Origin of the sequence: Chryseobacterium lacus, from assembly GCF_003336205.1 — a bacterium.
In the GTDB taxonomy this organism is placed as follows: domain Bacteria; phylum Bacteroidota; class Bacteroidia; order Flavobacteriales; family Weeksellaceae; genus Chryseobacterium_A; species Chryseobacterium_A lacus.
Map to the genome: position 1 here is coordinate 1 of NZ_QPIE01000008.1, position 57,671 is coordinate 57,671.

Here is a 57,671-nt window from a genome sequence, read left to right on the forward strand (position 1 = left end):
TTTTAGCAGAGGGGCTCACCTGTTCCCATTCCGAACACAGAAGTTAAGCCCTCTAGCGCCGATGGTACTGCTAACGCGGGAGAGTAGGTCGCCGCCAGTTTTTTTAAAGCTCACCAATTTGTTTTGGTGAGCTTTTTTATTTTAACTGAATCAGGAAAAATGGAATTCTGCTTTTAGGGTGTATTGCCAGGCTATCTTATCATGAATGACAAATCCTTTTTCCATTTCCCATCATTTAGTTAACTGAGGATCTTCCTAATTAAATTTACTTTTAAACGATGATTGGCTTCCTAACCGGAAACTTGTCGTTACGGACCGAGACGATAGTCTTCTGAACCGCAATATATTTTTGATTGTAAACTCAACCCGAAATTAGTCCGTATGAATAACGTCCTTTCCTTTACAAATAAATTCAATTCTGAGTCGCAATAGGGATAGTAGTGGAAATCCTTTTTGCTTGGCCAAAGGTTTGTTTTTTTCCTGAAGAGTAAAGGCAAAAAGATTGTAACGGATAGCCCGGCCGCACTAGTCTGGGTCTTAGCATTGGAGTGCGGATTGCCCAAAAAAAATCCGCTCTACGGGAGAACGGATTGAATATTTTGAAGTTTTGTTAATTAAGCTAGAACCTCTTTTACTTTATTGGCAGCTTCTTCCAGCGTAATTGCCGAGTGAATCGGAAGGCCTGCTTCATCAATAAGTTTTTTGGCTTCTTCTGCATTGGTTCCCTGCAGTCTTACTATTAAAGGAACCGGGAAAGTACCCACTGCTTTATAAGCATCTACCACACCTTGTGCTACTCTGTCGCAACGGACTATTCCTCCGAAAATATTGATCAAAATTGCTTTTACATTAGGATCTTTCAGGATGATATCGAAAGCGGTTTTTACTCTTGCAGCATCAGCAGTACCTCCTACATCAAGGAAATTTGCAGGGTTTCCACCGGAAAGTTTAATGATATCCATGGTAGCCATTGCAAGACCTGCTCCGTTTACCATACAGGCAACGTCACCATCAAGTTTTACGAAATTAAGGCCAGCTTCACCAGCTTCTACATCCATCGGATCTTCTTCTCTTGTATCTCTCAATTCAGCAAGATCTTTATGACGGAAAAGTGAATTATCATCCAAAGTTACTTTTGCATCAACAGCGATAATTTTATTGTCTGAAGTCTTTAGAACAGGATTAATTTCGAAAAGTGATGCATCAATACCTACATAAGCATTATATAAATTGGTGATGAATTTCGTGAATTCTTTGAAAGCATTTCCTTCCAGACCAAGGTTGAAAGCAATTTTTCTTGCCTGAAATCCTTGAAGTCCTAGTGCAGGATCAATGGTTTCTTTATGAATCAAATGAGGAGTAACTTCTGCAACGTGCTCAATATCCATCCCGCCTTCAGTGGAGTATACGACCGTGTTTTTGCCTAAGGCTCTGTCCAGAAGAATAGAAACATAAAACTCTTTAGTTTCCGTTTCGCCAGGATAATATACGTCTTCAGCTACCAATACAGTGTTTACTTTTTTACCTTCAGCAGAAGTTTGTGGAGTAATCAGTTGCATCCCGATGATATTCTGAGCATTTTCTTTCAGTTTATCCATATTGGGTGAAAACTTTACACCGCCGCCTTTTCCACGGCCTCCTGCGTGCACCTGTGCTTTTACCACCCATCCTTCGGCGCCATTCATTTCTTTTAATTTTCCGGCTGCCTCCATTGCTTCTTCTACATTATTAGCAATAAAACCACGCTGTATAGCAACACCGTACTTTGACAAAATCTCTTTAGACTGATACTCGTGAAGATTCATAATATTTTAATTGTATTTTATTTTTTTAAAGATTGACAAATTTACGAAAAAGTTGACAGATGGAGATTGTTCGTCTGCGAAAACTATCCCGAAATCGCCTGATTTTGTAATTTCATAAGGCTGAATTACTGTTTCACATTTTGTTTCTTAGAAAATAGAGAATGAGCATCACCCAAGAAATAATCATCATTAATCCGCCGATGGGAGTAATAGGCCCGAGAAAACTGAGTTTAACACCCCAATGATCCTGAAATGCAAGCAAATAAATACTAAAGGAAAAAATTAAGGTTCCGAAAATCATCAACCACGAAATCCAGTTTTCAGATTTTGTTTCAAATTTCAAAATCCAACCGACAAATAACAGGAAGAATGCCGCGAACATCTGATAGCGTACTCCTGTTTCGAAGCTTTCCAGCCGTTCGGGAGATAATATTTTTCTGAAAGCGTGAGCACCAAATGCACCTAAAATTACCGAAAAAAGTCCGTAAACTGCGCCTATTACTAATGTTAATGTTTTCATTTTGAATTTTAAAATTATTATTTATTAAAGATGATATGTCAATTTTGAAAATAAAGTTCTATTTTATTTTACCATACTTTTCAGGAAGTTCCAGTTTTTTTATTCGTGATTGAATAGCACCTTGATTTCTTCCAAAGAACTCACTCAGTTCAACAGTGTTTTTTCCTGCAAAATATAAAATCTCCAATTTCTCATCATCAGATTTTGACCACGGTAGATAAGCATTTTTATAGTCGTCGTTCTTCTTATGCGAATCTTTTTCTTGAAGCTTGAACGATGGCTTGCTAATTTTGATATTAAATTTATCAGCAATTACCAAAAGTAAATCCAAGTCTTCTTCTGAACCTTCTGCCACAATCATGATTTTCATAATATTTAATTTTGACTGGATCTTATCCTGTTGAATTCCGAAATCACCTCGTGATGGCTCACCGTTTTATCTTTGAAATAAGTCACGAAATGTTGCTTTTCTTCTTCGGTAGCACCCATTTGATTCAGAATATTGAACAAATGCATTTTCATATGCCCTTTCTGAATTCCGGTAGTCACCAACGAGCGCAAAGCACCAAAATTCTGAGCCAATCCGGAAACTGCCAGAATACTCATCAACTCCTGTGCTGAAGGTTTCCCAAGCAGAGCCAACGAAAATTTCACCAAAGGGTGCAGATTGGTCAAACCGCCTACAACGCCTACAGAAATGGGTAAATCTATCCAGAATCTGAAAACGCCATCATCTATGGTGCAATGCGTGAGCGAAGTATATTTTCCATCTTTTGCAGCGTAGGCATGAGCGCAGGCTTCTGTTGCGCGAAAATCGTTTCCGGTGGCAATTACTACAGCATCTACACCATTCATAATTCCTTTATTATGCGTGGTGGCACGAAAAGGTTCTATTTCAGCGATGGTAACGGCGCGTTTAAATTTGGTGGCAAATTCTTCGTTGGAGATTCCACTGTCGTCATTCAGCTCGTCTATTTTGCAGGAAACTTCAGCTCTTACAATACAATCCGGCGTGAAATTCGACAGAATATTCATCACAATTTGCAATGAATTTTTTTCTTCAGAGGTGAAATCTTCATCTTTTGAAACTTCTTCTCTCAAAGTCTTGCCAAACTGTTCCAGACAAGAATTGATAAAATTCGCACCCATCGAATCTACGGTATCAAAACTTGCTTTGAGTTGGTAGTAGTTTTCCATTTCAGCGGTTTTGTCGATAAGCCGAATATTGAGAATACCGCCACCACGATTGCGCATATTTCGGGTAATATCCTCCGTAGCTTCCAGCAGTTTTTGTTTCAGTTTAAAATTAAAAAAATGCTGCAGTTTGTGCGGCTCTACATCTATAATAAAATGGGTATGTCCAAGCTTTTTGGTGTTGATAATGGTGGTCTTGAAACCGCCTTTATCCAGCCAGAATTTTGCGGCTTTGGATGCAGCTGCTACTACTGAACTTTCTTCCACAGCCATCGGAAGTGCCAAAAGTTTTCCGTCTATCAGAAAGTTTGGAGCAATTCCATAAGGCATATAAAAATTGGAAATGGTATTTTCTGAAAACTCTTCGTGCAGTTTTTGTAACTGCGGGTTTTCATTCCAATACTGTTTTAGGATGGTCTGAAATTCTTCATTTCCTTCCAGATATTCATTTACGATCCAATCAATTTTTCCCTGTTTGGTCAGTTTTGAAAAACCTTCAACCGGTTTGTGGTTCATAGCAATGATTTTTGATGGTCAAATATAAGAAAATTAGGCGGATTCAGGTTGCTACAAATACGTTTCGGGAGGTTTTAAACATTATTTTTGGTAATTCTTATCTCAAAGATTTGAAGGACGATTTTCTCCCAAAGTTTGCCTTTATTTTTGTAAATTTGCTGTTCGGGAAAATACTATGACAGAGCACTCTTCAATTAAAACAATAGGTGTCCTTACTTCAGGAGGAGATGCTCCCGGTATGAACGCTGCGCTGCGTGCCGTTGTGCGTACTGCTGCCTATTTCGGCTTGGATTGTTTTGGAATCAGAGAAGGATATAACGGTCTTATTCAGAATGATGTTTTGAAAATGGGGCCTCGCTCTGTAAAAAACATCATCCATCGCGGCGGAACGATTCTGAAATCTGCCCGTTCGGAAGAATTCAGAACAAAAGCAGGAAGACAAAAAGCTTATGATAATTGTAAAGCATTGGGAATTGATTCATTAATCTGCATTGGTGGCGACGGTACTTTTCATGGCGCCAAAGTCTTTTATGAGGAATTTGGAATCCGTGTGATGGGAATTCCGGGAACCATTGATAACGATATTTTCGGTACCGATCAAACCATTGGTTACGATACCGCGCTGAATACTGCTATGGAAGCCATCGATAAAATCCGCGATACGGCAACTTCTCACAACAGAGTTTTTTTCGTGGAAGTGATGGGCAGAGATGCCGGATTCATTGCTCTCAACAGCGGAATTGCCACAGGAGCGATTGACATTCTCATTCCCGAAAGAAAAGATTCTATTGAAGACCTATTTGCCACTTTTGAAAAAGCAGAAAAAGCCGGAAAAACCGCAAGTATTGTAGTCGTAGCAGAAGGCGAAGAGCTTGGAAATATTTATGATATTGCCAAAGCCACCAAAAACGGATTTCCTGAATTTGATATTCGTGTAGCCGTTTTGGGACACATTCAAAGAGGTGGTTCTCCAAGTTGTGCCGATCGCGTTTTGGCCTCCAGATTAGGATACGGCGCCATTGTCGGACTGATGAAAGGAGAAAATGCAGTAATGACCGGGATGATTTCCAATAAAATCGCTTATACTCCTATTGAAGAAGCGATTAAAAAACATAACGAAATTGATAAAGACCTTCTGAAAATATCAGAGATTCTGGCTTTATAAAACTATTTAACAAATTATAAATTTTTAATTATTATGTCAACAATTAAAGTAGGTATCAACGGATTCGGAAGAATCGGAAGTTTAGTGTTCAACGCAATGCTCGAAAGAGACAATATCGAAATCGTTGGTATTAACGACCTTATCGATACCGAGTATATGGCGTACATGATGAAATATGATTCCGTGCACGGCAGATTCAAAGGAGAAATCCAGATCGAAGGCAATGATTTGATTGTCAACGGAAAAAGAATCAGAGTGACTTCTGAAAGAGATCCTAACAACCTGAAATGGAACGAAGTAGGTGCAGAGTATATCGTAGAATCTACAGGACTTTTCCTCGATAAAGAAAAAGCTTCATCTCACCTGAACGCCGGAGCTAAAAAAGTATTGCTTTCCGCTCCTTCAAAAGACGATACCCCCATGTTCGTAATGGGAGTGAACCACAAAGAACTGAATGCTGATCAGCAGATTTTCTCTAACGCTTCATGTACCACCAATTGTTTGGCACCTTTAGCAAAAGTTCTTCACGATAATTTCGGAATTTTAGAAGGTTTAATGACTACCATTCACGCAACTACAGCAACTCAAAAAACCGTGGACGGACCTTCAGCTAAAGACTGGAGAGGCGGCCGTTCCGCACTTCTGAATATCATCCCTTCTTCCACAGGTGCTGCAAAAGCGGTAGGAAAAGTAATTCCTTCACTGAACGGAAAACTGACAGGAATGTCGTTCAGAGTTCCTACAGCCGACGTTTCTGTGGTGGACCTTACTGCAAGATTGGAAAAGCCAACTTCCTACGAAGAGATTTGTGCTGCTATGAAATCTGCTTCCGAAGGCGAACTGAAAGGAATTCTTGGTTACACGGAAGATGCCGTGGTTTCTCAGGATTTCATCGGAGAAAAGAGAACTTCCGTATTCGATAAAGATGCCGGAATCATGCTTTCTCCTACCTTCGTGAAAGTAGTTTCCTGGTACGACAACGAAATGGGTTATTCCAACAAACTGACCGACCTTTTGGTACATTCTGCGTCTTTATAACAGAAAAGATAACATTCATCAATATCAGGCCTCCCGTTTTTCGGGAGGTTTTTGTTTTTTTTAAATTTATTTTTTGTGCAATCCCTCGCCTGCGCTTCAGCCCACAACTCGGGCCGGGCTATTCGTTGCAATCTTTTTTTGCCATAACGGTTCATCAAAGAAATTACATTTGTCCAGGCAAAAAAAGGATTTCCACTGCTATCCCTATTGCGATGTGCGGCTTGGAAATTGTATTTAAGTTCACGAAATAAAAATTTCCTCTTTCTTTTCAATTCTTTAACATGAAAACCATATTCACCATCGGTCATTCCAATCACCCTTTTGAGGAGTTTCTCGAAATGTTGAAAGCATTTGAAATAGAAGCTTTGGTGGATATAAGGCGTTATCCAGGATCAAGAAAATATCCGCATTTCAATAAAGACCATCTTGAGAAATCTCTGCCCGAAAAAGAAATTCAATACTTTCATTATGAAGATTTAGGCGGCAGAAGAAAAGTGAAACCTGATTCTCACAATACTGCATGGCGATTGGATTCCTTTCGTGGTTATGCCGACTATATGGAAACCGAATCTTTCAAAAAAGCCATCGAAAAACTGGAAATATTGGCAAAAGAAAAACGCATCGCTTATATGTGTTCCGAAGCAGTATGGTGGAGCTGTCACCGCTCTTTGGTTTCAGATTATCTCAAAAATGAAGGCTGGAATGTTCAGCATATTATGAGCAAAACCAAAAGCAATGAGCATCCTTATACAAAACCCGCAAGAATAATAAATGATAAATTGGTCTACACCGAAGAAACTTTATTTTGATTTAATCTACATCATTACGAAACTGTTCTCTTTAGGAAAGTCAATACAAATAATATCTTTGATGCTATAATTTTTTAATAACCAGCAACTTAATTATTAAATTTAATTGAATGCAAATTAAAATTCAATTATTTAAAAGTTCTAACCTCCTGATTTTCAAAAAAATTCATACTCGAGGTTTCTCGCTGCTATCTTTTTCGTATCTTTGCACCCGAATTATAGACGATCTTTTACATGAATTTATTTACGGAGACCAACTTAAGTCCTGAATTATTGAAGGCAGTTGGCGAACTGGGCTTTATTAGCCCTACAGAAATCCAAAAACAGACTATTCCTTTTATCTCTTCAGATATTCGCGATCTCATCGCACTTGCGCAAACAGGAACAGGCAAAACAGCAGCATTTTCGCTTCCGATTTTGGATATGATTGACGACGGGAGTCGCAAAATCCAATTATTGGTGCTGTGTCCTACAAGAGAACTTTGTTTGCAGATTACCAAAGACATTAAAAATTACTCGAAATACCTTCCTAACATCAAAACCACTGCGGTTTATGGTGGAAGCAGCATTATGGATCAAATCCGTTCACTGCGCGAGAAACCACAGATTATTGTGGGAACACCAGGGCGGGTAATTGACTTGATTAACAGAAAAGCATTAGATTTTTCTGAAATTCACTGGCTCGTTTTGGATGAGGCAGACGAAATGCTTTCCATGGGTTTCAAAGACGATTTGGAAACCATTCTGCGGGAGACTCCAGAAACGAAACAAACTTTCTTATTCTCGGCAACCATGAACAAAGAAGTGGAAAGAATTTCTAAAAACTATCTTACGAAACCTCACAGAATTTCTGTAGGTTCCATCAATGAGGTGAAGAAAAATATTTCCCACGAATTTTATGTGGTAGGTTATCGTCAGAAAAAAGAAGCGCTGAAACGTTTGATTGATGCCAACCCGAATCAATATTCCATTATTTTCTGCAGAACCAGAATGGAAACCCAAGAAATCGCAGACTTTCTGATGCAAAACGGGTATGCGGCAGATGCGCTTCACGGTGATTTATCCCAAGCGCAGCGAGATACCGTAATGAAAAAATTCAGGCTGAAAAATATTGATATTCTAGTGGCAACCGATGTTGCGGCAAGAGGCCTTGATGTGAATTCCCTGACACACGTGATCCACTATTCTTTACCGGATGACCCTGAAGTTTTCGTTCATAGAAGCGGAAGAACTGGAAGAGCAGGTAAAGACGGTATCTCTATGGCTTTGATTAAACCCGAAGAAACCAGGAAACTGAAACAGATCAAGTCTGTTACGAAGATTGATATTACTGAAAAACAAATCCCGACCGGTGATGAAATCATCAAAGCCCAGGTAGAAGGTGTCTTTGAAAGATTATTTACCGAGCATGAAGACTTCTTTACCTTTGATGACGCTTTGATTCCGGATTTATCAGAATTTTCAAAAGAAGAACTGGTTCACAAGTTACTTCAGTTGCAGTTGAGAGATCTTTCAATGTTCTACAAAGACAAAAAAGATTTGGCAGCCAATAAACTTTCAGACGAAAGAGATGTTCCGTCAAGCAGAAGGGAACGCAGGCGCGATGAAAGGGAGGGAAGACGTGGCGACCGTGATGGCGGCAGAGGCAGAGAGCGTGGCGGAAAACCAAAGCGCAAAAACGAAAATATGACCCGTTTTTTCTTCAATCTTGGAAAAAAAGACAACCTGAAAAAACTGGATATGCTGGATATCATTAACACAGCAACCAAAAAATCCAAGAAACGCCCGGATGTTGGCGACATAGAAATTCTGGAGAAATTTTCATTTTTTGAAGTGGACAAGGATTTCAAAAATGATATTCTGAAAAACTTGCCTTCGATGAAATTCAAAGGAAAGGAAATGAGAGCAGAAGAAGCTAACTAACAGATATGCCGGGATTTATCCCGGTTTTTTTTGTCATGTTTTCCAATGTTAATAAAAATTAATATTAATATTGTCTTTCACTTTTCTTTTATACGGATATTTGCACTCTTAAAAATTAAATCATTTTATAATGGGAATAGGTAATATTTTCAAGGCATTTCAGCCCAAAGACAAGGTGTTCTTCGTATTGTTCGAGAAAGTAGCAAGCACTCTCGTGGAAATGTCCAAAGAATTTCATGATGGAATGTTAGAATTTGACCTGAACGATGACAGGCTTTTGAAAAGAATGAGCGATTATGAACATCAAATGGATGATCTCACTCATGAAATTTTCATTCAGCTGGGAGAAAATTTTATCACGCCTTTCGACAGGGAAGATATCAATATGCTGGCGAGTGGACTGGATGATATTGCTGATTATATGTATGCTTCCGCAAAATATATTTATCTGTACAAAACCCCGCCAACAAAGGAATTTTCTGAATTTTCACTTCTCATTTATAAGTGTTGTATAGAAATACAGAGTGCCCTGAAAAATCTGAAAGGTTTCCACAATCCTGCAGAAGTGAAAGAATCCTGCATCAAGATAAATTCTTATGAAAACATTGCAGATGACGTGCTGAGCCAAGGTTTGGTGAGGCTTTTCGAAAGTGATGATCCGATTAATATCATTAAAATAAAAGATGTTCTGGAATATCTGGAAGTGGTAACGGATAAGGCTGAGGATGTAGCCAACACGATCGAAAGTATTATCATCAAGTACGCATAATTTTTAATTATTTTCAAATGGAATTTCCCATTTTACTTATCATTATTATTGCACTTGCATTAATATTTGATTTCATCAACGGCTTTCATGATGCAGCCAATTCTATTGCCACCATCGTTTCTACTAAAGTTCTTACTCCTTTTCAGGCGGTATTGTGGGCAGCGCTGTGGAATTTTGCAGCATTTTTTGTTGCCATGTATATTATTGGCGAATTTAAAATCGGTAATACGATTGCCAAAACTGTCAACGAAGATTTTATCAATCTCGAAGTAATTTTCGGAGGCCTTATTGCAGCCATTTTCTGGAACTTGCTTACGTGGTGGTTTGGTATTCCGTCCTCATCGTCGCATACCCTCATAGGTGGTTTTTTAGGAGCTGCCCTTATGCATGCACTGGTAATGGATTATAACGCTGTGTCGGCAGCAAATCCCGGATTTACAACTTTGGAAACCTTCAAACATGCTTTGCAGCAGCTTTTTACTCAAAGTGTAGTCAGGTATGATAAGGTGATTCCTATCTTCTTGTTTATATTTTTAGCACCTTTGGTAGGGATGATTGTTTCTGTCATCATCACTCTTATTATTGTTAATATTTCTAAGAATACCAATCCGCATAAAGCAGACAAACAGTTCAAGGGATGGCAGTTGTTTTCTTCTGCACTTTTTAGTCTCGGACACGGTTTGAACGATGCCCAGAAAGTTATGGGAATCATAGGTGCTGCAGTTATTTATTACCACGTTACGCTTGTTGGCGGCAATGATCCTTATGCGATGATGCCTTCTTCGGAGCGTTTTGCGTTTTTTACGACAGATTACATCTGGGTTCCGTTTGTATCCTTCCTTTTTATCGCTATGGGAACCATGAGCGGAGGATGGAAAATTGTGAAAACAATGGGAACCAAAATTACAAAAGTAACTCCATTGGAAGGAGTAAGTGCCGAATCGGCAGGTGCCATTACCCTATTTCTTACTGATCATTTGGGAATTCCGGTTTCTACTACGCATACCATCACGGGTTCTATTATCGGGGTAGGGCTTACCAAAAGAGTTTCCGCAGTACGCTGGGGAATTACCGTAAGCCTGCTATGGGCATGGATTCTTACCATTCCGGTGAGCGCATTTATTGCCGGTATTACTTATTTGCTCATTACATTATTTACTTAATAAACAAAGGTTTAACAAACTTGAAACCGGAGCAACAGACTCCGGTTTTTTCTTTAAAATGATTATATTTGAAGAAAATTGGATGCAATGAAGAGCAAAAATATTAAATGGCTGTCACTGATATTATTGTATCTCGTCACTTCTTTTATTTTCTTTCTTGTTTATCAGGCAGAAGACAGAAGAAACGGGGTTGAAGAACCGCTGTCGACCAGCATTCCGAAGGCGCTTTTTATGGGTTTATGTGTTTTTGGCTACGACCTCTATTTGTTTTTGAAAAAGTTTTTTAAGCGAAAAAATAATGAAACTAAAATAGAATAATTTCAAAAAGCAGTCTGTTTCAGGTTGCTTTTTTTCGTTCCATACGACGGTTTTGTTTTTATACCCAATTGCAAAACCGTATTTTTGTAGGAAACAAAACAGATATGGAATTTTTACAGCAATATCAGGAGATCGTAGAGCAAGGTATCGAAAAATATATGTTCAAAGACAAGCCAAGAGAGCTGTACGAACCGATGAATTATATCATCAATCATCGCGGGAAAAGATTGCGCCCGATTATGGTACTTATGGCTTGCGATCTTTTTGGTGGCGATATCAAAAAAGCGCTGAAGCCTTCCTTGGCTATCGAGTATTTTCACAATTTTACTTTGATTCACGATGATATTATGGATGAAGCACCGTTGCGAAGAAATGTTCCTACCATTCATACCGTTTACGGCCTCAATACAGGAATTCTTTCCGGAGACGGCCTGCTTTTAAAGGCCTATAAGTTTTTTGAAGATCTGGAACCGCAACTCTACAAAGCCTGTGTTCGCGTTTTTACACACACTGGTTTACTTTTGTGCGAAGGCCAGCAATATGATATAAATTTTGAGACTCAGGATAATGTTACTTTCGAAGAATATATCCGAATGATTACCTACAAAACGGGTGTATTGAGCGCTTCTTCTTTTGAAATAGGTGCGTTAATTGCTGGTGCGCCTTTCCGGGATGCTAAAAATATTTTCAATTTCGGGAAACATATCGGTATTGCTTTTCAAATTATGGACGATTATCTGGACGTTTTTGGAGATCAGAAAAATTTTGGTAAACAACATGCCGGAGATATTGTCGAAAATAAAAAAACAGTACTTTATTTAATGGCAAGAGAACACGGAACCGAAGAAGAACGCAAAGAACTGGATTTCTGGTACTCCAAAAAAACGGATAATATCGATAAAGTCTACGGTGTGGAAAAGATTTTCCGAAGGACAAAAGTAGATGAAAAAACACTTCGCCTCGTGGAGAAACACAATGAAATTGCCCACGATTACCTGATGAAAATTGATATTTCCGAAGAAAAGAAAAAACCTTTTATTGAACTGGCCAATTATCTTTTGCGCAGGGATTCTTAATTCAATCTTTCTAAATTTTATATGAAATTCAGAACTGAAGTCCATTTTAACGAAGTTGCCGAAAAAATACAAACTGAAGACCGGATTTTTTCCATAGGTTCATGTTTTTCAACGGAAATGTCAACATTGCTGAAGCGCGGACAGCTCCAAACGCTCAACAATCCTTTTGGAACGATTTTCAATCCGTATTCAGTTAATACCGCATTGCGGCGTATTCACAGCAGCAGTTTTTATACTGAAGAAGATCTGATTGCCTATCAGGATCAGTTTATCTCGCTCGATCATCATTCGGGTTTCAATTCTGATTACGTTCATAAAACACTCGAAAAAATTAATTCAAATATAGAAAAAAGCAACCTTTTTCTTCAGTCCGCCAATTGGGTGATGATTACGTATGGAAGTTCTTTTATTTATGAATTTCTGCCTAAAAATAAACTTGTGGCCAACTGTCATAAAATTCCGGATAAGTTTTTCCGCAAAAGGCTCCTTACCTCAGGTGAAATAAGAAATTCTGTCCGCGAAACGATCTCTTTTCTTAAAGACATTTGCCCGGAAGGAGTTCAGTTGCTTTTTACAGTTTCGCCCGTTCGCCATACCAAAGACGGAATGATGGAGAATCAGAGAAGCAAATCTCTGTTGATCAGTAATTTGCATGAAGTTCTGGAAGAAGCTGAGAACTGTAACTATCTTCCTGTTTATGAAATCATGATGGATGACCTTCGGGATTATCGTTTTTATAAAGAAGATATGATCCATCCAACGCAACAGGCGGTGAATTATATTTTTGAAAAATTCGGGAATGCTTATTTTTCTGATGAAACCATGGATTTTATTGAGGAAAATTTTAAAATAATGAAAGCTTTAGAACACAGAAGTTCGGATGAGCAAAGCCCAAAACATCATGAATTTCTTGAAAATCTGAAAGGAAGAATCGCTTTGCAACAAACGAAGGTGAAACACAAAATATTTACCGAATCCTGAACCCAAATTGATGATTGATACCCACACCCATTTATATTCGGACGAATTTGATAATGACCGCGATGAAATGATACAACGTGCAATAGATAAAGGCGTTGACAAGTTTTTTCTGCCGGCCATCGATTCTTCCACGCATAAAAAAATGTTGAATCTGGAAGCGGAATATCCCGGACAGATCTTTGCAATGATGGGATTACATCCATGTTCGGTGAATCCTGAAACCTGGGAAAATGAGCTGAAAATTGTTGAAAATTATCTCAATTCCAGAGCGTTTTGCGCCATTGGTGAAATCGGAATCGATTTGTATTGGGACAAATCTACATTAGATATTCAAATCATAGCTTTTGAACAACAAATTGATTGGGCCATCCAAAGAGATTTGTCCATTGTCATTCATACCCGCGAAAGTTTCGATGAGGTTTTTGAAGTGCTGGATCGTAAAAAGCATCCTAAACTTCGGGGGATTTTTCATTGTTTCTCCGGAAATTTAGATCAGGCAAATCGTGCCGTCGATCTTGGATTTTTATTAGGAATAGGAGGTGTAGTAACTTTTAAAAATGGAAAAATAGATCAGTTTCTTCATCAAATACCTTTAGAAAATATCGTATTGGAAACTGATTCGCCCTATCTTGCACCGGTTCCTTTTCGCGGAAAAAGAAATGAAAGTGCTTATCTGGAGCTCATTGCAGGAAAACTCGTTACTGTTTATGGAAAATCTTTCTCCGATATTGACAGAATTACCACGGAAAATGCACGGAGAATTTTTGAACAACTATAAAATTTGTGCAAATGTACCATCAAGTTAAAGAATTTCTAAAGCAAAAACTGGGTTCCAGATATTTTAAAATCTTGAAATCCAATTATCTTTTTCTGAAATCTTTGCCTTATAGCAGTAACCTGAATAAACTTGCAGAAATTTATCAGTGTGACAAATGGGGTGCACATTTTTATACACCGCATTATCAATCTTATTTTCGCAAACTGAAATACAAAAAAATTAAACTTCTCGAAATCGGCGTTGGCGGTTATCACCATCCGAATATCGGAGGCAGTTCATTAAGAATGTGGAAAAGATATTTTCCTTTCGGTAAAATTTATGCGCTGGATATTTATGACAAATCTTTTGTACAGGAAAAGCGAATCAGGATATTTCAGGGAAGCCAGGTAGACAAAAAAGTTTTAGATAATATGATGGCCAAAATAGGGGAGCCTGATATTATCATTGATGACGGAAGCCATATTAATGAGCATGTGATCAAAACATTTCAGATTCTTTTCCCGAAATTGAAAGACGGCGGAATTTATGTGATAGAAGATACGCAAACCTCATATTGGCCAGGATATGGCGGCAACAGTGAGAATCTTGCAGATCCCGAAACCATGATGAATTTTTTTAAGAATCTAACGGATGGACTCAATCATCAGGAATTTATTTTACCGAATTACACACCTTCTTATTTTGATAAAAACATTCGGTTTATTCATTTTTATCATAATCTCATTTTTATTTTTAAAGGAGTAAATGATGAGCCTTCCAATGTGGATGTTACGGATCCTGAAAGCGTAGAAGCGGATGAAATCCGGGTCATTTAAAAAAAACCTGCCAACGTTCAGATGACAGGTTTTATAATTATTTCTTTCTAAAGAAATTCTTGTTCTTTACCTTTTTGAAATTAATATTTTCTTTCGCTTGCGGAGTGGGTCTGGGCGTAAAACTCCGGTTGTTGGAATCCCTTTTCTGCACTACGAGATCATCGGTATGATAAGGATGGTCTCGTTCCACAGGAATTTTTTTCCCGATGAGTTTTTCCGTGTTTTTCAGATTAATGAGATCCAAACCGTCTACGAAAGAAATAGATTTTCCTTCTGCGCCGGCTCTTCCTGTTCTTCCGATTCGGTGAACATAGGTTTCTGAAACGTCGGAAAGTTCAAAATTAACCACGTATTTCAGTTCATCAATATCAATTCCTCGGGCTGCAATATCGGTCGCCACAAGAATTCTCGTTTTCCCCGATTTGAAATTATTCAGAGCATTTTGTCTCTGGTTTTGAGATTTATTTCCATGAATGGCTTCGGCAGAAATTCTGCTTTTCTGAAGTTTTTTGGCAATTTTATCTGCTCCATGTTTGGTTCGGGCGAATACCAGTACTGATTCCGAAATATCGTTTTGCAGAATATGGGTCAGCAAATCCAGTTTATTATCCTTTTCCACAAAATATACTTTCTGCTGAATGGTATCAGCCGTTGCAGAAACCGGAGCTACGGCAACTTTCACAGGTTGGTTCAGGATAGAATCTGCCAGACTTCTGATTTCATCCGGAAAAGTTGCAGAGAAAAATAGTGTTTGTCTTTTTTGAGGTAACAGTTTTACGATGCGTTTCACATCATGAACAAAACCCATGTCCAGCATTCTGTCGGCTTCATCCAAAACGAATATTTCAAGATTTTTAAGAGAAATAATTCCTTGCGAAATAAAATCCAGCAATCTTCCAGGCGTGGCTACCAAAATATCGACTCCTCTTTTCAAAGCCGCTTCCTGAGCGCCTTGTTTTACGCCTCCGAAAACGACCAGATTTCTCAGGTTCAAATGTCGTCCGTAAGCGTTGAAGCTTTCTTCAATCTGAATCGCCAATTCCCTCGTAGGAGTGAGAATGAGTGCTTTTATTTGATTATTGCGGATGTTTTTTTCTGTGAGATTCTGAAGGATCGGAATGGCAAAGGCTGCGGTTTTTCCGGTTCCGGTTTGGGCTGTTCCCAGAAGATCTTTTCCTTGTAGAATGGCAGGAATAGATTTTTCCTGAATAGGCGTAGGGTTTTCGTAACCTTCTTCCTGAAGCGCATCAGAAATGGGCTTAATTAGTTTTAAGTCGTTGAATGTCAAATTGATAAATGTTAAATAATAAGTGCGGGCGAAGTGTTTTACTTCTACATTTTTGGAGCGGTTTCCGATGAAGATTCAGCAGAAACGGGAGTAAGAAAATTACCCATGGCTTTTGGAATGCCGCGAAACAGCTGCAAAGATACGTTTTTTCCAGTGGAAAATTAAGATGTTAATTTGTAATCGCATGCAGCTGCAACTTTTCGTGTTTTTTGCATCTTATAGTTAACGTTTATATTTTATCAGAATATTGATTTGACAATTTCAATTTATTTACTGAATAGGTCATAAGCTTTCAGAGATTATTTAACAAAAATTTTAATATGAGAAAAGTCTATTTCTTCCTTTTCTTGATCTTGATTTTATGGAGTAATGCACAAGCTGTGAAGGTTGGGTCTGGATGACACCGGGATTACCTCGGTTAATCTACAGAGTAATCTCTTAATTAATTATTTAAATTTGGGACACAATAATTTGTCAGCAGGAATCGATTTATCGAATTTGCTTTTATTGGAAGAGTTAAGTGTTTTTCAATCTAATTTATCTACTTTAAACCTAAGCAATAATCTTTTACTTAAACGGTTGAGTTTTGGCAACAATTCATTAACCCATATTAATGTTTCTCATTTAGCACTTCTTCAGAACTTTTCCTGCGTCGCAAATTAGCTAACGCAGGTAGATTTAAGTAATAATCCGGCTTTGAAGTATGTCGATTTTACCAGCAATTCCAAATTAACGCATATAAATCTCAAGAACGGGGGAATCATAACCTCATTTGGCTCAGTCCTACAGATCACGGATGGTTGCCGAAGTTGCAGGAAGTATGTGTTGATGATCCTTCCTCTTACTACGCAATTCAGGTTAATAGTGCGTTGCCGCCTGCTGTAAATGTAACTGCGCAATGTACTGCGCTGGATACACAGGAAGTATCCATTGAAAAAACCGATATTAAGATTTTCCCAAATCCTGTGGAAGATGTTCTTTATATCCGTACAAAAGAGAAACTTGTTTCGTATGAAATTATCTCAAGTATAGGATCATTGGTGAAAAAAGGAAACTTTGATAGAGGAGCGTTCTCTGTGAACATGCAAGGTTTGTCAAAAGGTATTTATTACATCAAAATGAGTAATGAGCGTTTTACCACAACATCGAAAGTTATTAAAAAATAAAGAAATTCGCCAAACTCAGCTCAATTATTTTTTAACAAATGTATATTGATTTCCTGCTGTTTTTTTACAGCAGGTTTTTTTGTAAGTAACGAAAGTCAATTTTTAGTTAGGCTAAGAATCGGTGGAAAATAGCTTAATTTTTCAACTATCTGAAATCAGACTTCAGGACGAATAATATTTATAGGACGATCACCCATGCAACTTCTTCCAGATCGCATCTTTCAGTTCCATAAGGCCTTCCTGAGTGACGCCGGAGAAGAAAATGGGCTGCCGGTTTTCCGGAAATTCAGCAGAAATTTCTTTTTTCAGTTCATCATCCAGCAAATCGGATTTGGAAACGGAAACGATAAAGTCTTTATCCAGAAGTTCCGGATTGTATTCTTTCAGTTCGTTTTCCAGAATTTTAAACTCCTGATAATGGCTTTCGGAATCGGCAGGAATCAAAAAGAGCAAAATGGAGTTTCTTTCGATATGCCTTAGAAAGCGGTGTCCCAGACCTTTGCCTTCGGCCGCTCCTTCTATAATTCCGGGAATATCGGCCATCACAAAAGATTTGAAATTTCGGTATTCCACAATTCCCAAATTGGGAGTCAGCGTCGTGAAAGCGTAGTTGGCAATTTTGGGTTTTGCTGCGGAAACGGAAGCCAAAAGTGTGGATTTTCCTGCATTGGGTAAACCTACCAAACCTACATCGGCCAACAGTTTCAGTTCGAAAGTTACATACCCTTCTTCTCCCGGAAGTCCTGGTTGCGCATAACGAGGCGTCTGGTTGGTGGAGGATTTGAAATGCTCATTCCCAAGCCCGCCTTTTCCTCCTTTCATCAGGATGATTTCCTGTCCGTGTTCCAGAATTTCGCCGATAATTTCGCCTTCTTCGTTCCTGGCGATAGTTCCTATGGGAACTTCGATGTAAACATCTTCACCGTCGGCTCCGGTAAGCTGGTTTTTAGCACCGTTCACTCCGCGTTCCGCTTTTATGTGACGTGTATAACGAAGCGGAAGCAGAGTCCATTCATGGGAATTTCCTTTCATGATAATGTGGCCGCCTCTTCCGCCGTCGCCACCATCGGGTCCGCCTTTCGGAATGTATTTTTCGCGGCGAAGATGGGCAGAACCTGCACCTCCGTGTCCGCTTTTACAGTGTATTTTTACGTAATCTACGAAATTTGACATAATAAAGTTGTCAGCAGTCAGGATTCAGTAATCAATATATTGTTTGTGACCGCTGACCACTGATTACTTTTTAATTTTTTCTACTTCTTGAAAGAGTTTTCGGGAAATTTCATCAATTTCACCCACGCCGTTAATCTCTACATATTTGCCTTGCTGTTTGTACAGTTCAGCCACTTCTGCGGTTTTGGCGTAATACTCTGTAATTCTGTTTCTGATGATTTCTTCGTTGGAATCGTCGGTTCTTCCGCTGGTTTCTCCTCTTTTCAGTAGTCTTTCCACAAGAATTTCATCTTCTACTACCAAGGAAAGACACACGGAAATTTCGTCATCCAGAATTTCTTTTACAATGGTTTCCAATGCTTGTGTCTGAAAAGCTGTTCTGGGAAAGCCATCAAAAATAAAACCTTTTGTTTCCGTTGGCTTTTTCACTTCTTCAGTCAGCATATCAATCGTGACCTGATCCGGAACCAATTCACCTTTGTCCATGTAAGACTTCGCCAGTTTTCCTAATTCCGTTTCATTTTTTATGTTGTAACGGAACAAATCTCCTGTCGAAATTTGTTTAAGATTGAATCGTTCAATCAAATGCTGTGCTTGTGTTCCTTTTCCACTTCCCGGAGGGCCGAATAGTACGATGTTGATCATGATTTCTTTTGGGCTTTCAGCGGTCAGCAGTCTGCTTTCAGCTTTTACCTTTGTTATATTAATTAGACTTATTTAATTTCCTGACAGCACAGAAGTGTTTTTAATGGTTAATTCTTCCTTCTGCCAATTGATACAAATCAGGGAGGTTTCTGCCTTGTTCATCATAATCCAAACCGTAACCCAGGACAAATTTATTGGGAATTTCCTTCGCCACGTAATCGATCTTAAAATCCTTTTTGAAAACTTCAGGTTTTAGGAGAAGCGAAGCCACTTTCAGAGATTTCGGCCTTTGTGTATTTTTGAAATATTCAAATAAACTTTCGATCGTGTTGCCCGTATCCACAATATCTTCCATCAAAATAATATGTCTGCCTTCCACTTCTTTAGTCAGATCCATTTTTTTGTAAACAATACCTGTTGATTGTGTTCCGGTATAGGAACTTACCTGCAGAAATGCAATCTCACATTTTCCGGGATAATGCTTCAGAAAATCTGAGAAAAACATAATGACGCCGTTCAAAACTCCTATGAAAACAGGAACTTCGTCTTTGTAATCTTCATGTACTTTTTCTGCAAGATTTTTGATGAGTTCCTGAATTTCTTCATGTTTCAGGTAAGGAACAAATTCTTTATCGTGAATGGTGACCGTTTTCATAAAATGATAAAGCGCAAATTTACGAAAAAGTTTCAAGACAGCAGATTTGCGAACTATTTTTGCTGTATTGTTGCCTACGTTTTTTATAAGGGTTAAATTTGTACGAATCTTAAAAAAAGAAAAAATATGTCAACTTACGTGGTTGTTGGCCTTCAATACGGTGATGAAGGAAAAGGGAAAATCACCGATGTCCTTTCAGCAAAATCCGACTATGTAGTGCGGTTTCAAGGCGGGGACAATGCCGGGCATACAGTGTACGCAGGGGAAGAGAAATTTGTGCTTCATCTTCTGCCGTCAGGAGTTCTGCAGTGTCGCGGAAAATGTATCATTGCCAATGGCGTCGTGGTAAATCCCAAATCCTTTATCAGAGAAATTGAGCAAATTGAAAGCAAAGGGATGAGGACGAATCACGTATTTATCAGCCGCAGAGCTCACGTCATTATGCCGTATCATATTCTTTTGGATACCTATCGTGAAGAAGAGGCGGGCGGAACGCATATCGGAACCACAAAAAAAGGAATCGGGCCGTGTTACGAAGATAAAATAGCCAGAGTCGGTATCCGGATGGTGGATCTTTTGAATCCTGAGGTTCTGCGGGAAAAAATCGAGAAAAACCTCAAATCCAAGAACAGCCTTTTCGAAAAATATTTTGAAAAACCCACCTTGGATGTTGATGAAATTTTTAATGAGTATATTGAAATCGGAAAAAAACTTCAGGATAGAATCGTAGATACAGAAGTAGAACTGAATGAAGCCATCCGCGATAATAAAAATATTCTCTTTGAAGGTGCGCAAGCCCTCATGTTGGATATAGATTTCGGGACGTATCCTTATGTTACGTCATCGTCTCCGTCTACCGGTGGAGTTTGTACAGGAGCCGGAGTTCCGCCTACAGCATTGCAAAATCTTATCGGTGTAGCAAAAGCATATACTACAAGAGTTGGAAACGGGCCTTTTCCCACAGAACTTGATAACGAACTGGGCGAAGAAATAAGAAAGATAGGACATGAATTCGGAGCGACTACAGGAAGGCCGAGAAGAACCGGTTGGCTCGATTTGGTTTCTCTGAAACATGCCACCATGATCAATGGAATTAATAATCTGGTCATTACCAAACTGGATGTACTTTCGGGAATCTCTCCTTTGAAAATCGCAACTAAATATAAAACGGAAGACGGAAAAATTATTGATTACTTCACTTCTTCCACTACAAAACTATACAATTACGAACCAATCTATGAGGAACTTCCGGGTTGGGAAGAAGATATTTCGCATGCAAGAAGCTATGATGAACTTCCTGAAAATGCCAAGAAATATATTGAATTCATTGAAGAATATTTAGGAATCAATGTTTATTTGGTTTCCGTAGGGCCGGAGCGCAGCCAGAACATTATCCGGAAAGAATTATTCTAAATAACCAGTTTTTTGGAAATATAAAAACCGTCTCAACACTTTCTGAGACGGTTTTGTTTTGTTACTCTTTGCTCTTAATTTTACATTCTGTCCACCGTTCCAATTCCCAATAAAGAAAGTGATTTTTTGATCACCAATCCTGTTAGGTGCGAAAGATTCAGGCGCATCGTTTTTACAGAAATATCGTCTTGATTCAGAATAGGATTATTCTGGTAAAAAGAATTGTAAGATTTTACTACATCATAAACATAATTGGCAACCTGCGCCGGGCTGAGTGTTGCAGCAGCTTTTTCTATCACTTCCCGGTAATTGGAAAGTTGCATGATGAGTTCCTTTTCAAAAGCATTCAGTGGATATTCTTCAGGAAATGTATTTTCAGCCGAAAATTCTGCTTTTGAAAGTAAAGACTGGATTCGGGCATAAGTATATTGGATAAATGGCCCGGTATTCCCATTGAAATCAATACTTTCAGCCGGATTGAACAGCATTTTTTTTCGAGGGTCTACTTTTAAAATAAAATATTTCAGCGCACCGAGACCTACAGTTTCATAAGAAGTTTCTTTTTCAGCATCGGAAAGCAGTTCGAGTTTGCCGAGTTCCTGCGCTTTTTCTTTGGCGGTGAGGTACATTTCCTGCATCAGGTCATCTGCATCTACAACAGTTCCTTCTCTGGATTTCATTTTTCCGGCCGGAAGTTCAACCATTCCGTAAGACAAATGGTAAAGATGTTCTGCCCAGGAATATCCCAGTTTTTTCAAAATAAGAAACAATACCTGGAAATGATAATCCTGCTCGTTTCCTACAGTATAAATCAGTTTTTGAATATCGTTTTCTGCAAACCTTTGCACAGCTGTTCCCAAATCCTGCGTCATGTACACAGAAGTTCCGTCGGAGCGCAGCAAAAGTTTATGATCCAAACCTTCTTCAGTGAGGTCAATCCAGACAGAACCGTCATCTTTTCTGTAAAAAACGTTCTTTAAAAGCCCTTCCTGAATAATATTTTTCCCCAAAAGATAAGTTTCGCTTTCATGCTGAACCTGATCAAAATTTACTCCGAGACGCTGATAAGTTTCGTTAAAACCTTGGTAAACCCAGGCATTCATTTCATTCCAAAGGTTTTTAACTTCATCATTTCCTTTTTCCCATTCCAGCAACATTTCCTGAGCTTCCTTCATTAGCGGAGCCTGTTTTTTAGCAGTTTCTTCATCCATGCCGGAGGCGATGAGTTCTGAAATTTGAGTTTTATAATGTTGATCAAAAGCTACATAATATTCACCTACGAGTTTGTCGCCTTTCCTGTTCATGGATTGGGGTGTAGCACCATTCCCGAATTTCTGCCACGCCACCATCGATTTGCAAATGTGAATTCCCCTGTCGTTAATAATCTGCGTTTTGATCACATCATATCCCGCTTCCTGCAGAATTTGAGAAACCGAATAGCCCAAAAGATTGTTCCGAATATGGCCGAGATGCAAAGGTTTATTGGTATTAGGGGAAGAAAACTCCACCATCACCGTTTCATTTTTTGGTGTAATGGTGTTCAGATTTTCACTGGACGTTTTAAGATTTTTCAGAAAAAAAGTATCTTTTATCGTAAGGTTCAAGAATCCTTTTACCACATTGAAATCCTGTATAAAATCGCTTTGGGCCGTAAATGCGCCGCCAAGTTCCATTCCGATTTGATCCGGGCTTTTCTTCAAATATTTTACCAAAGGAAATGTGACAATGGTGAAATCGCCTTCAAAATTCGTTTTGTTTTCCTGGATTTCTAGAGTTACATCGTAGATTTGATACACGCTTTGAATAAGCTCTGCAAGCGTTTGCTGTAAGGTTTCTTTAATATTCATTTTTCCGGAATTGAGATGCAAATATACATAATTAAAGAGCAGACATTCTTATGCACGCTGTCAAGATGCAGGTTTTTAATTCCGAAAAGAACGTGTACTTTTGTGCCAAGATAATGTGTTTTATTCCTATGGTTTTATTGAAAAAATGGTCTGAAAATTATATCGAAGCGGGTTGTGATGAGGTAGGAAGAGGCTGTCTTTGCGGTCCTGTGGTAGCTGCTGCGGTAATTTTGGATGATGAGTTTCAGCAAAATTTAATTCAGGATTCCAAGCAATTGAACGGTGCTACCCGAGCGGAAATGAGCGCTTACATTAAAGAAAATGCAAAAGATTTTGCCGTTGCAGAACTTCCACCGGTTTTCATTGATCAACATAATATTTTAAATGCGAGCATTCATGCAATGCATCGTGCTTTGGATCAATTGAAAATTCGGCCGGAACTAATTCTGGTGGATGGCAATCGGTTTCATCCTTACGATTTTATTCCGCACCAGTGCATTGTAAAAGGCGATGAAAAAATGTTGTCGATTGCGGCCGCCTCCATTTTAGCCAAAGATTACAGAGATCAGTTGATGATCAGGCTTCACGAGGAATTTCCGCATTACGGCTGGAATCAAAATATGGGTTATGCTACCAAAAGACACCGCGAAGCACTGATGAAATACGGTCCCACCATCCATCATCGCAGATCTTTCCGGCTGGAATATGAGGAGTGACTTTTCCGTATTCAAAAATCCAGGTGATCATTTTGCATTACGAAAAGTAAACAATAAGATGTAAAGCGGCGAAGCCGCGGAATGTCGGAGGAAAATTGTTTCTTTTGGTAGAAATTGTCTTCCTTTCACTGACGAGCAGCGTAGCTGCGACCTGTTAATAGAAGCGAAGCCGCGGAATGTCAGCAGATAATTGTTCCCTTTTCCTAACGAGCAGCGTAGCTGCGACCTGTTGCCGAGAAATTTCAGTATAATTAAATTTCAAAATTTAACCACAAAAAAGCCTCCTTTGCTGTAAAGGAGGCGATAATTTTGAACAGAAAGTTTTTATTTTTTCTTATTTTTATCCTGACGTTTTTGAATTTGTCCCTGCTGTTGGCGTTGTTGTTCCTGGGCTTTTTCCATCATTTCGCGCATCCGTTTCTGGAATTTTCCTTCTTTTTTCGGCTGTGCTTTGTTGGCCTGTATTTGCGCATGAATCTTTTTCTCATCCAAAATCCAATATTTGATCACGAGAATAATCAGAATATTAATAGCATTCGATACAAAATAATACCATGAAAGCCCGGAAGAAGCAGTATTCAGAAAGAACAGAAAAGTAATAGGGAAAATATACATCAGTACTTTCATATTCGGCATTCCCGGTGCTGTGGGCTGTTGCATATTTCCTGCAGTAAGCATGGTGTAGATCAAAATTACTGCTGTACACGCTATGGCAAAAATACTCAGGTGATCTTCTAAGAAAGGAATATGAAACGGCAGTTTGATGACATCGTCATAAGCCGTAAGGTCTTTTGCAAACCAGAAACTTTCACCTCGAAGATCAATAAAGTTGGGGAAAAACCGGAACAAGGCATAGAAAATTGGAATCTGAAGCAATGCCGGCAAACATCCCGCCATTTGATTTACACCTGCTTTTCGGTAAACGCTCATCATTTCCTGTTGGCGTTTCATGGGATCAGCATCTTTGTATTTTTCGTTTACCTCGTCTATTTCCGGGCGAATCACCCGCATCATCGCACTGAGTTTATGTTGCTTGAACATAATTGGCGACAAGATTAATTTTACAATAATTGTCATCAGGAAAATAGCCCAACCCGCTGTTAGTCCCCAAGATGCAATAATATTATACATCGGCATGAAAAACCAACGGTTCATGGTTCCGATGAAAGACCAGCCTAATGGTAAAATTTCATCAAAATTTTTATCATACTCTTTCAGGAGTTTCAGATCTAAAGGCAGGAAATACCATTTGAAATTCTGGTTCAGTTCGCTTCCGGCCATATCTACATTTCCGGAGAAATTAAATTTTTTCAAATATTCCCCTTCTTCCACAGTATCCTGAAATCCGCTGGAGTTTTTGAAACCTGTTTGTGGTTCGATGATCGCTGTGAAAAACTGATTTTTGATGGCCAACCAGTTCAAAGTTTCATCGGGCTCTTCCATCGTGGTACGCCCATCATAATCATAGCTGCTGAAATTATCGAAAGCATAGCCAAATTCGGTGTGTGTCTGTTCTTGGGAACGGCCTTTTTCCAAGCTTTTTGCCTGATAATTCCATTGAAATTCTGCCTTGTTGTCTGCTACAATGTTGGATAATCCTTGTGTTTTAACATTGAAATCAACAGTGTATTTATCGGTAAGTGTATATATAAACTGAATGATAGCGCCATTTCCACGATGTTCCAGCGTAATAGTGTTCCCGTTTTGATTGGCATTAAATACAAGATCTTTCGTGTTGAAAGTTTTTCCTGTTTTGTCTTTAAAAGCAAATCCGTAGGAAGAATTATTTTTATCCAACAGCATCAGCGGAAGATCATTTTCGTCCGTCAGCGGATTGTAAGCCTGATATTCATTCAGCTGCACTTTGGAAATCTGCCCGCCAAGAGTAGAAATGTGAAGGGTAAGTTCATTGTTTTTCAACTGAATTTCCTGAATAGCAGTAGTTTTCACACTGTCATTCAGGTTGCTGAAAGCGGCAGGTTTTGTGGTCAGGTTGTCAGATTGTGTAGTAGCAGGTTTTTGAGCCTCAATAGCTGCCTGTTTTTCTGCGTCACGGTTCTGAAAAAAGAACATTCCTCCCATCATGACGAGAGAGAAAATCATAAAAAGAATGATCTGTTTTCTGTCTACACCGTTATTTTCTTGCATTGATTCTGTATTAATTAATTGGGTCTACATAAATTTCAACAGGGTTATATAACCTTCTGTTTTAAAGGTGTCAAAATTACTCATTTTTTTCGGAACGAGTAAGATTTTTTCGGAGATAAAAAACTGCGGTTGCAGGTCTTTTTCTATTTTCCGGAAGCAGCTTCTACGAGTGCTTTAAAGAGCGGATGTGGAGTTGCGACGGTACTTTTGTATTCCGGATGATATTGCACTCCGATATAAAAAGGATGGTCTTTCAGTTCTAAAGTTTCTACCAGTACCGTTTCTGGATTTTGCCCTGTCGGAATCAGTCCGGCTTTTTCAAAATCAGAGCGGTATTCGCTATTGAATTCATAACGGTGGCGATGGCGTTCGGAAATACTCCTTGAACCATATATTTCATAAAGTTTTGAACCTTGTTTCAGAGCGCATTTCCAGGCTCCTAATCTCATTGTTCCACCTTTGTCCACCACGTTTTTCTGGTCTGCCATCAAAGAAATAACGGGATCCGGAGTTTCCAGATCAAATTCCACAGAATTAGCCTGAGATAATCCGAGGACATTTCTTGCAAATTCGATAGTCATCACCTGCATTCCCAAGCAGATTCCTAATAATGGAATTCTTTTTTCTCTCGCATATTTCGCAGCGGTTATTTTCCCTTCAATACCACGGTCGCCGAATCCGGGTGCGATCAGCATTCCATCTATTCCCGAAAAAGTTTCTGCAACATTTTCGTCTGTAAGTTCTCCGCTGTACACCCACCGTATTTTCACTTCGGTTTCCAGATCTGCTCCGGCATGGATGAAAGCTTCTGCAATGGATTTATAAGAATCCTGCAGGGAAACATATTTTCCTACCAATGCAATTTCTACTTTTCTTTTTGGGTTTTTATATTTTTTCAGGAACGATTTCCATTCCCTGAGATCGCTTTCTTTTCTTGTAGCAAGGTCGAGTTCTTTTAGCACAACTTCGTCAAATTTCTGCTTCTGAAGATCTAAAGGAACCTGATAAATGGTATCGGCGTCCATGCATTCAATAACATTATCCGCCGGAACATTGCAGAAAAGAGCCAGCTTGGATTTCACATCTTTCGGAATTTTGTGCTCAGAACGACAAACCAGAACATCTGCCTGAATTCCGTTTTCCATCAGCTGTCTCACCGAATGCTGCGAAGGTTTTGTTTTTAGTTCGCCGCTTGCTGCAAGATAAGGAAGTAAGGTAAGGTGAATAACCATCGAGTTGCTTTCTCCCAATTCCCACCGCAATTGACGTACAGATTCAATGTAGGGCAAAGATTCGATATCGCCCACAGTGCCACCAATTTCCGTGATGATAATGTCGAAGTTCTGTTTGCTCAGGATTTTTATTCTCCTTTTAATTTCATTGGTAATGTGAGGAATAACCTGCACCGTTTTCCCAAGAAATTCGCCTTTTCTTTCCTTTTCAATGACCGTTTGGTAAATTCTTCCTGTCGTAACATTATTGTTTTGGGAAGTTTGAGAATCCAGAAAACGTTCATAGTGTCCTAAATCTAAATCCGTTTCTGCACCATCTTCGGTAACGTAGCATTCGCCGTGTTCGTAAGGATTCAGAGTTCCCGGGTCGATATTGATATAAGGATCAAGTTTTTGAATAGTAACGCTGAAGCCTCTGGATTTTAGGAGCAGTCCCAGCGAGGCCGAAACAATCCCTTTGCCTAAAGATGATGTTACACCTCCTGTCACGAAGATGTATTTGGTGTTCTTTTTACTCATTAGATTTAGGTTTGTGCAAAGTTAGGCGATTTTAGTGTAGCCTACAAACTCAGAACAATGTTTCAAAATGATTTTCTTTGGCAGATTAGCTTATATTTGTACGTATTTATATTAAATTTTCGGAACACCAATATACACTTCATCCATGGCTAAGCTGAAAACAGTATTTTATTGTCAAAACTGCGGTACTCAATACTCGCAATGGCACGGACAGTGCAAAAATTGCGGTGCTTGGAATACTTTGGCAGAAGAGATATATGAAAAAAAGAGTACCCATAAAATCTCAGATAAAAAGCAAAACCACATCATCAACATTATTGAAGTGGAAACGATTGAAGAATCCCGGATAAAAACCAATTCCGAAGAACTGAACCGCGTGTTGGGAGGAGGAATTGTTCTGGGTTCAGTCATTCTGATCGGTGGAGAACCAGGCATCGGAAAATCCACTTTGCTGTTGCAGTTGGCGCTTAAAATGAAAAAGAAAATCCTGTATGTATCCGGAGAAGAAAGTGCTTCACAAATTAAAATGCGTGCGGACAGGCTCACGGATATTCAAAATCCAAATTGCTTTCTTTTCACAGAAGTTTCCGTAGAGAAAATTATTCACGAAGCGAAAAAACTGGAGCCGGAACTCATCATTATTGATTCCATCCAAACTTTACATTCCCAACTTCTTGAAAGTTCGCCCGGAACCGTTTCTCAAATCAGAGAGTGTTCCAATGAGTTGATCAAATTCGCAAAAGAAAACAATATTCCTATCATTCTTGTAGGTCATATTACCAAAGACGGACAGATTGCCGGGCCGAAAGTTCTGGAACATATGGTGGATGTTGTTCTGAATTTCGACGGAGACAGAAACCATCTTTTCAGATTGCTGAGAGCGAATAAAAACCGATTTGGTTCCACTTCCGAAATTGGCATTTACGAAATGGTAGCACAAGGACTGAAGGAAATTAAAAATCCCTCAGAAATTCTGATCACCAAGAAATTTGAAGAGCTTTCCGGAAATACTATAGCGGTAACATTGGAAGGAAACCGGCCGATGTTGTTGGAAATTCAGGCATTGGTAAGTTCAGCAGTATACGGAACGCCACAGCGAAGCAGCACAGGTTTCGATGGGAGAAGGCTGAATATGTTGCTGGCGGTTTTGGAAAAAAGAGCAGGTTTTCAGTTGGGTGCGAAGGATGTCTTTCTGAATATTACCGGTGGAATTAAAACGGATGATCCCGCTTTGGATCTGGCCGTGATTGCTTCCGTGCTTTCTTCAAATGATGATATTGCAGTTTCAGAAAAATTCTGTTTTGCCGGAGAAATCGGGCTCAGTGGCGAAATAAGGCCAGTTCCGCAGATTGAACAGCGCATTACTGAAGCTGAGAAACTGGGTTATGAGAAGATATTTATTTCCAATCTTAATAAAATTCCAAAACGGAAATTCGGAATTCAGATCGAAGAAGTCAGTAAGATTGAAGATTTCCACGAACGGCTGTTTTAAGAGATATCTTATTCAGAATCAATTAATATATTTATATTTGTTCAGCATCCAATCCGCTTTTTTATGAATAAACTTTTATCTTTTCTATTCTATTTTGCAACGATATTTTGCTGGGCTCAGGTGTCTGTTTTCCAGAATCCTGTCAATGAAAACAGTCTGCAAATACACCAGAAACTTCATGAGGATCTGGCTTCTTCTTATATTTCAACTCAATATTATTTGCAGCCGGCTTTTGAAGCGGAGCAAGATTTGGAAATAACACTGCCCACCGGAAAGAAATTCCAGGCTCGTCTGGCAAGAACTTTTGAATATACCAACAAAAGTGTTTCTTACTCGTATTCAATAGAAAATGAACCGGATTCCGAACTGGTTTTTTCAAAATATGAAAACGTACTGACGGGGATGTATGCCTCTTCCCTGGGCGAAAAAGTGATATTTCACCAAACTTCTGATAAAATTATCGCGGTTTCCGTGGTGAATGAAGCGTATCTTATCCAAAAAGATTTGAAAGAAGATTTTATCCATCCGGAACTTTTTTCTACTCATAAAGCCAATTCAAATATTTGCCTTGCTTCTACACCGGTTTGCCAGCCTTCTGTTATTGATGTGTTGGTGGTGTATACTTCGGCTGCCCGCTTAGGTTGGGGAGGTGTAGCGCAAAGCAATTCACAGATTGCCACAGCCATTACTAATTTTAATAATTCTTTGGTCAATTCAGGAATTCCGAATATTACGATCAATCTGGTGTATGCCGGGGAAATAGCATATTCAGAAAGCGGAAATATCAGTACCGATCTTACGCGTTTCAGAAATCAGACCGACGGTTTTATGGACGATGTCCATACGTTGCGTACTATTTACGGCGCAGATTTGTGTGCACTGATTACGGCTACTCCTACCAATACTTGTGGGTTGGGATATCTGAATACCAATCCTACCAACTATTCCGCCAATGCGGCATTTTCTGTTTCATTAAGAAATTGTGCTGTTTCCAATTATACTTTGTCTCACGAGATAGGTCACAATATGGGTTTGAACCACGACTGGTACGTAAATCAAAGCACCAGTCCTTGCAGTAATCTCCATGGTTATGTCAACCAGACTGCGGTCAACATGGGAACGAGTGCTCCTTCTTCCCGAAGATGGCGCACCATGATGGCGTATAACGACCAATGTGCAGATGTGGGAATTAATTGCCCGAAAATCAATCGTTGGGCAAATCCTGCAGTGAATTATAATGCTGATCCAACCGGTGTGACGATCGGAAATCCCAACCCATCTGATGAAGCTTTTGGGTTTGCACGTTTTGCCTGTGTGGTTTCAGAGTTTATGCCTTCAGCAAGTATGAATACCTTGGAAGTGAAAACGACCGCAAAGGAATTTACAATTTATCCGAATCCAGCCACTGATGAAATTAATATTTCCATCAAAAATGATGAAATGTATACCTTTAAAATTATTAATGTTCTGGGTCAAACGGTCATCACCACCAATAATAAGAGAATTAATATTGCTCATCTTGCTTCCGGAGAATATTTCCTTTCAGTTAGTGGAAATAAAAGTGATGCGATTGGTGTCCGGAAATTTATTGTAAAGTAAAAAACCAACATTCTGATGAAACGGAGGATAAGTGAATATTCATTGCAATAATTTCAGTTTCAGTAAGCCGTAAATCTAAGTCTAGCCATGAATTTTCTCGCTCATTCCTTTCTTTCTTTTTCTGATGAACAGATTGTTGGGCAGTTTCTGCAGGATTTTATTAAAAATAAAGAGCGGTTTTCTTTTCCTGTCGGCATCCAGAAAGGAATCACAATGCACCGCGAAATCGATACTTTCACAGATGCACATCCGGAAATACATCGTGCCAAAACAATATTTAGTCCGTTAGTCCGTCTTTATGCAGGAGCTTTTGTAGATGTGGCTTTTGATCATTTTCTTGCGCTTTCCATGCCGGAATCTGTGCTTTGGGAACACTCTCAGCGGGTGTATACTGCACTCAGAAATCACGAGAATTTCCTTCCGGAAAAACTTTTGAGAATGCTGGATTATATGGAAAAAGATAATTGGCTTTTTCACTATCGTGAAGATAAAGGAATTGAGTTTTCAATGAGAAATGTGCTGAATCGTGCTCAGTATTTGGAAAAAGATGTACAGGTTTTCGCTGTTTTTTTGGAAAATAAACCAACACTACAAAGTCACTTCAATTTGTTCTTTCCAAAATTGCTAAAGCATGCCATTAAATTGAATGAAGATTTCAGGCGAATTTGAAAATAAAATTTTACAATATACTGTATTTTTTTTAAATAAAAAAAAGGATTTTTCCTGTATTTTTATTCAGAAAACAAGCTTACATTTGTATATAAAACACACAGACAATGACTTTCTTTTCACTTTTAAGACTAAAAATCTGGAATTTCATCAAAAAACAAGTTTTTATTGATAAGATTTAAGTAGGGTTTATGTTTCTGAGAACCAATCCTTTTTTTCAATGCTGGTAATTGGCGGGTAGCGTAATGTCGTCATTCCACTTTTTCAGCGTTTTTTTTGTTCTTCTACTTCAAACATCGCAAGGGAGTTGCTGATTGTAAGAGGAGCACCATCCATATATTAGAAATGGTATGTAAAGAATTCTCTATTGTATGGCGACGGTCATTTTCTTTTTTCATGTCATATTTCAGCATCGTTAAACTCTTTAAGAATACTTTAAGTTCGCAGCCCATTTAAAGTTTCAGGAGTATTTTGTGCTTTGTTTTTCTTCTGCCAATTTTTCACTTTTTCTGAACGATCCTGACAGATTTGCAACCTTTTTCCTTTGGCATACCATTAGTAAAAAACGAATGGAAATAATTATTAAAAATAAATAGTATTATGTCAGTAAATTTCAAACCATTAGCAGACAGAGTTCTGGTAGAGCCAAATGAAGCGGAAACCACAACGGCATCCGGAATCATTATTCCTGATACCGCCAAAGAAAAACCGCAGGAAGGAACTGTAATTGCCGTAGGCCCAGGTAAAAAAGACGAGCCAACTACCGTGAAAGCGGGCGACAAAGTACTGTACGGAAAATATTCCGGTTCTGAATTGAAGCTTGACGGAAAAGATTATCTTATCGTAAAAGAAAGCGACCTTCTGGGAATTCTGGGATAATTGTAAAAAATGTAAAAGGTATTCCTGTAGGTGAACCATTTTGCAAAGAAAAAATCATTAATACATTGTACAACGTACATCAATACAAAGAAAAATGGCAAAAGAAATTAAATTTGATATCGAGTCAAGAGATGCTCTTAAAAGAGGGGTAGATGCTCTTGCAAACGCAGTAAAAGTTACTTTAGGTCCAAAAGGAAGAAACGTAGTCATCGAGAAGTCTTTCGGTGCACCGCATGTGACCAAAGACGGAGTTTCTGTAGCAAAAGAAATTGAGTTGGAAGACAAGGTGGAAAATATGGGAGCACAAATGGTAAAAGAAGTAGCTTCCAAAACCAACGATATTGCTGGAGACGGGACTACTACGGCCACCGTTCTTGCTCAAGCAATCGTTCGTGAAGGGTTGAAAAACGTGGCAGCAGGTGCTAATCCAATGGATCTTAAAAGAGGAATCGACAAAGCAGTACAAGCAGTAATTGAGAACCTGAAATCTCAGTCTCAGGAAGTGGGCGAAAACGCAGAAAAAATCAAGCAGGTAGCTTCTATCTCTGCAAACAATGATGATACCATCGGTGCTCTGATTGCTGAAGCTTTCGGAAAAGTGGGCAAAGAAGGAGTGATCACCGTGGAAGAAGCGAAAGGTACCGATACTACGGTAGATGTGGTAGAGGGAATGCAGTTCGACAGAGGTTTCCAGTCACCTTACTTTGTGACAAACCCTGAAAAAATGATTACCGAACTAGAAAATCCTTACATTCTTTTAGTTGAAAAGAAAATTTCTTCCATGAAAGAATTGCTTCCGGTTCTGGAACCCGTGGCGCAGGCAGGAAAATCTCTCCTCATTATTTCTGAAGAGGTGGATGGTGAAGCATTGGCTACTTTAGTAGTGAACAAATTGAGAGGATCACTGAAAATTGCTGCTGTAAAAGCACCAGGATTTGGCGACAGAAGAAAAGCAATGCTCGAAGATATCGCGATCTTAACAGGAGGACAGGTTATTTCTGAAGAAAGAGGATTCACTATGGAGAATGCGACTTTGGAAATGCTGGGAACTGCTGAAAAAGTGACGATTGATAAAGACAATACAACCATCGTAAACGGTGGTGGCGACGAGGCGCAGATCAAAGGAAGAGTAAACCAGATTAAAGCGCAAATGGAAACCACAACTTCCGATTACGACAAAGAAAAACTACAGGAAAGACTGGCGAAACTGGCCGGTGGAGTAGCTGTACTGTACGTAGGTGCTGCTTCCGAAGTGGAAATGAAAGAGAAAAAAGACCGTGTTGATGATGCCCTTCATGCTACCAGAGCTGCTGTGGAAGAAGGAATCGTTGCCGGCGGAGGTGTGGCTTTGGTGAGATCCATCGATGCCCTGAACATCGAAGGCATCAACCCGGATGAAACTACCGGAATCAAGATTGTGAAAAGAGCGATTGAAGAGCCTTTGAGACAAATTGTAGCCAACGCAGGAGGTGAAGGCTCTGTTATTGTAGCGAAAGTGGCCGATGGAAGTGCAGATTACGGATTCAATGCTAAGAATGATGAGTTTGTCAACATGTTCGAAGCCGGAATCATCGACCCTACGAAAGTAGTGCGTGTAGCTCTGGAAAATGCCGCTTCCGTTGCCGGAATGTTGCTCACTACAGAATGTGTGATCACAGAAATCAAGAAAGATGAACCAACCATGCCGATGGGTGGCGGAATGCCGGGAATGATGTAATATAAAACCAATCCTTGAAGGTTTAACATACAATCCGTTCAGAATTTTCTGGACGGATTTTTTATCTAATGATTGCTGGTTTTTTTAGTAAGAGGTAATAAGCTCTAAGAAATAATTGTATTTTTATCGATAAATTATAACCACATGAAAAAAACAATCTGCGCTTTGGCTTTTTTATTTGCCGCATGGGGAACTGCCCAAAAAAAAGTTGATCTGAAAGCCTCTTATGGAACCGCCTCATTATTTGGTATTACAGAGTCTATCACAGGAGATATTATCAATGTGATAACTGGTGGTCCTGCTGTAAATTATGATTCCAACGGGGTTTTCTCGGCGGAAGTTATGATGTATGATGATGACAGCAAGTGGCAGTATGGAATTGGATATAACTTTGAAAGGGTGAAAGATGATCATTATAATTATAAAATAAATTTCAATACTTTCCTTTTGCAGGCCAATTATACCTGGAACAATCCGCAAAATAAAATGAAATTGTATTCCGGAGCGGGGGTGGGTGCTTTGTTTTCCTCTTTTGAAGGAAGAGACAACAACGATAATAATGTGTATTTAGCTTTCAATCTTTCACCCTTTGGTATTCGTTACGGTGAGAAATTAGGGGCGTTCGTAGAAACTAATATTGGTACAAAGGGTTTTTTACAGGGCGGCGCATCTTATACCTTTTAGAGAAACAGGCCAAATGAGAAGTCAATCGGTAGTATTTGTGCGGAACTATTATTTCATTGCTTCTTACTAGAATCTATTTTCACACAGGCATAATTTGAATTTATTTCGGCAGTGTGCAAAAAGGTTGAAATTAAAAATCTCCTTCTTTTCTTTTAACCTCACTTTATTTTTTCTATCATAAAGACAGAAAACAAATTAATTTACAGAAGTATTATGAAAAAAATGGTATTAACAGTGATGGTTTTGGCAATGGGAACTTTCGCCATGGCACAAAAAACACCGATGACTCCTGAGAAAAAAGCAGAAATGCTGAAACAAAAAGAGGCCAAAGCTCAAGAGCATCTTGCAGAAATGCAAAAAGAACTGCAACTGAACGCCACGCAAATGGATCAGCTGAGAGCCCTTCACGAAAAACGCCGGACTGAAAATAAAATCATGATGGAGCAAAACAAGGATATGAGAAAAATGATGAGTGAGAACAGAAAAGAGAAAATGAAGCAGAGAGAAGCCGAAATGAAAGCCATCCTGACACCGCAGCAATTCGAAAAATGGCAAACCCAAAGACAGGAAAAGAGACAACAGATGAAAGAAAGAATGGATAAGAAAGGCTTCAAAGCGATGGACAGGCAAAAATTGGAAAGAAAATAATTTCCCAACCGTACAATAACAGTTCGTAATTTTTGATTTTTAATGTGAGAAGAGCAGAGAATGATTTCTTTGCTCTTTTTGTGTTGGCTCAGGAAAAGATTTTAATTATCTTTGAGAATAAAATAATTTTATGATCAGTAAAAATATATCCCGGCTTATCAATGAGCAAATTACGCATGAACAGTATGCTGCACAGTATTATTTATCCATGTCTGCATGGTTTTACGCGCAGGATCTGGATGGTATTGCCCATTATTTCCGAGTGCAAAGCAAAGAAGAACTGATGCACGCCGATAAGATGTTTGATTATCTGAATGATGTGGGCGAAGAAATCAGAATGGGAGCTATTGCCCAGCCTCCCCATCATTTTGAAAGCCATATTGATGTTTTTCAAAAGGCTTTGGAACATGAAAGAAAAGTGACTAAAAGTATTTTCAATATTGTGAAAAGTGCCAATGATGAAGGTGATTTTGCCACGATTTCTTTCCTTCAATGGTTCATCAACGAGCAGGTAGAAGAAGAGGCGAGTGCCTCCCAATTGGTGACCAAAATAAAAATGGTGAGCGAAAATCCTTCAGCATTATACCTGTTCGATCAGGAATTGGCGCAGCGCGTTTTTACTCCGGATGCCGGAGCATAATGTAACGACGTAGTGTGAAAAAGTAAATGTAAAAGCGACGAATCACCATCTGATTCTTCGCTTTTTTTTATAAATAAATAAGATTCGCGGAGATTACTTTTCTGTCCAGTTTCTCCAGAACCGCAGTGTACATTTCGATTTGTTTCTGATGTTTCGGTTCTGCTTTCCCGGTTTTAAAGTCAATGATAATGTATCCGTTTTTGGTGTTCAGAATCCTGTCCGGACGGTAAATTTCCGTGATGCCGTTTTCGTTAATCATAATTTCCCGCTCATTCATTACCTGCAGGTTTTCATCAAAATAATCGGGATATTTTGCCATGACGGAAAGTACCGAATGTTTTAGCTCAGCTTCCTCTTCGCGGGTGATCACACCGTCCAGAACGTATTTTCCCAAAACTTTCTCTACTTCTCTTGTGGTGTTTATTTTTGATAAAATTTCATGAAGAAAAATTCCCTTTCTCACATTTTCATTACGGTGCTGATAATTTCTGGACGGCGTGGCAATTTTCACAGATGATTTGGCGGGAATTCCTTTATTAAAACCCTGAATCTGTTCCGTTCTGAAGGCTTGTTTTTTCTTCTCAGATTTCTTCAGGAGAATCTCAGAATCTGTATCAAAGAAATCGAATTCGTCCGAACCGGAAGTGTTGTACTCAGTAATGAAATCATATATTTCCAGATAATTGGTTTTTTTGGGCTTCTGGATGTACAGTATCAGCTGTTCCACAGGCCTTGTAGTAGCGACATACTGAAGGCATAATCGATCGATGCAGTTTCGATAACTATTCGCTTCATTAAAATTTTGAATTTCGCCGTCATAAATTCCGAGGTTTCCTCCAAACTGGTCCATGTTGACACTGGAAACTCCCGTTATTTCTTGTGTAGCGAACCATTCAGTGAAGGCCGAATCCTTGGTTTTATTTTCCATCGGAAGCAGCACCACCGGAAATTCAAGCCCTTTGGCTTTGTGTATCGTCATGATCTGTACTGCGTCGATATTCTCAGAAGCCTGAATGGTTTTTTTATGGGCTTCTTCGTCCCAAAAACGGATGAAATCTTTCATTCCTGCACCTGAATTCTGGGTAAATCCGTAAAGTATTTCAAGGAAATTGAAAACAAAATCGGTTTCCTTTTTTTCCACTGAAAACTCTTTTACAAAAAACTCCACATAATTGTAAAGGTTCAGTCGCGGCATTCCGTCCTGAATTAGTTTTAGCCGGTATCTTTCAGCGATGTAGGAAATCATTTCAGCCCGACTAGAAAGGGTTAAAATATTGAGAATTTCGGCGGTAAAATCTTTAATTTCAATACGGCCCAGCACGTTCAGATAATACATCATCATCACCAGAAACTGATGATTGTTGGGAGTGGCTTCCCATCGAAGAAAATGAACAACCGCGTTCAGTGTATTGGAAATATCCAGTGTCAAGCCGCTTTCCGAAATGGTTTTTATATTGGTTTCCATTCCGTCTTTCGTCACTTTCATGCTTCCCAGTTTTTGTGAATAATTAAAAATATCCAAATTATTCCTGCAAAGAATCGTGATGTCCGAAAAAGAAAATCCATGATCCAGACACTCCTGAATATCCTCTTGCATTTTCAACGCAGTATCCTGATAAAAAGTGTCTTTAATATCATTTTCAATAAGATGAACTTTTACGCGTCCTGTCATTTCAGATTTTGCCGTTTGCGAGGAATCTTTCCCGAAAATATCGCGGTGTTCTTCTTTTAGATTTTTTGAAATAAACTGGTACAATTCATTGTTAAAACGGACGATATTTTTTGCGCTTCGCCAGTTTTCTTTCAGATTAATTACTTTCGCCGGATGTGGAGTTTCTTCGTTATGGTTGATAATATCCATCATCAGCTGGCTGTCACCACCCCGAAAACGGTAAATACTCTGTTTGGGATCGCCCACCAGCGTGAAAGAAGTTCCTTCTGCCGATAAACTGTGGTTGCGCAGGGGAAGAAGGTTTTGCCACTGAAGCAGCGAAGTGTCCTGAAATTCATCAAAAAAATAATGCTGAAACTGAGTCCCCACTTTTTCATAAATAAATTCCGAAGGTTCATTTTTCAGATTTTCATGAATGAGAATATTGAATTTTGAAAGGAGAACTACATCGTTTTCTTCTTCTATTTCATTCAGTTCTTTTTGAATATCCTGATGAACTTTCAGCGGAAGCAAAGCACTGAGGATCTTTTTCTTCTTCTGAACCGCAATAAAATTTTCGATGATCTTTTGACGGTTTTCAATAAGCTGATCCAGGATTTCAAAGATCAGATGTTCTTTTACTTTACCTTTTTTGGAAGCACCTTCCCTGTATTTTTCAATTCTTTTTAATTCATCTTCTTCGCAGTCAAATAATTTAGGTTCTTCGGTTCGTAAAAATCCATCAAAAAAATACTGAATGCAAACCTTTCCGCCACCGGCAAAATCGGCGTTTTCAAGACCCTGTTTCTGAATGAGCATTAAAGATTTCTCTGCCAAAGAAACAGATTCTTGCTGAAGTTTTTTAATTTCATTTCTCAGTTTAAGAGTGGAATTGCGGTAATGTTCTCCATTAAAATTCTGATTTTTTTTCAGGTGTTCGTAATGAATATCATTGACAAATCTCTTCGCTGAATCATATAAAGTTTTGTTGAGGTTGGTTCGTTTCTCATTATCAAGGCCGTAATTTACATAATCCATCAGCGTTTCCGAAAGGTCTTCATCGTCTCCGATTTTATCCAGCATTTGATCTACAGCTTCTATGAGAAAAGGCTCTGACTGAATTTCGAGGTTAAAGTTTTTCGCCAGTCCAAGTTCGTAGGAGAAACTGCGCACCAGTCGGGAATTAAATTTATCGATGGTTCCGATATTAAGAATGGAATAGTGATGAAGGATATAATCCAGCAGTTTTTTTGAGCGTTCGTGCAGATCCTGAAGAGTGACATGAATTCCCTGGTTTTCCAGTTCCTGACGAATACCGATTAAATCAGCATTGTTCTCATATTGATCTGATGCAAATTTTCCCAGCCAGGAAAGAATTCTTTCTTTCATTTCATTGGCCGCTTTATTGGTAAATGTCAGAGCCAGAATATTGCGGATGGTGGTGTGTTGCGCCGGATATTTCAGGCAAATCATCAGCAGCCGCTGCACCAAAGTGTAGGTTTTCCCCGAACCGGCAGAGGCGTTGATCACAGTATAAGGACTTTCCATGGAATTGCTTTAATGTGCAATTTACAGAATTTTTGATTCGGAATGAAGCCTGTTTTTGATATTCAAATTCTTAAAATAGTGATAAAGTTTGTTAACTGTGGTTAAAGTTATTTTGCGAGATGGTTTTCCGTTTAAATTTGAAGAAAAATAACTGTGAAATATCTGCTCATTTTAATTTTTTGCCTTTTTGGCAAAATAGTTTCTGCTCAGGAATTTGTTTTCGGAAAGGTAACAACGGAAGAGCATGTTGATTTACAAGGTGTTGTAGTGATCAATTTGAATACAGATGAAAAAGTTCAGACAGACAGAGACGGGAATTTTATGATTCGGGGCAAAGTGAAAGATAAATTGCGAACGAGCTCACCACGCTACGAAAGAGTTTCAGTAACGCTTTCCGCTGAAGATTTCCGCAAACCGCTGCACATTATCGTGAAACGAATTCCCTATGAAATAGAAGAAGTGGAAATTAAATATCAGGTTACGGGTGATTTGAAAAAAGATGTACAGCACTTGGGCGAAGCAAGAAAGGTAAAGATTTTGAAAACGGAAATCGCAAAAGATATTGCTTTGGGTCCGCGACCGAATATTCCCCGAGCACACGGAGAATTCGTGCAGCCGGTTGGACCGGGTTTTTCTATTGGGAAAGTGAAAAATCAATGGGATGACGTCGATTTTATGAACTTCCTCATCCGTGAAATTCCCGAAGATTTTTTTACGGAAGATTTAAAACTTACCAAACCTGAAATTTCTTTTTTTATCTTATATGTTTTTAAAGACTATGAAAGAAAGAATATTTTGAAAAACGGAACCCCGGGATATTCTGATATAATGCGCTTTATGCAAGTTTCAGAGCGTAAAATAGTTGATTATAAAAGTAATAAATAAGCTATTTCAAGTGAAGATTCCTTTGTTAATTTCTTAATTTTGATTTAAGGATTTATTCAATTTAAAATAATACCTTTGAAATTATGAATAGAAATATCATCGCCATCGCCATTGCATCATTGGGTTTTGTCATCGGCCTTGCCATTTTGGGAAGTGCTGTAAAAAACCGCAACAAATCTGACCATACCATTTCAGTAACCGGTTTGGGAACTAAAAAATTCACGTCGGATCTCATTACTTGGAACGGAAATTTTTCCCGGAACGGTTTTGAGCTGCAAAGTGCCTACAACGATTTGGCTTCAGATAGAAAAGTGATTTCCGATTATCTGATTTCTAAAGGAATAAAAGCGGAAGAAATGGTGTTTTCGGCGGTGGATATTCAAAAATTGTATAATTATTCCAATGATGCCAGCGGGAACAGTTCACGTACTTTCGCAGGATATCAGCTGACGCAGACGGTGTCTCTGGAAAGCAAAGAGGTTCAGAATATTGAAAATATTTCCAGAAATATTACCGAAATCATCAATCGCGGAATTGAATTTACTTCTGCTCCTCCCAATTATTTTTACACGAAACTGTCAGAAGTCAAACAACAAATGATTGCGGATGCTACAAAAGATGCAAAAGAACGTGCAGAGAAAATTGCAGAAAATGCAGGCGCAGATTTAGGAAATCTGAAAAAAGCAACCATGGGCGTTATTCAGATTACCGCTCCCAATTCCACAGAAGAATATTCGTGGGGCGGAACCTACAACACCATGTCTAAAGAAAAAGAAGCGAGTATTACCATAAAACTGGAGTACGAAGTGAATTAGAATATTTTGGAATACACCACATCGTATATTTCCTCTATCATTACATTCTTTTTTTCCGGCTGAAAATTCGCTAAAAGCCATAATGCAACCGCGTTTTTCTCGGGTTCATACGCCGGTTGTATATAGTCTTTGTCAATGACCTGAAAGCCGTTTCGGAGATAAAATTTAATTCTTCTGTTTGCTTCTTCATGCCAGAATTCAGGCTCCGATTCGAGGATGATTTTAGAGTATTCCTGAAACAAATATTTGAACACTGTAGAACCCAAGTTTTGATTCCTGTATTGCGGAAAAATTTCTAAATGCTCTACAAAAACAGATTCCGAAAGCTCCCAAAGAATAAGATATCCCACAAAAGTGGCGTCGTGAAGCAATGAAATCACTTTTGCTTTCGGATGATTGAGCAGTTTCCTGAACTGGGTTTGGCTCCTGCGTTCGTCTTCGGGAAAAGTGCTCGCATAGGAGCGGTAAATTTCTTCCAGACGAAAATCATCTACTGTGCTGACTAAAAATTCCATGGAGTTCAATAACAAATTTCACTGGCAAAAATAAACCAGAGTCACGCTGTTATATTATAAGTAAAAAGAAATTCATTACAAAATCACATTTACAGATCGAAAACGCTGGGTCTCCGGGTAATGAAAATATCTTTCACCCAAAGTGAAAATGCTAGCATGAGATACACCAAAAAGAAAAATCCTACTGTGGCAAATGTGGAATAAATGAAAAAGACCCGCAGTTTGGACACAGGAATTCCCAGCTTGGTTCCCATTCTGGTAAGGGTTCCGAACCATTCCCGTTCTATTTTGTGGCGGATACTGGAGATGAATTTTGGCTCGTGCATTTAATGTAATAATTGATAACCGATGCTGCAATGTAAGCAATTTTTCGGTTCGCAGAAATAGTGGTAATGATAAAGATACGCCTGGCTTTCCATCGCAGAACGTAAGTGAACACCCAGTTCCTGCCAACCTTGGGTGACCGTGTTGGTTTCACCTTTTATTTTGCTGTAAATTTCTAATATTTCATCGGCAATATTTTCATGATGATATTTATGGTATGTATATTTTACTGGTAAAACGGCATTGATAAGGATCAATTCGATAAAACTTTGGGAGAGGTATTTTTCCGAAGGATTACCGGATATTTTTCCGAAGGTATATCTGGAATCCCAATATTCAGAAGCTTTGATTCCGCTAAAAACAGCAATGACCTCTTTCAAACTTTTTGCAGCAATGATTTTTGAAAAAAGATTTTGTTCCCGGTGGTAAAGGTGCGCCAACTGAGAAAGCCTGATGGTGGGAAAATTCGGAGGCCTGAGCCGCATGAATTTTGGATGAATATTCACATCAGCCAATTGGTATTTATGCTGAATAAAATCAAATTCCCGCTTCCAGATTGTCGTTTGTGCGTCTTGGGATTGCTTTAGCCATCCAGCCATCCCAAGCAGTAGTGCTTCTAAACGAACTTGATTTTGCAGGTTTTTTTTCAAGACGGTAAAGTCGATGTTTTCAGCGATTTGTTTAAAAATCTGAGCATTTACTTTCAGCCCGAAAGCATACGCAAGGCGATGAAACAGAACCGCTTCGTAATCGTTTTTGAATTTTTTTAGGCTTTCTTCGATTTCCAAAGATTTCTGATCCAGCTTTTTGAGAAGGTTTTCTTCAGCAAACTGAAACGGAACTTTTTCCGGACTGAAAATGTTTTCGCAGGGAATAAATTTACTTTCATTGAGAAGATACTGATACTGCTGAACGGTTTTTTCATCAATATAAGAATAAAGTTCCAGTGTAGGAATTCCTGAGTTAACGAATTCTTCTAAGTCTGCATCATGCTGATAGACAACATGAAGGATGACATTTTGATATTCAGGATTTCCAGAATGTTTATGAAAAATCCAATCGGAGGAACGAAGATGTAATTCGATGTGTCCGGCAAGAATGAGCCCTCCGGTTTTTATTTTCGCATGCAGGAAATCCGGGCCCGCATTGTAATTCCATGTTCCGAAATCCAGTATTTCCAAGGCATTTCCCTCGGTATCTTTAAAATCAAAATTTTTAAAAATCTTATACTTCCACAGATATTGAAGGAGTTTCTCGTTCATGGTTTTATAATTCCATGCAAAGATGCAAAGTTATTGTTAGGCATAAAATTGTAATAAATTTAAAGATTATTTACAATTCTGTGAATATTTTCTTTCAAATATTTACTGTCAAGTGATGTGTAATCCCAATTTCAATCCTAACAGTTTTTATCACAAATACCAATTTGCTCTGTACTAACTTTTCGCCTTCGCACGAAAATCCTTCAAAGTATTGGCATACATTTCTTCATAAATAGGAAGAATGTTTTGAAGATCAAACCGAATCGCCTGTGCCTTTGCGTTTTTCTTCATTTTTTCCAGCAGTTTTTCATCGCGCAACAACTTAATTGTATAGTTGGCCATCGCTTCCACATTTCCTACTTCTGCCAGAAAACCGGTTTCACCTTGGATGTTCACCTCGGGAATTCCTCCGGCGTTGGAGCTGATCACGGGAGTATGAGCAGCCATCGCTTCCAATGCGGCAAGCCCGAAACTTTCCTGCTCTGAAGGAAGCAGAAATACATCCGAAAGGTGAAGAATTCTATAAAGATCATTCACCTTGCCCAGCAGTTTTATTTTGTCGATAAGTTCAGGGTTTTCTTCCAGAAACTGGGTTACTTTTTCCATATCCGGACCTTCGCCGATAATGATGAGTTTCGATTTTACTTTCTTATGAACGGCTTTGAAGATTTGTAACACTTCTTCCACACGCTTTACTGGACGAAGATTGGAAACGTGAATCAGTATTTTTTCATCATCGTTTGCAAACTGGCTTCGTTGGCAGTCGTTACATTCTTTGAAATCTTTATTGTCGATAAAATTCGTGATGACTTTTATATCCTTTACAATATTAAAAAATTTCAATGTATCCGCTTTCAGGCTTTCAGAAACTGAAGTAACTGTATCACTTTGGTTGATAGAGAATTCCACTGCGTGCTTGTAACTCGGATGCTGTCCGACAAGGGTAATGTCGGTTCCGTGAAGCGTGGTGACCAAAGGAACATCTTTGCCTTCTTCTTTGAGCATTTGTTTCGCTGTGAACGCTGCGTAAGCATACGGAATGGCATAATGTGCGTGCAGCAAATCCAGTTTATACAGATTCACGACACGGTAAATCATAGAACTCAGCGCAATATCATAAGGCTGATACTGGAAAAGCGGATAGGTCTGAACATTCACTTTATGAAAGAAAATATTGGGATTAGTAATATCCAGTCTTGCCGGAAGATTACTGGAAATAAAATGAACTTCATATCCTTTTTTTGCAAGCGACATGCCCAGTTCCGTAGCTACAATACCGCTTCCACCGTAAGTAGGATAGCAGAGAATTCCTATTTTCATATTCAAAGATTCAATAGAATGGCTCTATGTTATTTTTTTAAAGGTTTGATGTCGACCCCTGCTCCGGCTTTCAGACTGTTGTTCACTGAAACAGGCAGTCTGCCGTGGATTTTTGTTTTGCCTAATATTGCGTCAGCAGCTGCATTCATGGCATCGTCATTATTTTCATACGCAACCAAAACCGAAGGAATTCCCGAAAGATCTACATCTGCAAGACCGTAAGGGGAACCGAAAACGGTAAGGACGACTTTGTGATTTTTACTGACCTGACTCAGGATTTTTTTGCTTTCTGATGATATTTTATAGGGTTTATAAGCTGTGGAATTATCCTTGTGAAATCCGATAATGATTTTAGAATTATTAGGAATCGTGCCAATTTCTGTTGGCTTTTTTAATATGACTCCCGATTTTGATTTCAATTTATCGTAAAAAGTATGATACGGTGCTTCTTCCAAAGGAATATAATAAAAAGGTTCTTCTGATGAAAAGGGGAGAAGGCACTTTTTATTCCAAAGTGCAGTCAGCGCATTGGCGTACATTTTTTCTGATAATTTTTTGTGGCTTTCGTTATTCAGATCACGAATGATATTTTGCGGGTTCACCGGCTGATATTCTGATAATCCGAGAACATATTTTGTCATCAGGATTTTTTTTACACTTTCTTCTAGGCGTTGATGTGAAATCTCTCCTTTGGCAATCGCCTCTTTAATCAGTCTTTTCCCTTCTTTCACGCCATCTGAAAAAAGCATAATGTCATTACCTGCTTTGAAGGCTAATGCATCCAGTTCGCCGGGTTGGTAGCGTTTTGCCACCGCTCCCATATTCAGTGCATCGGTAATAATTAATCCTTTATAGCCATATTTTTCTTTCAGCAAACCGGTAATGATATTTTTGGAAATAGATGCGGGAATTCCTTTCTCATTTTCCAAAGCGGGAACGTAAAGATGGGCGATCATGACACCGCCGATTCCTTTGCTCATCAGTGTTTTGAACGGTGCGAGTTCTACAGATTCCAGTCTTTTTTTGGAATGTGAAACCACGGGCAAATCCAAATGAGAATCTACATCTGTGTCACCGTGGCCGGGAAAATGTTTGATGGCAGCCAGAATTCCGTTTTTTTGCAAACCCTGCGTGTAAGCAAAAGCAGAAGCTACCACATTATCAACTTCAGATCCAAAACTTCTGTTGCCAATGATGGGATTTTTCGGATTGGTGTTGACATCTACAACCGGTGCGAAATTCCAGTGGATTCCCATTCGCGTCGCGTCTTCAGCGATTTTCGCAGATAATTCAGAAATCAAATTTTTGTCCTGAATGGCTCCTAAAGTAATAGCCCAGGGAAATTTATGAGCAGTTGCGATTCTTTGGAATATTCCCCATTCTGCGTCCATTCCGATCAGGAGAGGAATTTTGGACTTTTTCTGGAATTCATTTACCAGAGTGATCAGTTGCTCCGCATTGTCCTGCATCAGAATCAAACCACCAATTTTTTCGCTCTCGACCAGATTTCTGACGGAACTGATGTGCGATGCTCCTTTATTCGTGTAAAACGCAACGATGAAAAGCTGTCCTAATCGTTCATCTTCTGAAAGAGAAAGATACGCTTCATCCACCCAATCTTGTGCTTTTTTGTGTTCTTTCTCGGTGAAGTTGTCCGGAGTATATTGTCCGTGAAACTGAGCTGAAGTGCTTAGCAGGAGTATAAAAGTGAAAATAAATGAGATAAGATTCATTGGAAAAACGATATCAACAAAAATACGATATTTTCCGTGAAGTCTTTCCTTTTTGATAAATTGGTATATGTTTTGAATCGGATGTTTTATAAAATTTATATCAAATGAAAAAATTACTTACTTTATTAATGATGGCTGCTTTCAGCTTTATGATTATTTCCTGTGATACAACACGTGATGATAGGATAGATCAGGACACGTATTCTGTTGTGTACGATCTAGCAAATGTGGATTTCATTTATTCTGCAGCGGACGGGTATACGATTTCCAGAACCATGAATATTTATAATTCTGATGTTCTTTTAATGTATCGCAAAACGGGGACTACCTCAACAGGAGAAGCAGTATGGCAACAGATACCGAAAACAATTTATTTGGCCGGAGGTAATGAACTGGATTATGATTTTGATTTCTCATCAAAAGATTTCGTTATCTATGCCAACGGTAATTACGACATTTCTACTACGCCTCAGTATATCAACGGACAGACATTCAGAATTGTGATTGTACCCGCAAGTTTTGGAACCAACAAAAACGCTCAGGTAGACCACAGTGATTATAACAGTGTCATTAAATACTACAATATTGATGATTCGAAAGCGGTAAAACTTTAATTTTATTCAATTACCGTATAAATAAAAAGAAGCTGTTTCCGGAAAGAAGCAGCTTTTTTAATGGATTGAAAGTAATTTAAAATTAATTTAAAATTATTTCAAATAATCGTCATGCGGAGTATCCAGAAAATGTCCGAAATAATCTTTCTTTACTTTCAGATACCCTTCGTTTTCTTTAGTTGTTTCCATCTGTAATGGAATTCTTTGGTGAAGAATAATGTCACTATTTTTTACAAACCGGATTTTTTCAGGATTATTGGTAATCAGATTGATTTCTGAAATATTCATAAGTTTCAGGATTTCGATCGCTACATCAAAATTCCGGTCGTCCGCAGGAAGTCCAAGATGAAGGTTGGCTTCTACTGTATCCATACCTTTTTCCTGTAACGCATACGCTTTCAGTTTGTTGATTATTCCAATATTTCTCCCTTCTTGTCGAAGATAAATAATGATGCCTCCGTTTTCATGAAGGTATTTCATGGCAGCGTCCAGTTGTTGTCCGCATTCACATTTTTTGGAGTGAAATACTTCGCCTGTGATACATTCCGAATGAAACCTGACATTTACAGGACGTGTAAAATCTGTATTTTCGGCGATAATAGCCATATGCGGCATCCAGTCGTTCTCATTTTCTGAGAAAGCCATCATCCGGAAACTACCATATTCGGTAGGAACATTGGCTTCCGCCTGTATTTTAATCATGGTATAATTTGTTCGCTAAGGAGCTTGGGCAGATGCGGATTCCAATTCAGAAAGATTGGTTTTTAATCTCACGAGATATCTGTTAATAATTTCGTCTTCATCTTTGTTCAGATACTGCCTCAGTCTTTGAATTTTTTTATAAGTTCTTTCGATTTCTCTCAGGTTACGGTTTTTGCCGTTGATGTCATAAGCACCGTAAGCATAAAGATAATTCTGCAAATGTTGTTTCAGCCGGCTTACTTCCAGATTTACCCCGTCGTTCCTGAATTTAGGAAATGTGGAAATCAGATTGGTAATCTCTGCAGCATTCACATTATTCTGCATCGCTTTCCCAAGTCTGCTTTCAAGGGAGCCGGAATCGTTACCTGTAGAAATAGTACTGTTTAGCGGCGACATATTAAATTTTTCCACTGCACAGTTGGTGAGGGTAAAACAAATTATTAAAGCGGAAAACAGTATTTTTTTCATCATTTTGCCTTTTGATAAAGAATCGGGTTCAGGCTTTCGTCGTTGTACATTTTCATTTGTCTGTACACTTTCATTTTCACCTTACCGTTCTCTATATCAGCCAGCAATTGATCTATGGAAGTTGTGAGGTCGTTTTTCTGTTCCAGGAGAACATTCAGTTTTTCCCGGCACTTGCTGCGGTGTTCATCCGTAGCGGTTTCCCGACAGGCTTCCAAAGCCATATGGTATACTTTTAATGCTAAAATGGACAACCGGTCCACTGCCCAGGCAGGGGTTTCCGTGTTGATCTTGGCATTATTATCTGGAGTAACATTTTCGTATTTTGTAAGAAACCAACTGTCTATAAACTCTACAAGATCAGTTCTTTGCTGGTTGGAAGCGTCTATTCTTCTTTTAATTTTCAACGCTTCTTCAGGTACAATTTTTTCATCACGTATGATATCTTCTAAATGCCACTGAACGGTATCGATCCAGTTTTTTGCATACAAAAGATGTTCCAAACTTTCCTTTTGGAAAGGGTTGTTCGCCGAAGTATCAACATCATCTGCGAGATGATAATCCGTTATCGCCTGATTGAAAATTTCCCAGGCAGTTTCTGAAAAAGCCTTCATCAATAGCGTGATTAATTGCTGTTTTCGGTATTTCCTTGCGGATTTTCCGGTTTCTTTTTGTCGTCCTCTTTCACGGCATCTTTAAATTCTTTGATGCCGGAGCCCATTCCTCTCATTAGTTCCGGAATCTTTTTTGCCCCGAAAAGAACAATGATGATCAGTGCTATGATCAATATTTCTTTAAATCCTAATCCCATCTCAGTACTATTTTATTTGCAAATTTAGATTATTTTTAGTTAATCCAGCCTAGTGGATCCATGGGTTGAAGTGTCTTTCCATTCCAGATCTGAAAATCCAGGGTATAGGTGCCATCGAAATCTTCGCCTATCACACCGATTGGTGTTCCTGCAGATACCTGTTGGTTCAGTTTTACGGAAACGCTGGAAAGGTTGGCATATACGGTAAAATAATCGCCGTGCTTTACGGTCACGAAACGGGATCCGTCGGACGAAAGGTTTATTTTTGAAATCACGCCGGGGAAAATGCTCTTGGCTGTCGTGCCTTTGCTTACCGCTATTTTGATTCCAATATTATCTTCTACAATATTTTTGAAAACCGGATGCGCCTGTCTCCCAAATCTGTGTGTTATTGTTCCATACGCCGGCATGGTCATTCTGCCACGGTTTTGGGCAAAGCTCTCTGCCGCATTGGAAGATACCCCGAAGCTGGTCATGGCTTTGGTATCAGCCGCTTTTTTATCCGCTTCTTTTTTTCGGTCGAGTTCTGCTTCTGCGGCTTTCGCAGCGGCCAGTTTTTCATTGGCAATTCTTGAGCGTTCCGCTGCTTCTGCCGCTTCTTTAGCAGCAGCCTGTCTTCGCGTTTCGTCTCTTGCTGTGGCGGCACTTTTCGCGGCTTCTTCAGCTCTTTTCTTTTCTTCAGCTTCTTTTTTAGCCATTAAATCTGCGGCTTTCTTCGCCTCTGCCTCCGCTCTAAGCCTTTCTTTTTCAAGTGCTTCTGCTTTTGCCTTATTTTCAGCATCTATTTTGGCTTTCTCGCGGGCGGCAGCTTCTTTGGCCAAGCGGATTTTTTCTGCTTCCGCTTTTTTTCGGGCTTCTTCTTCCGCTTTGGCTATTCGCATTTCTTCAGCAATGATAGAGCGGATTTCGCCCTCCAGTTTTCTGGATTGGGTTTGTTTCTGCTTCAGTTCGGCAGTGAGGGTATTTTCATTCTTTTTAAATTCAGCCAACAGTTTTTCTTTCTGTTGTTTTTCAACATTAATCGTTGTGATTTCCTTTTGCTGATTGGCCAGAAGGATTTCTTTCTGCTGCACCGATTTGGATCTTTCCTCAATGGATCTCTTCAAAAGATCAGCAGCCTGAGAGATCTTGGCTGCCTGTTTGTCCTGATAATCGGAATAAAAGCGTAAATACTGGACTCTTCGTATGGCTTCTCCCAGATTTCTGGAAGAAAGGATGAAAGTGACTTTGTTTTTGAGATCCCGGTTTTTATAAGCATTCACGAGTACCTTGGCATAGTTTTGCCGCAAAACCGCCAACTCACGGTTTTGCCTGTTGATTTCTAACTGACGAAGATAAATGTCATCTTCAATAAATCGTTTTTCCTTTTGTGTATTTTGGTAAACTTTTTCGCGGAGTTCTATTTTTTTCTTTACCCCTTCCAGATAGGCAATGGAAAGACGGGATTCACTCCGGGTTTTGGCAAGTTGTGAATTGATGCCGGCAATTTGTTTTTTTAATTCTGCATTCTGTTGTTGCAGCTGTTCTTTTTTTTGGCCAAATAAAATTCCGAACAATAAAACAGCACCTACAAGACCAATTTTTTTCATCATCAGATTTCTATTTTCTTATAACTTCCGGGAACGGAAAAAGGAGTGTTAATTTTGGAATCATCAAATTTCGTGTTTTCCAGCATAATTTGTCCTGCTTTTGCCCCTTTTATAATTATTTTAACATTTTTTGGCAAACGGTAATTCCGGAAATTTTCCCAGTTGTCGTACCGGACTTCCAGTGCATCTGCCGATTGAGTATCCTGCATGACCACCTGTATCAAATCGTAATTATTAGCATAATGTAATTCCACCTGATATTCCCTGACGCTTCCGTTCGATTCCATTTTTTGATTGATCACTGATGCCATTTTATACCCGGACGTGGTTTTCGTGAGCATGAATTCTCTGCTACTGATTCTGATAAACGTTCTTCCCATCAGTAGTTTTTCCAAGCTTTTATAGTTGATGAAATTGGTGTTCAGCAGGCTGTTGAGGTAGTCGAAATCTGAATCAATATACGTTTTGTCAGCCCTGTTGAAGGCTTTGATGCCGTTTGGAGTTGCAATACCACGGGCAACATTGATAAAGAAAGCGGTAAGATTCATCCAGACCTTTTGGTTGTTTTCGATATAGATTGTCGCATCCAGCGTAGGAAGGTAAGTTTTGTCGGTTTCAACACTCAGTTTGCTGGAGATTTTTACCTGCTCAAATTGAGGCGGCAACAGCACATTTTCATAAAAAACGAGATCAGCATTCATCGGTTTGCTGAGATCTTTGGGAAGATTCATCGCCAGGCTGTCGGCAGCACTGTCAGTTTCTACCGCTTTTTTGGCTTTGCACGACCCAAGAAAAAGGGCTGCAAGAAGGATGAGTACTGGTATTTTCATCTGATGGTGAGTTGTTATAAGACTGATGGGTAGAGGCTTTACAATATTAACGCCAAACCACACAAAATGTTTTGTGTGGTTTTTGGTAAAAAAAGTATTTTTTCAAAGAAGGTTAAGCCTTAGAATGAAAGTCCAGCACAGAAAAATCACCCAACGAGATTTCCCTCGAAACTCCAAAATACTGAGCAGAATTTCCGATCATAGAATTGTTGAGGTTTCCGTGGTCAATCAGGGTGTTTTCCTGAATGAGGGAGTTCTGAATGTTTGAATTTTCAATCCGGGTTCCGTTTCCGAGAGATACACATGGGCCAATTTTTGAATTTTTAACGACCACATTTTCACCTATAAAACAAGGCTGGATAATCAGACTGTTCTCAATTTTTGCTGTATCGGGAAATATCATAAATTCATGTCTTTCATAGTCCAGGATTTTTCCGTTGGTTTCCACGGTCGCATTTTTATTGCCGCAATCCATCCAGTCGTCCACTTTTCCCAAAGAAAATTTAGCGCCTTTTTCGCGGAGATTCTCTAGAGCGGTGGTCAGCTGATATTCGTTCCCTTGCTTGATATCATTCTTCATGATATAGTTAATTTCCTCCATTAATTTTTCCGCTGAACGGAAATAATAAATTCCGATAATCGCCAAATCCGAAACGAAATCTTTCGGTTTTTCTATAAAATCGGTGATGAACCCGTAATCGTCTAATTTCACCACCCCAAAAGCTGACGGATCCTCTACTTTCTTTACCCAGATGACCCCGTCTGAATTTTTGTCCAGATCGAAATCTGCACGGAAAAGCGTATCGGCAAAGGCAATCACTACATCTCCCTGCATGGATTCTTCGGCACATTTGATGGCGTGTGCAGTTCCCAAAGGTTCATCCTGAACATAAATGCTGCCTTTTGCGCCCAGTTTCTCGGCGATCTGAAGCAGTTTTTCTTCTACTTCGCATCCAAAATCACCAATAATAAAGGCAATTTCTTCAATAGGTTCTCCGGCCACTTTTGCGATATCTTCTACAAGACGTTGCACAATGGGTTTGCCTGCAATAGGAATCAGGGGTTTAGGAACGGTGAGGGTGTGAGGTCTCAGTCTGGATCCTCTTCCTGCCATAGGGACAATAATTTTCATGAACTTGAATAAATATTAATAAGTTATTAGAATTTTAATGAATTGAGGTGCTTCCGAAGCCTCCTGTACCGCGCTGCGATTCTTCCAGAACCGAGGTTTCTTCCCAGGTAGCACACTCGTGCCGGGCAATCACCATCTGTGCAATTCTGTCGCCGTCTTTCACAGTAAATTCGGTATCGGAAAGATTGATTAAAATCACCCCGATTTCGCCACGGTAATCTGCGTCAACCGTTCCCGGAGCATTCAGAACCGTGATTCCGTTTTTCAACGCCAGGCCACTTCTGGGGCGGATTTGCGCTTCAAAGCCTTCAGGCAATTCGATAGAAAGTCCTGTCGATATTAGTTTTCTCTGCAACGGTTTCAGCGTCACCGGTTCCTCCAGATCTGCGTACAGATCCATTCCGGCGGCACATGGCGTCTGGTATTTCGGGAGACTGTGTTTTGATTTATTGATGATTTTTATGTTCATTTCTTTATTTTATTTAACATCCTTGTGGGGATCAGCTTTTGGTTGATAATAAAAACCGCTGCTAAAACTAAGAAGATTATATTTCCCAGCAAAATGTATTGTTTCAAATTTTGGTAATATGCCAATGCAACTACGATGGTGATTAAAATAATGACGGTATTCCTGTAAAAATGATAAGGAATCGGGAATCTGGCCTGTCCCCAAATCAGAGAAATCATCATCATGACAAAATACGCAGCTAAAGTAGCCCAAGTGGAGGCCCAATATCCAAATTGGGGAATAAAGACCACATTAATCACAATGGTTACCGCAGCTCCTGCCACAGAAATATAAGCACCATACACCGTTCTGTCCGTCAGCTTATACCACACCGAAAGATTCAGATAAATTCCGAGAAAAAGTGTTGCTATAAACAGAACCGGAAGAATATCAATGCCTATAAAATACGCCGGATTTCGAAGATACAGTGGGGCGAGCCAACTCAAATTTACCGTCAGAAATAAGATGATAAGACAGTTGGCCGTGATGAAAACATCCATCAGTCGGGCATAGGTCGCCCTTGAATTTTCATTTTTAGAATGACTGAAGAAGAAAGGTTCAACTCCCAAAACATACGCCTGTTTGAAGAGCAAAACAAAGGTGACAATTTTTGTTACTCCTCCATAAATTCCTAACTGTTCCTGCGCAATACCGTCGGGTAACAGGAATTTGAGGAACTGCCGGTCCAGGGTTTCATTCACAATTCCGGCCAAGCCTGCAAACATAATAGGGAGCGAATATTTCAGCATTTTCTTCCAAAGTGTTGGGTCAAAATGTCGGATTCTGGCTGCGAAAACCTCACCGCTCAACAGAAGGAAAGTCACTGCGCTTGCGATAAGATTGGCAACAAATACATATCCGATTCCAAATTCCGGGCTGTATTTCAAGCCTAAAATTCCTTGCGGAAAAGAGGGGAGTATCTTAATGAAAAAGATCACCAGACAGAAATTGATGATGCCATTGATGGTTTTAATGACAGCAAATTTCAGCGGCCTTTCCTGTTTCCTCAGGATAACAAAAGGCATTGCCGAAAAAGCATCCAGTGCCAGAATCATCACCAAAAGAGAAAGCAGGTGAACCTGATCCGGAGTTTTGAAGGCTACCGCAAGCGGTTCCCGGAAAGCCAATCCCAAAATAAGGAAAGAAAGTGCTGCGAAAAGCACACTGAAAAAGGCGGTGGAGATCAGTTTCTTGCTGTCCTTTTCATCCAGCGCAAAACGGAAAAACGTGGTTTCCATACCATGCGTCAGCAACACGATGATGATTCCCGCCACCGAATAAAAATCTGCGTACGGCGCATAAGCCGTCGGCCCGAAAGCCTCGAAAATGTAAGGACTTAAAATAAAAGGAAACAGCCGGATAATAATGGTTGTCAGTCCATACATCGCCGTCTGCCCGAACAGTTTCTTATACAATTTCTGATTTTTTGATTCCGCAAAGGTAAAAAAATAGAGGTGAGTTCGAAGCCTGTTTAAAATTAATCGATAAAAACAAACAGGTCTGTGAAAACATTATCCCTTCCAATCATTTGTCTTTAGCGCAAATTCAGTTAAATTTGTAGAAATGAAACCCGTCTGTCATCAGTATCCGAAAGCTGATATTTTGACATTTGAAATCTGTTAAATATGAAAATCTTAATTAAAAATGCCACCATCGTCAATGAAAATAAGCTTTCTGAAAGTGATCTGCTTATTGAGAACGATATCATTTCCCGCATTGCGAAAAATATTTCTGAAGATGAAGCGGATCAGATTATTAATGCTTCAGGGAAATATCTGATGCCCGGCGTTATCGACGATCAAGTGCATTTTCGTGAACCGGGACTCACGCACAAAGGCGACATCGAATCCGAAAGCCGCGCTGCTGTTGCCGGTGGGGTCACTTCCTACATCGAACAGCCGAATACGGTTCCCAATGCCGTTACTCAGGAACTTCTGGAGGAGAAATATCAAATTGCTGCGGGGAAATCGTTTGCGAATTATTCATTTTCTATGGGCGGAACGAATGATAATCTGGAGGAAGTCCTGAAAACCAATCCCCGAAATGTCGCCGCCGTCAAGCTGTTTCTGGGTTCTTCAACAGGAAATATGCTGGTGGATGATCCCGACACTCTGGAGGAGATCTTTTCTAAAGTGAAAATGCCGCTCTGTGTTCACTGCGAGGATGAAAAAACCATCCGGGAAAATACTGAGGAATACAGAAAACAGTACGGCGATGATATTCCCGTGAAGTTCCATCATCTGATTCGAAGCGCTGAAGCATGTTATCTTTCGTCTTCCAAAGCAGTGGAGCTGGCCAAGAAAACCGGAGCGCGGCTTCACATTTATCACGTGTCCACCGCTCGGGAAACCGAACTTTTCAGAAATGATATTCCTTTAAAAGAGAAAAAAATAACGGCTGAGGTGTGTGTGCATCACCTTTGGTTCACCAACGAAGATTATGATACGAAAGGTTCGCTGATTAAATGGAACCCGGCAGTAAAAACAAATGAAGATAAAGAAGGCTTGTGGAAAGCGCTTCAGGACGGCAGAATCGATGTGATTGCCACCGATCATGCGCCGCACACTTCGGAAGAAAAAGATCAGGTGTATACGAAATGTCCGTCGGGAGCGCCGCTGGTGCAGCATTCTTTGGTAGCGATGCTGGAAATGCATGCCCGTCGCAGGATTTCTCTGGAAAAGATCGTGGAGAAAATGTGTCACAATCCGGCGATTATTTTTGAGATTGAAAAACGGGGATTTGTCCGGGAAGGGTATAAAGCGGATCTGGTTCTGGTCGATCTGGACTCGAAATGGACAGTTTCCAAAGACAATCTGTTGTACAAATGTGGCTGGAGTCCTCTGGAAGGAACCGAATTTTCCGCCAAAGTAACCCACACTTTTGTGAATGGATACTTAGCTTATGAGAACGGAAAAGTATCAGAGGAGAAAAGAGGGGAACGGCTGTTGTTTGACAGGCCCATCAGGTAAATTTTACACTGTAATTTCTGTTCATTTAGTGATCCGCTGATGGATCTAAACATATAAATTCGAGGAGCCAAATCCAAGAAAGTTGAAGAATTCATGGAATGAAATCCAAGAAAGTTGCAAAATTTAAAACCTGAACAGTCTCTGGAAACTTACCCTAAAGTGCTCTGCAGGTTATTTCGCCGAAAAATGTTGAAGATTTTTTGTTGTAAATGAAACAATTCACATAAAATAACGTCTAATACTTACAAATCAACGAATACTATGTTTAAGAAAAAGATTCTGATGCTTTTTGCCGCTGCGGTCATGTTCTCTGCTCAGGCGCAGGACTACCAATGGAAAGAAGCAAAAAGTGGCGGTTACACGTATAAATATGTAACCAATGATCCCACGCAGGCCCGTTTTTATACTTTGAAAAACGGACTGACAGTTATTCTGAGCCCTACAAAAAAGGATCCCAGAATTCAGGCGTATGTGGCAACCAAAGCCGGAAGCAAAACCGATCCTGCCACCAATACAGGACTGGCCCATTATTTAGAACACATGCTTTTTAAAGGAACCGATAAGTACGGTTCTTTGGACTGGGCGAGAGAAAAAGTGGAGCTGGACAAAATTGATGCCCTGTATGAGCAGTACAACAAAACCAAAGACGAAACGAAAAGAAAGGCGATCTACAGACAGATCGATTCTATTTCCGGAGTAGCTTCTAAGTTTGCTATTGCCAATGAGTACGACAAAATGATGTCGGCGATGGGCGCACAGGGAACTAACGCGTGGACGAGCTTTGAAGAAACGGTGTATACCGACGATGTTCCGGCCAGCTCACTGGATAAATATCTCGCCGTGCAGGCTGAGCGTTTCCGCAATCCACAACTTAGGATTTTCCATACCGAGCTGGAAGCCGTTTACGAAGAGAAAAACAGATCGCTGGACAGCGACGGATCTAAGGTTTTTGAAACGCTGTTTTCCAATCTTTTCCAAAATCACAATTACGGAAAACAAACCACCATCGGAACAGTAGAACATTTGAAAAACCCTTCGCTGGTGGAAATCCGCAAGTATTTCAACACCTATTATGTGCCTAACAATATGGGTATCGTGATGTCGGGAGATTTTAATCCGGATGAAACGATTGCCAAAATTGATAAAGCGTTTTCCTACATGCAATACAAACCCATTCCGAAATACACCTTCCAGCCGGAAGTTCCTTTCACTGCACCGGTGATCAAAGAAATTACAGGCCCGGATGCAGAAAGTATTTCTATTGGTTTCAGGTTGCCGGGAAATAAAGATAAAGATGTATTGTTGGCAGATTTGGTTGGTTCTATTTTAACCAACGGAAAGGCAGGACTTTTAGATTTGAATCTTGTTAAAAAACAAAAACTTCTGAGAGCAAGTGCTTTCACGTACACGCTTCAGGATCACGGTGTTCTTTGGCTGAGTGCTGCACCGACCACCGGACAGTCCCTGGAAGAGGTGAAAACGCTGGTATTACAGGAAATCGAAAACTTAAAAAAAGGAAACTTTGATGCAGATTTGTTGCCTTCCATTGTGAACAATATCAAAAAACAGAAAATTCAGGAGACTGAGAAATACGGCGACCGCGCTTCAAGCCTAGTCAATGCCTTTACTTCCGAACTCGATTGGAAAGATCAGGTAGCCTATGTGAACGACCTTTCTAAAATCAAAAAAGAAGATGTGGTGGCTTTTGCCAATAAATATCTGGGCAATAACTATGTGGCGGTTTTGAAGAGAAAAGGCGAGAATAAAAACCCTCAGAAAATAGAAAAGCCTTCCATCACGCCTGTAGAAACGAATGCCGACAAGCAGTCTTCGTTTGTGAAAATGATTAACGACATGCCGAATACGCCTTCGCAGCCGGTGTTTTTGAATTTTGACAAGGACATTCAGAAGTCTAAAATCGGAAAAGCAGAAGTGCTCTACGTTCCGAATACGGATAATCAGCTGTACAGACTCAGATACCGTTACAAAATCGGTTCT

General features: G+C 39.4%; 53 protein-coding genes and 1 rRNA gene (1 of these 54 running past the window's edge). 28 read left to right on the forward strand and 26 right to left on the reverse strand.

Annotation, left to right across the window (positions count from 1 at the left end):
• Positions 1-100, forward strand: a 5S ribosomal RNA gene (rrf, locus tag DQ356_RS10610); the annotation flags it as partial.
• Positions 101-614: 514 nt separating this feature from the next.
• Here rrf and sucC read toward each other — a convergent pair.
• The 4 genes from sucC to DQ356_RS10630 all read right to left on the reverse strand — a co-directional run bounded on the left by sucC (position 615) and on the right by DQ356_RS10630 (position 4,035).
• Positions 615-1,805, reverse strand: coding sequence for an ADP-forming succinate--CoA ligase subunit beta (sucC, locus tag DQ356_RS10615; RefSeq protein ID WP_114304480.1), 1,191 nt, complete (start codon positions 1,803-1,805; stop codon positions 615-617).
• Positions 1,806-1,938: 133 nt separating this feature from the next.
• Positions 1,939-2,325, reverse strand: a complete 387-nt coding sequence (locus DQ356_RS10620; RefSeq protein ID WP_114304481.1) for a DUF423 domain-containing protein — start codon at positions 2,323-2,325, stop codon at positions 1,939-1,941.
• A gap of 58 nt (positions 2,326-2,383) precedes the next feature.
• The gene (locus DQ356_RS10625; RefSeq protein ID WP_114304482.1) at positions 2,384-2,695 is read right to left on the reverse strand and encodes a hypothetical protein; all 312 of its coding nucleotides are present in this window, start codon (positions 2,693-2,695) and stop codon (positions 2,384-2,386) included.
• A gap of 5 nt (positions 2,696-2,700) precedes the next feature.
• Entirely contained in the window at positions 2,701-4,035 is a 1,335-nt protein-coding gene (locus DQ356_RS10630) for a hydroxymethylglutaryl-CoA reductase, degradative (protein WP_114304483.1), read from the reverse strand.
• A gap of 175 nt (positions 4,036-4,210) precedes the next feature.
• On the opposite strand from DQ356_RS10630, the gene pfkA reads away from it, so the two are divergent.
• From pfkA to DQ356_RS10690, 11 genes are all read left to right on the forward strand, one after another.
• Positions 4,211-5,200 carry a 6-phosphofructokinase gene (pfkA, locus tag DQ356_RS10635; protein WP_114304484.1) on the forward strand — a complete coding sequence of 330 codons (990 nt, stop codon included), beginning with the start codon at positions 4,211-4,213 and terminating at the stop codon, positions 5,198-5,200.
• Between the two features lie 33 nt (positions 5,201-5,233).
• Positions 5,234-6,238: a type I glyceraldehyde-3-phosphate dehydrogenase gene (gene gap / locus DQ356_RS10640; RefSeq protein WP_114304485.1), complete on the forward strand. Its 1,005-nt coding sequence runs from the start codon at positions 5,234-5,236 to the stop codon at positions 6,236-6,238.
• 281 nt (positions 6,239-6,519) lie between these two features.
• Positions 6,520-7,047 carry a DUF488 domain-containing protein gene (locus DQ356_RS10650; protein WP_114304487.1) on the forward strand — a complete coding sequence of 176 codons (528 nt, stop codon included), beginning with the start codon at positions 6,520-6,522 and terminating at the stop codon, positions 7,045-7,047.
• Between the two features lie 234 nt (positions 7,048-7,281).
• Positions 7,282-8,970 carry a DEAD/DEAH box helicase gene (locus DQ356_RS10655; RefSeq protein WP_114304488.1) on the forward strand — a complete coding sequence of 563 codons (1,689 nt, stop codon included), beginning with the start codon at positions 7,282-7,284 and terminating at the stop codon, positions 8,968-8,970.
• 130 nt (positions 8,971-9,100) lie between these two features.
• Complete coding sequence (locus DQ356_RS10660) at positions 9,101-9,739, forward strand: DUF47 domain-containing protein (RefSeq protein WP_114304489.1); 639 nt, start codon at positions 9,101-9,103, stop codon at positions 9,737-9,739.
• A gap of 17 nt (positions 9,740-9,756) precedes the next feature.
• Positions 9,757-10,902 (forward strand): inorganic phosphate transporter, encoded by a 1,146-nt coding sequence (locus DQ356_RS10665; RefSeq protein ID WP_114304490.1) that lies wholly within the window; start codon positions 9,757-9,759, stop codon positions 10,900-10,902.
• 87 nt (positions 10,903-10,989) lie between these two features.
• A complete protein-coding gene (locus DQ356_RS11245) occupies positions 10,990-11,220 on the forward strand; it encodes a hypothetical protein (RefSeq protein ID WP_114304491.1) in 231 nt (76 codons plus the stop codon).
• 104 nt (positions 11,221-11,324) lie between these two features.
• Positions 11,325-12,296 (forward strand): polyprenyl synthetase family protein, encoded by a 972-nt coding sequence (locus DQ356_RS10675; protein WP_114304533.1) that lies wholly within the window; start codon positions 11,325-11,327, stop codon positions 12,294-12,296.
• A 21-nt stretch (positions 12,297-12,317) separates the two neighbouring features.
• Positions 12,318-13,277: a GSCFA domain-containing protein gene (locus DQ356_RS10680; protein WP_114304492.1), complete on the forward strand. Its 960-nt coding sequence runs from the start codon at positions 12,318-12,320 to the stop codon at positions 13,275-13,277.
• Positions 13,278-13,287: 10 nt separating this feature from the next.
• The gene (locus tag DQ356_RS10685) at positions 13,288-14,055 is read left to right on the forward strand and encodes a TatD family hydrolase (protein ID WP_114304493.1); all 768 of its coding nucleotides are present in this window, start codon (positions 13,288-13,290) and stop codon (positions 14,053-14,055) included.
• 11 nt (positions 14,056-14,066) lie between these two features.
• Positions 14,067-14,870: a class I SAM-dependent methyltransferase gene (locus DQ356_RS10690; protein WP_114304494.1), complete on the forward strand. Its 804-nt coding sequence runs from the start codon at positions 14,067-14,069 to the stop codon at positions 14,868-14,870.
• 37 nt (positions 14,871-14,907) lie between these two features.
• Here DQ356_RS10690 and DQ356_RS10695 read toward each other — a convergent pair whose 3' ends face one another.
• The gene (locus tag DQ356_RS10695) at positions 14,908-16,158 is read right to left on the reverse strand and encodes a DEAD/DEAH box helicase (RefSeq protein WP_114304495.1); all 1,251 of its coding nucleotides are present in this window, start codon (positions 16,156-16,158) and stop codon (positions 14,908-14,910) included.
• An 800-nt stretch (positions 16,159-16,958) separates the two neighbouring features.
• Between DQ356_RS10695 and DQ356_RS10700 the strand changes: the two genes are divergently transcribed.
• Complete coding sequence (locus DQ356_RS10700; RefSeq protein WP_166413111.1) at positions 16,959-17,324, forward strand: T9SS type A sorting domain-containing protein; 366 nt, start codon at positions 16,959-16,961, stop codon at positions 17,322-17,324.
• A 189-nt stretch (positions 17,325-17,513) separates the two neighbouring features.
• Here the strand turns inward: DQ356_RS10700 and obgE are convergent, their stop codons facing one another.
• The 3 genes from obgE to hpt all read right to left on the reverse strand — a co-directional run bounded on the left by obgE (position 17,514) and on the right by hpt (position 19,797).
• Positions 17,514-18,497 carry a GTPase ObgE gene (gene obgE, locus DQ356_RS10705; RefSeq protein WP_114304497.1) on the reverse strand — a complete coding sequence of 328 codons (984 nt, stop codon included), beginning with the start codon at positions 18,495-18,497 and terminating at the stop codon, positions 17,514-17,516.
• Positions 18,498-18,560: 63 nt separating this feature from the next.
• Complete coding sequence (locus DQ356_RS10710) at positions 18,561-19,142, reverse strand: adenylate kinase (RefSeq protein ID WP_114304498.1); 582 nt, start codon at positions 19,140-19,142, stop codon at positions 18,561-18,563.
• 100 nt (positions 19,143-19,242) lie between these two features.
• Entirely contained in the window at positions 19,243-19,797 is a 555-nt protein-coding gene (gene hpt, locus DQ356_RS10715; RefSeq protein ID WP_114304499.1) for a hypoxanthine phosphoribosyltransferase, read from the reverse strand.
• A 126-nt stretch (positions 19,798-19,923) separates the two neighbouring features.
• Here hpt and DQ356_RS10720 point away from each other — a divergent pair, with 126 nt between their 5' ends.
• Positions 19,924-21,210, forward strand: a complete 1,287-nt coding sequence (locus DQ356_RS10720) for an adenylosuccinate synthase (RefSeq protein ID WP_114304500.1) — start codon at positions 19,924-19,926, stop codon at positions 21,208-21,210.
• A gap of 80 nt (positions 21,211-21,290) precedes the next feature.
• Here the strand turns inward: DQ356_RS10720 and argS are convergent, their stop codons facing one another.
• The gene (gene argS / locus DQ356_RS10725; protein ID WP_114304501.1) at positions 21,291-23,057 is read right to left on the reverse strand and encodes an arginine--tRNA ligase; all 1,767 of its coding nucleotides are present in this window, start codon (positions 23,055-23,057) and stop codon (positions 21,291-21,293) included.
• Positions 23,058-23,185: 128 nt separating this feature from the next.
• Between argS and DQ356_RS10730 the strand changes: the two genes are divergently transcribed.
• Positions 23,186-23,773, forward strand: coding sequence for a ribonuclease HII (locus DQ356_RS10730; protein ID WP_114304534.1), 588 nt, complete (start codon positions 23,186-23,188; stop codon positions 23,771-23,773).
• Positions 23,774-24,097: 324 nt separating this feature from the next.
• On the opposite strand, the gene yidC is transcribed toward DQ356_RS10730, so the two are convergent.
• Both yidC and DQ356_RS10740 read right to left on the reverse strand, forming a co-directional pair.
• The gene (yidC, locus tag DQ356_RS10735) at positions 24,098-25,921 is read right to left on the reverse strand and encodes a membrane protein insertase YidC (protein WP_114304502.1); all 1,824 of its coding nucleotides are present in this window, start codon (positions 25,919-25,921) and stop codon (positions 24,098-24,100) included.
• Between the two features lie 143 nt (positions 25,922-26,064).
• Positions 26,065-27,672, reverse strand: coding sequence for a CTP synthase (locus DQ356_RS10740; protein WP_114304503.1), 1,608 nt, complete (start codon positions 27,670-27,672; stop codon positions 26,065-26,067).
• A 145-nt stretch (positions 27,673-27,817) separates the two neighbouring features.
• Between DQ356_RS10740 and radA the strand changes: the two genes are divergently transcribed.
• The 8 genes from radA (at position 27,818) to DQ356_RS10785 (ending at position 36,000) form a co-directional block, all read left to right on the forward strand.
• Complete coding sequence (gene radA, locus DQ356_RS10745; protein ID WP_114304504.1) at positions 27,818-29,164, forward strand: DNA repair protein RadA; 1,347 nt, start codon at positions 27,818-27,820, stop codon at positions 29,162-29,164.
• 63 nt (positions 29,165-29,227) lie between these two features.
• The gene (locus DQ356_RS10750; protein WP_114304505.1) at positions 29,228-30,763 is read left to right on the forward strand and encodes a zinc-dependent metalloprotease; all 1,536 of its coding nucleotides are present in this window, start codon (positions 29,228-29,230) and stop codon (positions 30,761-30,763) included.
• Positions 30,764-30,850: 87 nt separating this feature from the next.
• Positions 30,851-31,432, forward strand: coding sequence for an acyl carrier protein phosphodiesterase (locus tag DQ356_RS10755; protein ID WP_114304506.1), 582 nt, complete (start codon positions 30,851-30,853; stop codon positions 31,430-31,432).
• A gap of 600 nt (positions 31,433-32,032) precedes the next feature.
• Entirely contained in the window at positions 32,033-32,311 is a 279-nt protein-coding gene (gene groES, locus DQ356_RS10765; RefSeq protein ID WP_114304508.1) for a co-chaperone GroES, read from the forward strand.
• Positions 32,312-32,405: 94 nt separating this feature from the next.
• Positions 32,406-34,028, forward strand: a complete 1,623-nt coding sequence (groL, locus tag DQ356_RS10770) for a chaperonin GroEL (RefSeq protein ID WP_114304509.1) — start codon at positions 32,406-32,408, stop codon at positions 34,026-34,028.
• Positions 34,029-34,172: 144 nt separating this feature from the next.
• Entirely contained in the window at positions 34,173-34,712 is a 540-nt protein-coding gene (locus DQ356_RS10775) for a hypothetical protein (protein ID WP_114304510.1), read from the forward strand.
• Positions 34,713-34,925: 213 nt separating this feature from the next.
• Complete coding sequence (locus DQ356_RS10780; RefSeq protein ID WP_114304511.1) at positions 34,926-35,360, forward strand: hypothetical protein; 435 nt, start codon at positions 34,926-34,928, stop codon at positions 35,358-35,360.
• Between the two features lie 130 nt (positions 35,361-35,490).
• Positions 35,491-36,000 (forward strand): ferritin, encoded by a 510-nt coding sequence (locus DQ356_RS10785; protein WP_114304512.1) that lies wholly within the window; start codon positions 35,491-35,493, stop codon positions 35,998-36,000.
• A gap of 67 nt (positions 36,001-36,067) precedes the next feature.
• Here the strand turns inward: DQ356_RS10785 and DQ356_RS10790 are convergent, their stop codons facing one another.
• Positions 36,068-39,199, reverse strand: a complete 3,132-nt coding sequence (locus tag DQ356_RS10790; RefSeq protein WP_114304513.1) for a UvrD-helicase domain-containing protein — start codon at positions 39,197-39,199, stop codon at positions 36,068-36,070.
• 153 nt (positions 39,200-39,352) lie between these two features.
• Here DQ356_RS10790 and DQ356_RS10795 point away from each other — a divergent pair, with 153 nt between their 5' ends.
• Positions 39,353-40,084 carry a hypothetical protein gene (locus DQ356_RS10795; protein WP_114304514.1) on the forward strand — a complete coding sequence of 244 codons (732 nt, stop codon included), beginning with the start codon at positions 39,353-39,355 and terminating at the stop codon, positions 40,082-40,084.
• An 83-nt stretch (positions 40,085-40,167) separates the two neighbouring features.
• Positions 40,168-40,899 (forward strand): SIMPL domain-containing protein, encoded by a 732-nt coding sequence (locus DQ356_RS10800; RefSeq protein ID WP_114304515.1) that lies wholly within the window; start codon positions 40,168-40,170, stop codon positions 40,897-40,899.
• Here the strand turns inward: DQ356_RS10800 and DQ356_RS10805 are convergent.
• From DQ356_RS10805 to DQ356_RS10825, 5 genes are all read right to left on the reverse strand, one after another.
• Positions 40,896-41,414: a GNAT family N-acetyltransferase gene (locus DQ356_RS10805; protein ID WP_114304516.1), complete on the reverse strand. Its 519-nt coding sequence runs from the start codon at positions 41,412-41,414 to the stop codon at positions 40,896-40,898. The two genes, DQ356_RS10800 and DQ356_RS10805, sit on opposite strands and share 4 nt — an antisense overlap.
• 89 nt (positions 41,415-41,503) lie before the next feature.
• Positions 41,504-41,740 (reverse strand): PspC family transcriptional regulator, encoded by a 237-nt coding sequence (locus DQ356_RS10810; protein ID WP_114304517.1) that lies wholly within the window; start codon positions 41,738-41,740, stop codon positions 41,504-41,506.
• Positions 41,741-43,000, reverse strand: coding sequence for a DUF2851 family protein (locus tag DQ356_RS10815; protein WP_114304518.1), 1,260 nt, complete (start codon positions 42,998-43,000; stop codon positions 41,741-41,743).
• 174 nt (positions 43,001-43,174) lie between these two features.
• On the reverse strand, positions 43,175-44,320 hold the full coding sequence (bshA, locus tag DQ356_RS10820; RefSeq protein ID WP_114304519.1) for an N-acetyl-alpha-D-glucosaminyl L-malate synthase BshA: 1,146 nt from the start codon (positions 44,318-44,320) through the stop codon (positions 43,175-43,177).
• A gap of 29 nt (positions 44,321-44,349) precedes the next feature.
• On the reverse strand, positions 44,350-46,053 hold the full coding sequence (locus DQ356_RS10825) for a glycoside hydrolase family 3 protein (protein ID WP_114304520.1): 1,704 nt from the start codon (positions 46,051-46,053) through the stop codon (positions 44,350-44,352).
• Between the two features lie 104 nt (positions 46,054-46,157).
• Between DQ356_RS10825 and DQ356_RS10830 the strand changes: the two genes are divergently transcribed.
• Positions 46,158-46,667 carry a hypothetical protein gene (locus DQ356_RS10830; protein ID WP_114304521.1) on the forward strand — a complete coding sequence of 170 codons (510 nt, stop codon included), beginning with the start codon at positions 46,158-46,160 and terminating at the stop codon, positions 46,665-46,667.
• 93 nt (positions 46,668-46,760) lie between these two features.
• On the opposite strand, the gene ribA is transcribed toward DQ356_RS10830, so the two are convergent.
• The 9 genes from ribA to DQ356_RS10875 all read right to left on the reverse strand — a co-directional run bounded on the left by ribA (position 46,761) and on the right by DQ356_RS10875 (position 54,119).
• Positions 46,761-47,369, reverse strand: a complete 609-nt coding sequence (gene ribA, locus DQ356_RS10835; RefSeq protein ID WP_114304522.1) for a GTP cyclohydrolase II — start codon at positions 47,367-47,369, stop codon at positions 46,761-46,763.
• A gap of 15 nt (positions 47,370-47,384) precedes the next feature.
• Entirely contained in the window at positions 47,385-47,840 is a 456-nt protein-coding gene (locus DQ356_RS10840) for a hypothetical protein (protein ID WP_228420715.1), read from the reverse strand.
• The gene (locus DQ356_RS10845; RefSeq protein ID WP_114304523.1) at positions 47,837-48,448 is read right to left on the reverse strand and encodes a DUF4254 domain-containing protein; all 612 of its coding nucleotides are present in this window, start codon (positions 48,446-48,448) and stop codon (positions 47,837-47,839) included. Before DQ356_RS10845 ends, DQ356_RS10840 begins: the two co-directional genes overlap by 4 nt.
• An 11-nt stretch (positions 48,449-48,459) precedes the next feature.
• Positions 48,460-48,645, reverse strand: a complete 186-nt coding sequence (locus tag DQ356_RS10850; RefSeq protein ID WP_114304524.1) for a twin-arginine translocase TatA/TatE family subunit — start codon at positions 48,643-48,645, stop codon at positions 48,460-48,462.
• Positions 48,646-48,680: 35 nt separating this feature from the next.
• On the reverse strand, positions 48,681-50,237 hold the full coding sequence (locus DQ356_RS10855; RefSeq protein ID WP_114304525.1) for a peptidoglycan DD-metalloendopeptidase family protein: 1,557 nt from the start codon (positions 50,235-50,237) through the stop codon (positions 48,681-48,683).
• Positions 50,237-51,064 carry a DUF4292 domain-containing protein gene (locus tag DQ356_RS10860; protein ID WP_114304526.1) on the reverse strand — a complete coding sequence of 276 codons (828 nt, stop codon included), beginning with the start codon at positions 51,062-51,064 and terminating at the stop codon, positions 50,237-50,239. Before DQ356_RS10860 ends, DQ356_RS10855 begins: the two co-directional genes overlap by 1 nt.
• A 112-nt stretch (positions 51,065-51,176) precedes the next feature.
• A complete protein-coding gene (locus tag DQ356_RS10865; protein WP_114304527.1) occupies positions 51,177-52,196 on the reverse strand; it encodes a sugar phosphate nucleotidyltransferase in 1,020 nt (339 codons plus the stop codon).
• Between the two features lie 34 nt (positions 52,197-52,230).
• A complete protein-coding gene (dut, locus tag DQ356_RS10870; RefSeq protein ID WP_114304528.1) occupies positions 52,231-52,665 on the reverse strand; it encodes a dUTP diphosphatase in 435 nt (144 codons plus the stop codon).
• Positions 52,662-54,119 (reverse strand): lipopolysaccharide biosynthesis protein, encoded by a 1,458-nt coding sequence (locus DQ356_RS10875; RefSeq protein WP_114304529.1) that lies wholly within the window; start codon positions 54,117-54,119, stop codon positions 52,662-52,664. Before DQ356_RS10875 ends, dut begins: the two co-directional genes overlap by 4 nt.
• A gap of 210 nt (positions 54,120-54,329) precedes the next feature.
• On the opposite strand from DQ356_RS10875, the gene DQ356_RS10880 reads away from it, so the two are divergent.
• Entirely contained in the window at positions 54,330-55,673 is a 1,344-nt protein-coding gene (locus tag DQ356_RS10880; RefSeq protein WP_114304530.1) for a dihydroorotase, read from the forward strand.
• Positions 55,674-55,934: 261 nt separating this feature from the next.
• On the forward strand, positions 55,935-57,671 hold the 5' portion of the coding sequence (locus DQ356_RS10885) for a M16 family metallopeptidase (RefSeq protein ID WP_114304531.1). Its footprint extends 1,188 nt past the window's final position; only the first 1,737 of its 2,925 coding nucleotides appear in the window; it begins with the start codon at positions 55,935-55,937; the stop codon falls past the right edge of the window.

Excerpts from the sequence above, each read along its gene's own strand:
- bshA (WP_114304519.1), bottom strand. The coding sequence starts at position 44,320 with ATGAAAATAGGAATTCTCTGCTATCCTACTTACGGTGGAAGCGGTATT.
- DQ356_RS10780 (WP_114304511.1), top strand. The coding sequence starts at position 34,926 with ATGAAAAAAATGGTATTAACAGTGATGGTTTTGGCAATGGGAACTTTC.
- DQ356_RS10850 (WP_114304524.1), bottom strand. The coding sequence starts at position 48,645 with ATGGGATTAGGATTTAAAGAAATATTGATCATAGCACTGATCATCATT.
- DQ356_RS10785 (WP_114304512.1), top strand. The coding sequence starts at position 35,491 with ATGATCAGTAAAAATATATCCCGGCTTATCAATGAGCAAATTACGCAT.
- DQ356_RS10810 (WP_114304517.1), bottom strand. The coding sequence starts at position 41,740 with ATGCACGAGCCAAAATTCATCTCCAGTATCCGCCACAAAATAGAACGG.
- argS (WP_114304501.1), bottom strand. The coding sequence starts at position 23,057 with ATGAATATTAAAGAAACCTTACAGCAAACGCTTGCAGAGCTTATTCAA.
- DQ356_RS10790 (WP_114304513.1), bottom strand. The coding sequence starts at position 39,199 with ATGGAAAGTCCTTATACTGTGATCAACGCCTCTGCCGGTTCGGGGAAA.
- hpt (WP_114304499.1), bottom strand. The coding sequence starts at position 19,797 with ATGAAAACGGTCACCATTCACGATAAAGAATTTGTTCCTTACCTGAAA.
- DQ356_RS10750 (WP_114304505.1), top strand. The coding sequence starts at position 29,228 with ATGAATAAACTTTTATCTTTTCTATTCTATTTTGCAACGATATTTTGC.
- DQ356_RS10685 (WP_114304493.1), top strand. The coding sequence starts at position 13,288 with ATGATTGATACCCACACCCATTTATATTCGGACGAATTTGATAATGAC.
- DQ356_RS10845 (WP_114304523.1), bottom strand. The coding sequence starts at position 48,448 with ATGAAGGCTTTTTCAGAAACTGCCTGGGAAATTTTCAATCAGGCGATA.
- DQ356_RS10680 (WP_114304492.1), top strand. The coding sequence starts at position 12,318 with ATGAAATTCAGAACTGAAGTCCATTTTAACGAAGTTGCCGAAAAAATA.
- DQ356_RS10880 (WP_114304530.1), top strand. The coding sequence starts at position 54,330 with ATGAAAATCTTAATTAAAAATGCCACCATCGTCAATGAAAATAAGCTT.
- dut (WP_114304528.1), bottom strand. The coding sequence starts at position 52,665 with ATGAACATAAAAATCATCAATAAATCAAAACACAGTCTCCCGAAATAC.
- pfkA (WP_114304484.1), top strand. The coding sequence starts at position 4,211 with ATGACAGAGCACTCTTCAATTAAAACAATAGGTGTCCTTACTTCAGGA.
- yidC (WP_114304502.1), bottom strand. The coding sequence starts at position 25,921 with ATGCAAGAAAATAACGGTGTAGACAGAAAACAGATCATTCTTTTTATG.
- DQ356_RS10805 (WP_114304516.1), bottom strand. The coding sequence starts at position 41,414 with ATGGAATTTTTAGTCAGCACAGTAGATGATTTTCGTCTGGAAGAAATT.
- DQ356_RS10665 (WP_114304490.1), top strand. The coding sequence starts at position 9,757 with ATGGAATTTCCCATTTTACTTATCATTATTATTGCACTTGCATTAATA.
- DQ356_RS10775 (WP_114304510.1), top strand. The coding sequence starts at position 34,173 with ATGAAAAAAACAATCTGCGCTTTGGCTTTTTTATTTGCCGCATGGGGA.
- DQ356_RS10710 (WP_114304498.1), bottom strand. The coding sequence starts at position 19,142 with ATGATCAACATCGTACTATTCGGCCCTCCGGGAAGTGGAAAAGGAACA.
- DQ356_RS10860 (WP_114304526.1), bottom strand. The coding sequence starts at position 51,064 with ATGAAAATACCAGTACTCATCCTTCTTGCAGCCCTTTTTCTTGGGTCG.
- DQ356_RS10855 (WP_114304525.1), bottom strand. The coding sequence starts at position 50,237 with ATGATGAAAAAAATTGGTCTTGTAGGTGCTGTTTTATTGTTCGGAATT.
- DQ356_RS10730 (WP_114304534.1), top strand. The coding sequence starts at position 23,186 with ATGGTTTTATTGAAAAAATGGTCTGAAAATTATATCGAAGCGGGTTGT.
- groES (WP_114304508.1), top strand. The coding sequence starts at position 32,033 with ATGTCAGTAAATTTCAAACCATTAGCAGACAGAGTTCTGGTAGAGCCA.
- ribA (WP_114304522.1), bottom strand. The coding sequence starts at position 47,369 with ATGATTAAAATACAGGCGGAAGCCAATGTTCCTACCGAATATGGTAGT.
- DQ356_RS10650 (WP_114304487.1), top strand. The coding sequence starts at position 6,520 with ATGAAAACCATATTCACCATCGGTCATTCCAATCACCCTTTTGAGGAG.
- DQ356_RS10625 (WP_114304482.1), bottom strand. The coding sequence starts at position 2,695 with ATGAAAATCATGATTGTGGCAGAAGGTTCAGAAGAAGACTTGGATTTA.
- DQ356_RS10755 (WP_114304506.1), top strand. The coding sequence starts at position 30,851 with ATGAATTTTCTCGCTCATTCCTTTCTTTCTTTTTCTGATGAACAGATT.
- DQ356_RS10740 (WP_114304503.1), bottom strand. The coding sequence starts at position 27,672 with ATGAGTAAAAAGAACACCAAATACATCTTCGTGACAGGAGGTGTAACA.
- DQ356_RS11245 (WP_114304491.1), top strand. The coding sequence starts at position 10,990 with ATGAAGAGCAAAAATATTAAATGGCTGTCACTGATATTATTGTATCTC.
- radA (WP_114304504.1), top strand. The coding sequence starts at position 27,818 with ATGGCTAAGCTGAAAACAGTATTTTATTGTCAAAACTGCGGTACTCAA.
- DQ356_RS10630 (WP_114304483.1), bottom strand. The coding sequence starts at position 4,035 with ATGAACCACAAACCGGTTGAAGGTTTTTCAAAACTGACCAAACAGGGA.
- DQ356_RS10660 (WP_114304489.1), top strand. The coding sequence starts at position 9,101 with ATGGGAATAGGTAATATTTTCAAGGCATTTCAGCCCAAAGACAAGGTG.
- DQ356_RS10620 (WP_114304481.1), bottom strand. The coding sequence starts at position 2,325 with ATGAAAACATTAACATTAGTAATAGGCGCAGTTTACGGACTTTTTTCG.
- DQ356_RS10690 (WP_114304494.1), top strand. The coding sequence starts at position 14,067 with ATGTACCATCAAGTTAAAGAATTTCTAAAGCAAAAACTGGGTTCCAGA.
- DQ356_RS10655 (WP_114304488.1), top strand. The coding sequence starts at position 7,282 with ATGAATTTATTTACGGAGACCAACTTAAGTCCTGAATTATTGAAGGCA.
- DQ356_RS10865 (WP_114304527.1), bottom strand. The coding sequence starts at position 52,196 with ATGAAAATTATTGTCCCTATGGCAGGAAGAGGATCCAGACTGAGACCT.
- obgE (WP_114304497.1), bottom strand. The coding sequence starts at position 18,497 with ATGTCAAATTTCGTAGATTACGTAAAAATACACTGTAAAAGCGGACAC.
- DQ356_RS10800 (WP_114304515.1), top strand. The coding sequence starts at position 40,168 with ATGAATAGAAATATCATCGCCATCGCCATTGCATCATTGGGTTTTGTC.
- gap (WP_114304485.1), top strand. The coding sequence starts at position 5,234 with ATGTCAACAATTAAAGTAGGTATCAACGGATTCGGAAGAATCGGAAGT.
- DQ356_RS10720 (WP_114304500.1), top strand. The coding sequence starts at position 19,924 with ATGTCAACTTACGTGGTTGTTGGCCTTCAATACGGTGATGAAGGAAAA.
- DQ356_RS10825 (WP_114304520.1), bottom strand. The coding sequence starts at position 46,053 with ATGAATCTTATCTCATTTATTTTCACTTTTATACTCCTGCTAAGCACT.
- groL (WP_114304509.1), top strand. The coding sequence starts at position 32,406 with ATGGCAAAAGAAATTAAATTTGATATCGAGTCAAGAGATGCTCTTAAA.
- DQ356_RS10675 (WP_114304533.1), top strand. The coding sequence starts at position 11,325 with ATGGAATTTTTACAGCAATATCAGGAGATCGTAGAGCAAGGTATCGAA.
- sucC (WP_114304480.1), bottom strand. The coding sequence starts at position 1,805 with ATGAATCTTCACGAGTATCAGTCTAAAGAGATTTTGTCAAAGTACGGT.
- DQ356_RS10815 (WP_114304518.1), bottom strand. The coding sequence starts at position 43,000 with ATGAACGAGAAACTCCTTCAATATCTGTGGAAGTATAAGATTTTTAAA.
- DQ356_RS10840 (WP_228420715.1), bottom strand. The coding sequence starts at position 47,840 with ATGATGAAAAAAATACTGTTTTCCGCTTTAATAATTTGTTTTACCCTC.
- DQ356_RS10830 (WP_114304521.1), top strand. The coding sequence starts at position 46,158 with ATGAAAAAATTACTTACTTTATTAATGATGGCTGCTTTCAGCTTTATG.